The sequence below is a fragment of the Maribacter stanieri genome (assembly GCF_900112245.1).
GTDB lineage: Bacteria > Bacteroidota > Bacteroidia > Flavobacteriales > Flavobacteriaceae > Maribacter > Maribacter stanieri.
Genome location: NZ_FOYX01000001.1, coordinates 57,672 through 115,342 on the forward strand (window position 1 = coordinate 57,672; position 57,671 = coordinate 115,342).

The 57,671-nt window shown below is 36.0% G+C and carries 48 protein-coding genes (2 of these 48 cut by a window edge); 29 read left to right on the plus strand and 19 right to left on the minus strand.

Going from position 1 to position 57,671, the window contains the following annotated elements:
- A protein-coding gene (locus BM296_RS00240; protein WP_073240419.1) for a hypothetical protein crosses the window boundary here: on the plus strand, positions 1 to 33 show its end. 396 nt of this gene lie to the left of the window's left edge; 33 of the gene's 429 nt are visible here — the last part of the coding sequence; the start codon falls outside the window, past its left edge; its stop codon occupies positions 31 to 33.
- Positions 34 to 960: 927 nt separating this feature from the next.
- On the opposite strand, the gene BM296_RS00245 is transcribed toward BM296_RS00240, so the two are convergent.
- From BM296_RS00245 to BM296_RS00295, 11 genes are all read right to left on the minus strand, one after another.
- Positions 961 to 1,920, minus strand: a complete 960-nt coding sequence (locus tag BM296_RS00245; RefSeq protein ID WP_091900527.1) for a fumarylacetoacetate hydrolase family protein — start codon at positions 1,918 to 1,920, stop codon at positions 961 to 963.
- A gap of 15 nt (positions 1,921 to 1,935) precedes the next feature.
- Complete coding sequence (locus tag BM296_RS00250) at positions 1,936 to 3,075, minus strand: FAD-dependent monooxygenase (RefSeq protein ID WP_091900529.1); 1,140 nt, start codon at positions 3,073 to 3,075, stop codon at positions 1,936 to 1,938.
- 40 nt (positions 3,076 to 3,115) lie between these two features.
- Positions 3,116 to 4,231: an alpha/beta hydrolase family protein gene (locus BM296_RS00255; RefSeq protein WP_091900531.1), complete on the minus strand. Its 1,116-nt coding sequence runs from the start codon at positions 4,229 to 4,231 to the stop codon at positions 3,116 to 3,118.
- Between the two features lie 48 nt (positions 4,232 to 4,279).
- The gene (locus tag BM296_RS00260; protein ID WP_073240423.1) at positions 4,280 to 5,272 is read right to left on the minus strand and encodes a VOC family protein; all 993 of its coding nucleotides are present in this window, start codon (positions 5,270 to 5,272) and stop codon (positions 4,280 to 4,282) included.
- A gap of 282 nt (positions 5,273 to 5,554) precedes the next feature.
- Entirely contained in the window at positions 5,555 to 6,187 is a 633-nt protein-coding gene (locus tag BM296_RS00265; RefSeq protein WP_091900532.1) for an O-methyltransferase, read from the minus strand.
- 6 nt (positions 6,188 to 6,193) lie between these two features.
- Complete coding sequence (locus BM296_RS00270) at positions 6,194 to 6,490, minus strand: DUF3861 domain-containing protein (RefSeq protein ID WP_084134914.1); 297 nt, start codon at positions 6,488 to 6,490, stop codon at positions 6,194 to 6,196.
- 100 nt (positions 6,491 to 6,590) lie between these two features.
- Positions 6,591 to 7,802 carry an MFS transporter gene (locus BM296_RS00275; protein ID WP_073240424.1) on the minus strand — a complete coding sequence of 404 codons (1,212 nt, stop codon included), beginning with the start codon at positions 7,800 to 7,802 and terminating at the stop codon, positions 6,591 to 6,593.
- Between the two features lie 12 nt (positions 7,803 to 7,814).
- Positions 7,815 to 9,440, minus strand: a complete 1,626-nt coding sequence (locus BM296_RS00280) for an arylsulfatase (RefSeq protein ID WP_091900534.1) — start codon at positions 9,438 to 9,440, stop codon at positions 7,815 to 7,817.
- Positions 9,441 to 9,574: 134 nt separating this feature from the next.
- Positions 9,575 to 12,448, minus strand: coding sequence for a TonB-dependent receptor (locus BM296_RS00285; RefSeq protein WP_091900536.1), 2,874 nt, complete (start codon positions 12,446 to 12,448; stop codon positions 9,575 to 9,577).
- A gap of 290 nt (positions 12,449 to 12,738) precedes the next feature.
- A complete protein-coding gene (locus BM296_RS00290) occupies positions 12,739 to 13,650 on the minus strand; it encodes a helix-turn-helix domain-containing protein (RefSeq protein ID WP_073240426.1) in 912 nt (303 codons plus the stop codon).
- 24 nt (positions 13,651 to 13,674) lie between these two features.
- Complete coding sequence (locus BM296_RS00295) at positions 13,675 to 14,433, minus strand: cyclase family protein (RefSeq protein ID WP_091900538.1); 759 nt, start codon at positions 14,431 to 14,433, stop codon at positions 13,675 to 13,677.
- A gap of 218 nt (positions 14,434 to 14,651) precedes the next feature.
- Here BM296_RS00295 and BM296_RS00300 point away from each other — a divergent pair, with 218 nt between their 5' ends.
- The 9 genes from BM296_RS00300 (at position 14,652) to BM296_RS00340 (ending at position 24,259) form a co-directional block, all read left to right on the plus strand.
- Positions 14,652 to 15,713, plus strand: coding sequence for an aromatic ring-hydroxylating dioxygenase subunit alpha (locus tag BM296_RS00300; protein ID WP_218157855.1), 1,062 nt, complete (start codon positions 14,652 to 14,654; stop codon positions 15,711 to 15,713).
- Entirely contained in the window at positions 15,713 to 16,690 is a 978-nt protein-coding gene (locus BM296_RS00305; protein WP_091900540.1) for a PDR/VanB family oxidoreductase, read from the plus strand. Before BM296_RS00300 ends, BM296_RS00305 begins: the two co-directional genes overlap by 1 nt.
- 24 nt (positions 16,691 to 16,714) lie before the next feature.
- Positions 16,715 to 18,013: an MFS transporter gene (locus BM296_RS00310; protein WP_091900541.1), complete on the plus strand. Its 1,299-nt coding sequence runs from the start codon at positions 16,715 to 16,717 to the stop codon at positions 18,011 to 18,013.
- Positions 18,014 to 18,054: 41 nt separating this feature from the next.
- Positions 18,055 to 18,648 (plus strand): protein-methionine-sulfoxide reductase heme-binding subunit MsrQ, encoded by a 594-nt coding sequence (locus tag BM296_RS00315; RefSeq protein WP_091900543.1) that lies wholly within the window; start codon positions 18,055 to 18,057, stop codon positions 18,646 to 18,648.
- A gap of 375 nt (positions 18,649 to 19,023) precedes the next feature.
- Positions 19,024 to 20,118 (plus strand): serine hydrolase domain-containing protein, encoded by a 1,095-nt coding sequence (locus BM296_RS00320; RefSeq protein WP_245786946.1) that lies wholly within the window; start codon positions 19,024 to 19,026, stop codon positions 20,116 to 20,118.
- Between the two features lie 48 nt (positions 20,119 to 20,166).
- A complete protein-coding gene (locus BM296_RS00325) occupies positions 20,167 to 21,453 on the plus strand; it encodes a DUF3089 domain-containing protein (protein ID WP_177214897.1) in 1,287 nt (428 codons plus the stop codon).
- Between the two features lie 267 nt (positions 21,454 to 21,720).
- A complete protein-coding gene (locus BM296_RS00330) occupies positions 21,721 to 22,170 on the plus strand; it encodes a YcxB family protein (RefSeq protein ID WP_143099030.1) in 450 nt (149 codons plus the stop codon).
- 241 nt (positions 22,171 to 22,411) lie between these two features.
- Positions 22,412 to 23,533: a three-Cys-motif partner protein TcmP gene (gene tcmP, locus BM296_RS00335; protein WP_091900547.1), complete on the plus strand. Its 1,122-nt coding sequence runs from the start codon at positions 22,412 to 22,414 to the stop codon at positions 23,531 to 23,533.
- Complete coding sequence (locus BM296_RS00340; protein ID WP_091900549.1) at positions 23,534 to 24,259, plus strand: DUF5131 family protein; 726 nt, start codon at positions 23,534 to 23,536, stop codon at positions 24,257 to 24,259.
- Positions 24,260 to 24,469: 210 nt separating this feature from the next.
- On the opposite strand, the gene BM296_RS00345 is transcribed toward BM296_RS00340, so the two are convergent.
- Positions 24,470 to 24,778: a helix-turn-helix domain-containing protein gene (locus BM296_RS00345; RefSeq protein ID WP_091900551.1), complete on the minus strand. Its 309-nt coding sequence runs from the start codon at positions 24,776 to 24,778 to the stop codon at positions 24,470 to 24,472.
- Positions 24,779 to 24,933: 155 nt separating this feature from the next.
- Here BM296_RS00345 and BM296_RS00350 point away from each other — a divergent pair, with 155 nt between their 5' ends.
- A complete protein-coding gene (locus tag BM296_RS00350) occupies positions 24,934 to 26,226 on the plus strand; it encodes a TraB/GumN family protein (protein WP_091900553.1) in 1,293 nt (430 codons plus the stop codon).
- A 122-nt stretch (positions 26,227 to 26,348) separates the two neighbouring features.
- On the opposite strand, the gene BM296_RS00355 is transcribed toward BM296_RS00350, so the two are convergent.
- Positions 26,349 to 27,218 (minus strand): helix-turn-helix domain-containing protein, encoded by an 870-nt coding sequence (locus BM296_RS00355; RefSeq protein ID WP_091900555.1) that lies wholly within the window; start codon positions 27,216 to 27,218, stop codon positions 26,349 to 26,351.
- Between the two features lie 203 nt (positions 27,219 to 27,421).
- Between BM296_RS00355 and pcaH the strand changes: the two genes are divergently transcribed.
- The 8 genes from pcaH to BM296_RS00395 all read left to right on the plus strand — a co-directional run bounded on the left by pcaH (position 27,422) and on the right by BM296_RS00395 (position 35,662).
- Complete coding sequence (gene pcaH / locus BM296_RS00360; protein WP_091900557.1) at positions 27,422 to 28,129, plus strand: protocatechuate 3,4-dioxygenase subunit beta; 708 nt, start codon at positions 27,422 to 27,424, stop codon at positions 28,127 to 28,129.
- Between the two features lie 6 nt (positions 28,130 to 28,135).
- A complete protein-coding gene (gene pcaG / locus BM296_RS00365) occupies positions 28,136 to 28,678 on the plus strand; it encodes a protocatechuate 3,4-dioxygenase subunit alpha (RefSeq protein ID WP_091900559.1) in 543 nt (180 codons plus the stop codon).
- A 13-nt stretch (positions 28,679 to 28,691) separates the two neighbouring features.
- A complete protein-coding gene (gene pcaB, locus BM296_RS00370; RefSeq protein ID WP_091900561.1) occupies positions 28,692 to 30,002 on the plus strand; it encodes a 3-carboxy-cis,cis-muconate cycloisomerase in 1,311 nt (436 codons plus the stop codon).
- Positions 30,003 to 30,006: 4 nt separating this feature from the next.
- Positions 30,007 to 31,137 (plus strand): bifunctional 3-oxoadipate enol-lactonase/4-carboxymuconolactone decarboxylase PcaDC, encoded by a 1,131-nt coding sequence (gene pcaDC / locus BM296_RS19570; protein ID WP_091900563.1) that lies wholly within the window; start codon positions 30,007 to 30,009, stop codon positions 31,135 to 31,137.
- 4 nt (positions 31,138 to 31,141) lie between these two features.
- A complete protein-coding gene (locus BM296_RS00380) occupies positions 31,142 to 32,335 on the plus strand; it encodes a 4-hydroxybenzoate 3-monooxygenase (RefSeq protein ID WP_177214898.1) in 1,194 nt (397 codons plus the stop codon).
- Between the two features lie 6 nt (positions 32,336 to 32,341).
- Complete coding sequence (locus BM296_RS00385; RefSeq protein ID WP_091900565.1) at positions 32,342 to 33,688, plus strand: 3-oxoacid CoA-transferase; 1,347 nt, start codon at positions 32,342 to 32,344, stop codon at positions 33,686 to 33,688.
- A 4-nt stretch (positions 33,689 to 33,692) separates the two neighbouring features.
- A complete protein-coding gene (pcaF, locus tag BM296_RS00390; RefSeq protein ID WP_091900567.1) occupies positions 33,693 to 34,910 on the plus strand; it encodes a 3-oxoadipyl-CoA thiolase in 1,218 nt (405 codons plus the stop codon).
- A 191-nt stretch (positions 34,911 to 35,101) separates the two neighbouring features.
- Entirely contained in the window at positions 35,102 to 35,662 is a 561-nt protein-coding gene (locus BM296_RS00395) for a glycoside hydrolase family 3 C-terminal domain-containing protein (protein ID WP_091900569.1), read from the plus strand.
- A gap of 506 nt (positions 35,663 to 36,168) precedes the next feature.
- On the opposite strand, the gene BM296_RS00400 is transcribed toward BM296_RS00395, so the two are convergent.
- The 3 genes from BM296_RS00400 to BM296_RS00410 all read right to left on the minus strand — a co-directional run bounded on the left by BM296_RS00400 (position 36,169) and on the right by BM296_RS00410 (position 39,824).
- Entirely contained in the window at positions 36,169 to 38,469 is a 2,301-nt protein-coding gene (locus BM296_RS00400) for a type IA DNA topoisomerase (protein WP_091900571.1), read from the minus strand.
- 192 nt (positions 38,470 to 38,661) lie between these two features.
- Positions 38,662 to 39,102: a DsrE family protein gene (locus BM296_RS00405; protein WP_091900572.1), complete on the minus strand. Its 441-nt coding sequence runs from the start codon at positions 39,100 to 39,102 to the stop codon at positions 38,662 to 38,664.
- 281 nt (positions 39,103 to 39,383) lie between these two features.
- Positions 39,384 to 39,824 (minus strand): BLUF domain-containing protein, encoded by a 441-nt coding sequence (locus tag BM296_RS00410; protein WP_177214899.1) that lies wholly within the window; start codon positions 39,822 to 39,824, stop codon positions 39,384 to 39,386.
- Between the two features lie 232 nt (positions 39,825 to 40,056).
- Here BM296_RS00410 and BM296_RS00415 point away from each other — a divergent pair, with 232 nt between their 5' ends.
- Both BM296_RS00415 and BM296_RS00420 read left to right on the plus strand, forming a co-directional pair.
- On the plus strand, positions 40,057 to 40,524 hold the full coding sequence (locus BM296_RS00415; protein WP_091900576.1) for a hypothetical protein: 468 nt from the start codon (positions 40,057 to 40,059) through the stop codon (positions 40,522 to 40,524).
- 130 nt (positions 40,525 to 40,654) lie between these two features.
- Positions 40,655 to 41,164, plus strand: coding sequence for a peroxiredoxin-like family protein (locus BM296_RS00420; RefSeq protein WP_091900577.1), 510 nt, complete (start codon positions 40,655 to 40,657; stop codon positions 41,162 to 41,164).
- 111 nt (positions 41,165 to 41,275) lie between these two features.
- Here the strand turns inward: BM296_RS00420 and BM296_RS00425 are convergent, their stop codons facing one another.
- Together BM296_RS00425 and BM296_RS00430 are read right to left on the minus strand one after the other, a co-directional pair.
- Entirely contained in the window at positions 41,276 to 41,992 is a 717-nt protein-coding gene (locus BM296_RS00425; RefSeq protein WP_091902909.1) for a ribonuclease activity regulator RraA, read from the minus strand.
- 22 nt (positions 41,993 to 42,014) lie between these two features.
- Positions 42,015 to 42,983: a sugar phosphate isomerase/epimerase family protein gene (locus BM296_RS00430; protein ID WP_091900579.1), complete on the minus strand. Its 969-nt coding sequence runs from the start codon at positions 42,981 to 42,983 to the stop codon at positions 42,015 to 42,017.
- A gap of 114 nt (positions 42,984 to 43,097) precedes the next feature.
- On the opposite strand from BM296_RS00430, the gene BM296_RS00435 reads away from it, so the two are divergent.
- The 4 genes from BM296_RS00435 to BM296_RS00450 all read left to right on the plus strand — a co-directional run bounded on the left by BM296_RS00435 (position 43,098) and on the right by BM296_RS00450 (position 49,527).
- Positions 43,098 to 45,419, plus strand: coding sequence for a chondroitinase-B domain-containing protein (locus BM296_RS00435; RefSeq protein WP_091902910.1), 2,322 nt, complete (start codon positions 43,098 to 43,100; stop codon positions 45,417 to 45,419).
- Between the two features lie 112 nt (positions 45,420 to 45,531).
- Positions 45,532 to 47,772, plus strand: coding sequence for an alginate lyase family protein (locus tag BM296_RS00440; protein WP_091900580.1), 2,241 nt, complete (start codon positions 45,532 to 45,534; stop codon positions 47,770 to 47,772).
- A 23-nt stretch (positions 47,773 to 47,795) separates the two neighbouring features.
- Complete coding sequence (locus BM296_RS00445) at positions 47,796 to 48,170, plus strand: cupin domain-containing protein (protein ID WP_091900582.1); 375 nt, start codon at positions 47,796 to 47,798, stop codon at positions 48,168 to 48,170.
- Positions 48,171 to 48,276: 106 nt separating this feature from the next.
- Positions 48,277 to 49,527, plus strand: coding sequence for an NRAMP family divalent metal transporter (locus tag BM296_RS00450; protein WP_091900585.1), 1,251 nt, complete (start codon positions 48,277 to 48,279; stop codon positions 49,525 to 49,527).
- A 2-nt stretch (positions 49,528 to 49,529) separates the two neighbouring features.
- On the opposite strand, the gene BM296_RS00455 is transcribed toward BM296_RS00450, so the two are convergent.
- Complete coding sequence (locus BM296_RS00455) at positions 49,530 to 50,624, minus strand: type I phosphomannose isomerase catalytic subunit (protein WP_091900587.1); 1,095 nt, start codon at positions 50,622 to 50,624, stop codon at positions 49,530 to 49,532.
- Positions 50,625 to 51,258: 634 nt separating this feature from the next.
- Between BM296_RS00455 and BM296_RS00460 the strand changes: the two genes are divergently transcribed.
- The 4 genes from BM296_RS00460 to BM296_RS00475 form a co-directional block, all read left to right on the plus strand.
- The gene (locus tag BM296_RS00460) at positions 51,259 to 54,294 is read left to right on the plus strand and encodes a SusC/RagA family TonB-linked outer membrane protein (protein ID WP_091900588.1); all 3,036 of its coding nucleotides are present in this window, start codon (positions 51,259 to 51,261) and stop codon (positions 54,292 to 54,294) included.
- Positions 54,295 to 54,320: 26 nt separating this feature from the next.
- Positions 54,321 to 55,850 carry a RagB/SusD family nutrient uptake outer membrane protein gene (locus BM296_RS00465; RefSeq protein ID WP_091900590.1) on the plus strand — a complete coding sequence of 510 codons (1,530 nt, stop codon included), beginning with the start codon at positions 54,321 to 54,323 and terminating at the stop codon, positions 55,848 to 55,850.
- 194 nt (positions 55,851 to 56,044) lie between these two features.
- On the plus strand, positions 56,045 to 56,746 hold the full coding sequence (locus tag BM296_RS00470) for a FadR/GntR family transcriptional regulator (protein ID WP_027066121.1): 702 nt from the start codon (positions 56,045 to 56,047) through the stop codon (positions 56,744 to 56,746).
- A gap of 56 nt (positions 56,747 to 56,802) precedes the next feature.
- Positions 56,803 to 57,671: the 5' portion of an MFS transporter gene (locus tag BM296_RS00475; RefSeq protein WP_027066120.1), read on the plus strand. 409 nt of this gene lie beyond the right edge of the window; only the first 869 of its 1,278 coding nucleotides appear in the window; it begins with the start codon at positions 56,803 to 56,805; the stop codon falls past the right edge of the window.

Genomic DNA, 57,671 nt, shown 5'->3' on the forward strand with positions numbered 1-57,671 from the left:
AAAACATGTAACATTATTTACTTGAAGAGTTAAAATAGAACAGACAAACTTCACTCATAAATATTTAAAAGCTTAAAAATACCAGAATTTTAAATCTCTATTTGCTGGTTAATGTTCCTATATCTTGCTCTATGGTGTTCCGGATTTTTGGCATTCTACTCTCGGTAATTTTTAAAAAAAGCATACTTAAAAATAATATACTATTCTATAGAAACTTTGGAATTAAATTACAAATTAACATTCTCCGCACAAATTTAAAGCAGTTTTATAAGTATAGGTGGGGCATTAAAATATTGCGAAAAGCGCCATTAACATAGTTATAGTTTTGCGAAAATAAAGTTCGAGCGAAACCGGTCGTTGCTGCACTTGAGTAAAAAAAATAATGAACCAGAAGAATCCTGTAGTATTTTATAAATGATACGTCTTAATTTTGAGGGTTTGATATGATTTAATAATACTGATTTTGATTTGAACCCTGTTTAAGTTTTTCATTTATGCTTTATTTTTTGATTTAAGACAAGGGAAGTATGAATTTGTTGATCTGTAAGTTTCGTTTAAAATATTTCGGAGCAATTCTCCTATTATCAAACTATAAATAATCTTCTTTATAGGAACTGATAGAATAATTTTCTCAAATTCTCAAATGAATCAATGTGATGGTAAAGCGTATGACGCCATTAAAAAATACGCGATGCCTTAATATTCCGAAATTAGTTTAGAAATATTCAATAAAGGTACACTCTAAATGTGATGATTAAAATCAACGAAATAGGAAATACGGGCTTCAACCTTGCAATTGCACCTAAAAAGGATAGTTATCTTATACTAAATGAAACGTTTCAACAAGGAAATCAGCTAAACTTATTTTAAATATACTATTACATTCTAGAATATGCTTTTAAATAAATGAAGCTAACTTAAGTAAATCGAATCCACGAATCAAACAGAAAATTTACAAATTTAAACGACTTTATTCCTCAACACCCCAATCCCCTCAATCTCTAATTCAACCTCGTCCCCAGGTTCTAATGGTCTATGAACCGAAAAGTTATTTTCAATAAGACTTCCCCATCCAACGGTACCACTACCTAAAATGTCACCAGGCATTAACTGAACATTATTTTCTGAAGCTCTTTTTATCATTTGCGGAAAGGTCCAATACACGGTTTTATAATTGCCTTCACAGATGGTTTTTCCGTTTATTCGTGCAATCATTTTTAAATCGAAACGGCCATCAGTTGTTTGAGGCATTTGCAAATGCTCTGGATGCATTTCTCTTGAAATCGTACACCTATATTTCTCGAATTCATCTTTGGTAACAATGCAAGGCCCAATGGCATTTGCAAAATCTTTGCCTTTATGCGGTCCAAGAGGCACGGTCATTTCCTGTCTTTGAATAGCTCTAGCGGTCCAATCATTAAATATGGTGTATCCAAAAATATAGTCATCGACATTTTCGACCTGAATATCTTTACCTTTCTTACCCATGATAACAGCCAGCTCTAACTCAATATCAAACTTGGTTTCCTTTTCTGGGCGCTTTATTTCAGCTTCTGGCCCATAAATCGCCTGATGATTGGTAAAGTAAAAGATAGGAATGTTATACCATTCTGGGCTAACGGTATGTCCAAAAGACTTTGAAGCATTTAACATGTGCTCCTCAAAAGCAACATAATCTCTAAAACTTCTTGGATTCGTTAGTGGAGCCAATAGTTTTACTTCTGATAATTGATAATGAGGTGCTAGGTTTTCTAAATTATTATCCTTTATTATTTTGAAATACGTTTCATGGTCATCAATAAAGCTTAACATATCATTTGGTAAACTGGCGTCCGCTTTTTGCATAGCAATTACACCATTGCCTTTTAACCAGCCAATTTTAACAGCTCCTATATTATTTTGAAAAGTAACTAATTTCATAACATTACTATTTTATTAATGTGGTGCCATTAAAGTACCAACAGCCTTACCAATGACTTGACCAATATTTGCTCCTTCAGGAAGCGGTTTTCCTTCAAACTCCAATAATTCCCATTCTGCGAGGGTTTCTGATGCATCTACAATCGCCATACATCGTTGGTGACGTCTTTTCATAAAGGCTGTGAAAGCTTTTTCAACAGTATCTGCCTTATCCAATTCCTCTGCTAAAACTACACCATCTTCAAGCGCCAATGCGGCTCCGGAGCCTAATTGCGGAACGGTTGCATGGGCACCATCACCTATAACAATAGCTCTGTTTTTAAACCAAGGGTCTGGTAAATGACTTGCTTCTATTGGACGATAATTGACCAAATCTGGTTCTGTAATTTGAGGGATGATGTCTTGGGCAATCTTAGCTGGAAATTCAGATAAATAATCCTTTAACATAGGCACATAGGCAGATTTCTCAATCCATGGGTTATCGGCTCCTTCAGCAGACACCAAGAACATATACATACTGTCATCAGACATTGGTATAAATCCAATTTTACTACGCTTTCCATAATACATATATGCTGTATCTAGGTCCTCATGCTTTTTAAAGGCATACCGCCAAACTGAAACACCCATATACTTTGGTTTAAAATCACCAAAAATCAATTTACGCATATCAGAATTTATACCATCTGAAGCGATTAAGATATCATAGGTTTTTTTAGTGTTATCCGTAAATGTTACGGTAACGTCATCTTTGTTGTTTTCGATATGGGTAACCGTAGTTCCCATTTTATAGTGAACACCAAGTTTGATAGCCTTATCATACATGATTTCATGTAAGGTACGTCTTGAAATACCATTATGGCTAGGGTACTTCCCTATTGGTGGTGCTCCTGCAAGACCAATAAAATGTCCTGTAGAAGTGTACATTTTTAATTGTCCGTATGGATAACCTTGCTTCATGGTTTCATCAGCTAAGCCTAATTCATCCAATGCTCGGAGTGCATTCATTTGTTGAATGATTCCTACTCCATATACATTATACACATCTAGTCTTTCTGCTATTTCAACTTCAACACCCTTTTGGGCTAAAGCAATTGCAACGGACTGACCTCCAATACCACCACCAACTACGAGTACCTTTTTTACTGCTGACATAATTAGAACTTTTAATATTATTACCTAGGGAAACAAGCTATTACGCATGAATTTTTTCTGCAATCCAATCGTACATATCTAATGTAGGCATGAAATTATCTACTTGACAATGTTGCGCACCACTTTCTCCATCTGGTACAATTTTCATTTTATGTTCACAGGTAAGATGCTTTTCTAGTGTGATGGCATGCTCCGCAAAATTTTGCTTATCGCCACCACCATGCATAATGAATGTTGGCATAGAGATTTTTTCGGCAACACCGTTCTCTAAGGTAAAGCCTTCTAATTTTTTAAGAACAGCTTCATAACTATCAACACCCATAATATGCTGTACAATTTCAGCTAAAGGATGTTTCCCACTTCTACCTGCCCAAACAGAATAGTAAGACCAGACAGCTCCGAATACCATACATACTTTAAAACGAGGCTCAAATGCTGCACAACGTGCTGCCATGTAACCTCCCATAGATACCCCTGCAATACCAACACTAGTAGTATCGACTTCATCTTTCAAGTTTTCTAAAACCCAATCCAAAACCGCTGTACCAGCAACATTATAATCATGTCTAGAGTGAATATGGTTTAAACGTAAAGCAGCTCCTTGACCTGGGCCGTCCATAGCTAACAAGGCAACACCTCTTTCCATTAAATGGTCACCTATGCCAAAATAAAGTTCTTCAGCTAAACTATCTAAACCACCAAACATGACCATTACTGGTGGATTTTTTACGCCCTTTGGTTTAAAAAGATATCCTGGTAAAAAAGAACCTTCAAAAGGAACTTCTACCTGAATTGGTTTTTCTTCAAAATATTTGGTCGCCTTTATAAAAGCCTCTCTTGCTTTAAGGTAGGTCGGTATTTTTCGGTCATCTTGTAGATTCATAAAAAATTCCGCCGTGCGTAAATAATTAAATGCTCTTAAATAGGTTCGCCTAGCAGATACAAAAGCATTGTTCTTTTCATAATCTTCTGCCCAACCATAAACCTCATTACCTTTATTTAGCCAAGCTATATTAAAGGTTTCTCTATTATCTGGGTCAATATTGCCCGCTGCTTCTAATATTTCTGCAAACTCGCCACCACCATAATGTGCTTGGGTCAATGCTCTATTAACTTGATAAGAAGGCATGTATTTGCCTGGAAAAAAATGCCACATAATACGTGTGTGTTTTAAAAATTGTTATTGCTACTTAAATCAAGTAGCCTAAATATCTACAGGTTTCACTGTACCATCATCAGATAGTCCAAGTTTTTTACCTTTCGCCATTTCTGCAAACGGATTTACAGAGCCCCATGCATCATTTGGATTATCTTTTAAATAATGAACATCTAAATGATCTGGTGCAAACACTAATCTAGCACAAGCATAGAATTCAAATAAAATTCCACTTCCTGGATCAACAATGTAGATAAAGAAACCTTCATCTGCCTTGTGCCTTGTTGGTGCACCCATAACACTCTTATACCCCTTTTCTATAAAATAGTCTAAGGCTAAAAGTACCTCTTCACGACTATCTACATTCCAACAAATATGATTTAAAACTGCTTGATTTGGTTCTATATTCGGGTCTGTAAAGATGGCAATGTCATGTGATAAGTTTGCAAGGGTATGTAAACCTCCAATTGGGGGTATTTCATCTGAAATACGAATTTCATCTGGATTTTTAAATCCTAAAGCTTTCCAAAATGCTTTTTCAGCAGGGTAAGCACCTTTTGATACCATATATGTTACGTGGTCAAATCTTCTTGGATTAGCACCTTGTAAACGATTGCTAGCATATCGATCGGCATACACACTACCACGTTCCCCTTCTTCACGAAGCCATTGTACATCCCAAAAAACCTCATGCATATGGCCTTCAGGAGATTGAAATTTAAAAGCTTTACCATGACCTAGGTCACCATCATACCAACCTCTGCCTGCACCAATACTTTCCAAATATTCAACAGCTTCTTCTAAAGCCTCTGGGCTATCCGCTCTCCACCCAATATGTCCAAGTCCAGACTTGTCGCTTTGCGTTAATTTTAAGGTATGATGAAAATAATCTCCCCAAGCTCTTAAATAAACCGAACCTTCTTCTCTTCCTGTTATATCCATTCCAACGATATCACCAAAAAAATGTACCGATTTCTCAAGGTCTTTGGTTAAGACCTCAACATGGGCCATTTGCGAAAAATAATGTGGGTTTTTTGCCATTTCTATAAATTTTATTATTCTTTCTTTAGTATTACAAATTTACTTTATACTTACTCAAATTCTGAATCATTAAGAGGGATGTACTATTCTAAATCAATTATATTTATATTTATTACAAGGTTTATTTGGTTTAAATTATTCATTTTAAGCTAAAATCTGCTTAAGACAAGAAGGTTACTGATTTAGTGCTTAAGACTAATTTTACATATTAGGTCTCAATTACACTGAACTATTATCAATTATCTATTTATGCTTTTCGTTAATTAAACCTTTTCGTAAAACCTATTTTATTTGCTCGTATTGACTCAATTCCATTCCACTTCCAATAGGCAATAATACTGAAGAGAAAACTCCTGTATTACGTATTCGGTTTTGATAGCGTTTTGTTTCTTCAATTGATTGTGTCGGGAATATCATATTATCTGCAACCACCCAAGCCTTATTTTTTAATTTAGGATAAAATAATTCAAAGCAAGGCAGGTATAATTCTTTCCAAACATCTACTAAAACAAAATCAAAAGTCTCTTTTGCTTCTTTCATAAGCGCTAAAGCATCACCCACTCTAAAATCAACATATTTCGAAAGACCCGCTTCGTATAATCTATGTTTAGCGTATGTTACTTTGGTTTCATCGGCCTCTAACGTAATTACAATGCCGTCATTTTCTCTTGCTGCTTCTGCCAACCATAGGGTAGAATAGCCATAAGATGTTCCTATTTCTAATATCGTTTTCGATTTAGCTGATTTTAATAAGGTATTCATAAAAACGGCAGCATCTTCACCTACCGATAACAAAAACTCATCACGCCGTTTCATACCTTCAACAACAGGCAAAGACTTCATAATCTCATCCTCTGACTGCATGCGCTCATCATAAGCCGCTAAAACTTGAAGAAATTTCGAATCCTTTGTCATTCCTTTTTATTCCTCGGATTTTAATTTTTTCATCATAGCACCAAAAGCTGGTCTGAAATCTTCAAATAGTGGATTGTCTTTGTTCTTTAACATAACTTCACTAAAAAGTTTAAGTCCAATTGCAAATTCTACCGAATCTTGTTCCGTTTTAAAACGGTTTCGTTTTTTCATACGTTCGATAATATTGAATATATTATCATGGTTGCCAAATTCAAATTCAATAGGTTCATAGATTTTGTGATCTGGTCTTAGTAATTCTAAAAGCTCTAGTTTTAATTTATATTTATTTGCTTTCTTTTCCATAATCTATGTGTTTCAGAACTAATTGATTTTTTTTGCATTTACGAACAGTTTCTCTCTTAACTAAAATGCCTAGGCAGCTAATATTTCATAAACTATTTATCTACTTGCTTACGCTCTCAACAAACACTTTTCCCTTGGTTTCCTCTAATTTGGATAAGAAAAATAAGGCCAATACTGCCAATGCTGCAGCAACCCATAAAAATGCTGATTCATCAAAAATATCTGAAAGTGCTCCAGATACGGCAGGAATAATTACACCACCAACAATTTCTGCAACCGCAGTTACAAAACCAATTGCTTTTGCTTTTAAATGATTAGGAACGGCTTCAGAAGGCACTATAGCAGCAACTAGAGGTATTGCACCTACCATAGCGTAACTTAAAAACATTGCTGGTAAATGAATGCCAGACCCATTTAGAAAATATACTGCAAAAGGATAGAATATACCCAGACCAACAGCGATATAAAGTGCTTTTTTTCTTCCAATCTTGTCAGAGATACCTGGAAAAAATAAAGATGAAATAAGCATCGCAACACCTAATAGACCCATGGTTTTTTGCATATCACCAGCAGACATTCCTTGTACATCAGTAAAGTATTTGGTAATGAAAGGTATGGTAGCAAACCACCAACCAAAGACGCAGCAAGCTAAAGCAGTTCCCCATTTTATATTCTTGTAAGCCCAAATTTCTTTTAGTGCAAAACCAGTATTGTTTTCAGCGCCCCTACTTTCTGTAGTTGATTTTTTAAGATAGAAAGCCGCAATTAGCCCTAGTGCCAAACCAGGAACACCAGCAATATAAAAGGCTGTGCGCCAACCCATATTTTCAGCTATTTGAATCAAAATTACGGGTGCTAAAATAGAACCAAATAAAGCTCCACCAACAGCTTGTAAAATGCCTACATTAAGACCAAGTCTACTAGGTGTAGATTCTCGTTCCACAAAGACTTGCGCCAATGGAATTACCGGACCTTCTGCCAAACCCATAATTAAACGAGCCACCAATAAGGTCCCAAAACCAATAGCCATACCTGAACCAAATGAACAGACAGAAAAAATAACGATGGCAATTAGAAACGTGATTTTGTTTTTGTTTTTAGACTCTGACCATGCTGTAGTATAATAACTTGAAAAAGCCCAAGCCAAAGACAGTACTCCTGCTAAGAGTCCTATTTGAGTATTATTTAAATTAAGGTCTTTGGCTACGAAGGGAACTAAATAATTTAGCGCTAACCTGTCAAAAAATAGTACTCCAAAGGTCAAGGCCATTAAGCTAACTATTCCATTTTCGTATGAGAAAAATTTTTTCATTGCTACAATAATTTAATGTGGTGATTTTCTAAACTGTGTTTTTTTACCCATTTCCTCAGACCATGCAATAACTCCATTATTTTTTGCCCATTCATTGTAAATAGCATCCATTTTTGCGATGGTTTCAGGTTGTGTAGCTGCTATATCGTTTGATTCGGTTCTATCGGTGGAAAGGTCATACAATTCCCACTCTTTGTTGTATTGATGAACACCTTTTAAATCGCCAAGCCATACCGCGCGATCACCAAACCACTCAAAACATATAGGTTGTTCTCTAGTCCAATCTTCGCCTTGTAATAGAGGTAAAAAACTTTCACCAACAAGAGGGTTAGGTGTTACACCATTATAGCTTTCAGGATATTCAATATCGGCAATATCTAATAATGTTGGCATGATATCTACAAGATGCGAACCTCCCTTTAAAATCTTACCAGATACTTTTTGGCCTGGATAACGTATGATAAATGGAGTTGCTGTACCACCTTCATAAGGAGATGATTTGTAACTTCTAAGTGGACTATTTGAAACTTGAGCCCAGTTTTTTGAATATGCCTCCATTGAACCGGCAGTACCTACAGGGCCTTCGTTTCGTTTAACGGTAAAAGGCATTTTACCAACATCCATATTTTCAGCACCATTATCGGATAGGAAGATTATTACGGTATTATTCAACTGTCCTGTTGTGCCTAAATAGTTTAATAGTTTCCCTATATTTTGGTCTAGGTTATCTACCATGGCGGCATAAACTTCCATTTTCAAAGTCCACTCGCTTTTTTCTTCTGCGTTCAGGCTATCCCATGCCGGTAATGAATTGTCCTTAAATGGATTCCATTCCTCTTCTGCCAAACCTAGTTTTTTAACATTTTCAAAACGTAGCTTGCGAAGCTCATCCCAACCTGCATCATATTTACCTTTATATTTTGCAATGTCTTCTGGCTTTGCATGTAAAGGCCAATGTGGTGCGTTATAGGCCATGTATAAAAAGAATGGTTTTTCTTTTTCTTTGTTGGCAACAAAATCAATGGCCCTGTTAGTCAATTCATCCGTTAGGTAAAAGTCTTCTTTATCAATATTGTAAACCTCGTTGCCTTCATATAAAAATGCTGTAGAAGGCGGGCCCTTCAAAAGTGGCTTGGTATCAAAATAACTTTCCCCACCATCTAAAAATCCAAAAAAGTTATCAAAACCACGTTGTATTGGCCAATGTGGTTTATCGTTCCCAACATGCCATTTTCCCGTCATGTAGGTAGAATAGCCCCCATTTTTAAATACTTCGCCTAAGGTTAAAGATTCTTTATTAAGATAGCCTTCATAGCCAGGCAGACCAAAGTCTTCATTAAAAAAGCCTATACCTGCTTTGTGCGGATATTGACCTGTGAGTAGACTTGAACGTGAAGGGGCGCAAATAGTATTTGTGTAAAATCTTTCTAACCGTGTTCCTTCAGATGCAAGACGGTCAAGACTGGGAGTGTTTATTTCCGATCCGTAATTGCCCAGGTCTGAAAAGCCCATATCATCGGCCATAATTAAAACAACGTTTGGCTTTTGATCGGTTTGAACAATTTCTTTCTTATCTATAGCACCATGTTTGCAGCTCAAAAAGAAAAGCGTCATAATACCTAAAACTAGTATTCTCATAATGTATTTTTTAATTTTTAAAATATATAACAGCCTTAAGTATATTCAGATGTTTTAAGTGACCAGAGATACTGAATCATAAGAAATCCTGTATCTCTAGTTTAAAACACTTACTTAAAAAGCTAAAACAAAACTTAGAATCTATAGGTCGCTGTCAAGAAATAAGCTCTTGGCATACTTCCTTGGGTCGAAAATATAGCATTAGGATTGTTGGCGATAAAATCTGGCGGAAAACCATCTCTGTTTAGTGCAGCAGGGAAACCTCCAGGTCCTTGCCATCCTAAAATCCCATATTTATCCAAGACGTTGTTAATGTTCAATTGTAAACCGAATTTTTTAGAAAAATCATAACCGAAGGCTAAATCTACACTACCGAATGCAGGTAATAGAAATGAATTGGGCACGTTAGCCTGTCTTGCTCCCATATAACTATAGTTTAAAGAACTATAGAATTTTTCACCGTTGTAAATTGGGTTAATATTGAATATTACGTTTGCACTGTTATCTGCTTCGTTGCCCGAGTATTCAATAATGGTATCGTCTGCTGGCCCATCTCTTCCTTCATTCCAAGTCGTGTATTTGTCGGCTTTAGCATATTGAATTACCGCATTACTTCTTACCATCCATTTATCGGTTAAATTAATGGTTGTTTCTAACTCAAAACCAAGAGTTGTATACTCGGCAAATTGAAAAGGAGGTGAATACCTCGTACCATCTTCATTTGAAAATGTTTGAATATTAGGAACATTATTCAGGTTGCTGTAAAAAGGTGTTGCTACCAATTGTAGTTTCTCGGTATTTACTTTATAACCTATTTCAAATTGTGTTATTTCTTCCAGTAATGCCGGTGTATTTTCTACCAGTGCATCATCATTTAAATCAAGGTAGAAGAAAGTCGATGGTGCTTTATTACCCCGAGCAAATCTGGCATAAATTGCCTGCTGGTCACTGAATTTATAATTAAGACCTGCGGTATAAGAAAAACTATTTAATTTATAATCGTAATTAACAGGGGCGCCTGCGGTACCACCACCGTTATCCCAAAGGGTTAGCGGATTTCCATCAAGCCCACCAAAAGATGGATCATTTTGTCGTGGATTTGGAACACCGATAGAATTAAAACCTTTAGAGGTTACATCTTCATATCGCATTCCATAATCTAATGTAAGTTTTTCTGTAATCTTCCAATTATGACCAAAGAAGAGCGCAAAAATACCCTGTGTGGTTTCACCATCATCAGAACCAGTCCATCCAACATTCATAAAACCTTCTGGACTAGTAACATCATAGGTTTGACCATTGTCTGCGTCTAACGTAATTTGGGCAGGTACCGGTTGGTTTTGAATTAAACCACCGCTTAGCCCCATACCTTTGCTCCAGTTGGTAATATCTAATTTAGAACGACTATAAAAACTACCTAAATTAAAACTACTTTTCTCTGTTTTTTTAGTAAACACCAATTGATTGGCAATTTCATTTCTGTCAATATCTTGATAGAACAATGGCATAAACAAAAGCGAATTTGGTTGAATGTTTGATCCAGGAAAATTATTGTTAGGCCCTGGAGTAAGAATTGCTGGAGGTCCTGGGACAGCATTTGGACCTACATTTGGCGCTAAATTAACAGTACCAAATTCCTGTCCTGTTCTCGGATCTGCAAAACGATATGTTCCTGTTCTGGCAGGGTTTGGACCAGCAAACAATCCTGGTATCGCATAAAAAAGAAAACTGGTAGTGCTTATTGGCGTAACCACTGCTGTAGCGTTTCTTTCATCATCTTTTCTTGAATATTTAAAATCGTTCTTTAAAGAAAAACCATTGCCCAAATCCTGTTTCCAATTAAAACCAATTGAACGGTCTATGTTGTGTAATAAATCTGTAGAATTGATGGTTCTTGTACCCGCTTCATTAAAAGGTACTTCCATTGAAAAATCATATAAAGCATAAGAATCGTATTTAGAAAAGCCATCTGCAATTTGTGGGTCTTGCCAATTCGTAGATGGTATAAACGCCATTCTATCATTCTTATCATTTAGATATTTTAAATTCAATTGAAAGAATCCTGTTTTATATTTTTTTACCAAGTTAGCTCTTATCTGACCACCTTTGTTTACAGGATATCCACGATCTCTTGCGCCGTCCGATTGGCGGAAGAAACCTCCAACATTATAAGTCCAACCATTACTCATTGGTCCGCCAATATTAAAGTCAGCCCTATAATATGGGTTTTTTCCATTGCCTTCAAGACCATACTTAGCACGTACTTCACCAGCAAATTCATTACCTCCTGTTTTGGATACGTAATTAAAAATACCACCTGGAGCATTTGCGCCCAAAATAGATGCGGTACCACCTCTAACAGCTTCTACTCTTGCCGTCATAGCATCAGCTCTCAAAAATAAATCTGGAAATAATTCCACATTTGTAACAGGTAAACCATCCTCTTGCAAGGATACATATCTATACCCATTAATATTATCAATTGAGTTTGCCGAAAGTCCTCTTGAATAAACCGAGTTCCAAATTTCTCCCCGTGCTTGGTTTACAAATACCCCCGGTATATTTTTCAATAAATCCGCTGAACTCGTAGGTGCAACTCTTGCCAATTGTTTGGCACCGATAGTTGTAATCGCCACAGATGCATCCATACGACTACGTGAATCAAAAACACCAGTGACAATAACATCATCTAATTGTGTGGCATCTTCAGATAACATAACGGACAATGATTGGGATTGAGGTACGGATACCGTAATTTTTTGTCTTGAAAATCCAACGTAGGAAACAATTAATTGATATTCTCCAGAATCCAAACCACTAAGGGTAAATTTTCCGTCAAAATCTGTCATTGTGCCATTTTTTGTGCCTTCAATCAAAACAGAGGCACCAGGTAGAACGGCACCAGCTTCGTCTTGTACTTGACCAGAAATTTCACCCGTTTGTGCCTGGGTAAAACCAATCAATAAGAAGCCTAAACAAGTTAAAAGTAGTCTAGCGTGATTTTTCATTTTAGTTAGTTTAAGTTGGATAAAAAATGATATTTATCATTTTAATATTTAAATTTTATTAATATATCAAAAATGATGTCTACAAATTTCTAATATAATAATGGTATTTGTGAATCAAAAAAAGAACTATACTATTCAAAATCAAATCTTTTTGATGATTTTTTAATTTAGATTTTGTTTAAACACAATCCAAATAGATATAATTTTTCTACAAAATCATTTAGCAGAATCGATACCGGAAAGTGGCAAAATTTAAAATGGGAATAAAGGGCAATTTAAAATGGAATACACTAGTTGGTTTGTGCGTATTCTTTTGGAGAAAGTCCGGTTTGTTTTTTAAAAAAACGCGCAAAATTACTTGGGGTCTGATTACAAAGTTTCACGGCGATTTCCGAGATGTTAAGTTCAGAATGTTTGATTAATGTTTTTGCTTCTAAGATGAGCATTTCTTTAAGAAGATCCTGTGCGGTTTTATCAATTGCGGTTTTAACACATTTATTAAGGTAGTTTGGTGTAACATTCAATAAATCTGCATAGTCGGTTATATTTTGATAATCATAAATATGTTTTGCAAGTGCATGTTTATACCGTTTTGTAATTTCAAAATTCGACTTTCTATTTTTCGTTACAACCTCTGGCATTTCAGATTTAAGTTCCTCAAAAATTGTCATTAAATATAAGGAAATCAAGTTTTTACCAGAACTCTCTCCTCTATAAATAGTGAATAACCGCTCTAAAATATCAGCAATGATATCCTGTATTTTAGTATTTAACTGTACTATAGGATTAGACTGGTATTGAAAAAAAGCAAAACGCTCGGTCAACATACCTTTTGGGAATATATCTAGAATACGTTCATGAAAATGGCAGTAAAAACCTTCGGCATCTTCACTGATCATATCATGCTCCGTAATTTGATATGCGGGTAAAAAGAAAATAGCAGGAGCCTTTATTTCATAACTATTTAATCCTTTACTTCTTCTAGAGGTTCCTTTGGTTAAAAAAAAGAAATCGTGAAAAGTTTTACGATGGGGTAGTACATGAAAACGTTTCTTGTCACTAATATCATCGATCCTATTAATATGAAAGTCATCATGTCTTGTATTGGATATTATGGGCAACCAATCAATAGAATGCATATGAAAATTAGATATTTCATATGAACTTAAGGTCGGTATATTTTTTTCTTTACCAATTTTCATGTTTGCTCAATACCTAAGTGAAAATTATTCATCCAAAATGGCTACCGCACGGGTCCACCCTGCGCTGGCTTTTTCAATTTTTGCCGGAAAACAAGCTACTTTAAATCCAAAAGGGGGAAGTTTATCTAAGTTAGCCAATTTTTCTATTTGGCAGTATTCTTTTTCAATACCTACGTAGTGAGCTTGCCAAATGATCCCTGGTCTAGGGTTTGATCTGTAATCTTTAGCTTGTAGGTGTAAAGGAATGTCCCAACTCCATCCATCTGTACCCATAACCTTAATACCTTGGTCTATTAGCCAATGAGTTGCTTTTGCAGAAGCACCAACATGCCTACTGGTAAAATCTTTTTCGTGTAAATGTTTGGAAGCATCACAACGAATTAAAACAATATCGTAAGGCTTTAAGGTGTATTTAATGGCGGCTAATTTCTCTTTTAAATCGTTTGGTTCAAACATATAACCGGCGGGCTTATCCGTAAAGTCCAACACAACTCCATCTCTAAAAAACCAATCCAGGGGCATTTCATCAATTGTTCTTGATGGTTCGCCATTACAGGTTGGGTAATAATGGTAGGGAGCATCAACATGAGTTCCAGCATGACTATTTACCGTTAAAAATTCTCCGGCAGGGCCATTTCCATCTGGAAATACATCACCTAAACCATCGAATAAAATCTTACCCATGGTTTTAGCCCCTTTTTTGTGGTCTTCATAATTAATGGCGGTAGGGAAAGGCTCTTTTACTTTGTCTGAAATGGTTACGGATAAGTCAATTATTCTCATAGTCTATTGGTAATAATTCATTTTAAGCATGAACTTTATTAATAAATCGTATTTTTTGTAGGATACTTTTGTAAAGTTGCTAAAAAGAAATATAAAAATTGAATCAATTATAGGCTAAAAATATTCAATATCAATCCTTTATTGTAAAATTTATTAAAAATGTATCAAATTGTATTCTAAATCATAAGGTTTAGCAGATAATCCTATAAAACCACATCATGTCTACACATACTTTTACCATGAACGAATCTTTCCCCATGAACGCTTGGTATGCCGTTGCATGGGATGTAGAACTAAAGCATAAATTACTACCACGTACAATTTGTAATAAGCCTTTGGTATTATATAGAAAAAAAGATGGAACGCCAATAGCTTTAGAGGATGCTTGCTGGCATAGACTATTGCCCTTGTCTAAAGGTAGCCTAAGAGAAGATACGGTTGTTTGCGGTTATCATGGGCTTGAGTATAATAGTGATGGGCGTTGTTCGTATATGCCATCGCAAGAAACCATAAACCCATCTGCCTGTGTACGCTCATATCCTGTAATTCAGAAATATCGTTTTATTTGGGTATGGATGGGCAACCCGGCATTGGCCGATGAATCAAAAATTCCGGATATGCATTGGAACGATGATCCAGACTGGGCAGGTGACGGACAAATGATTAAAGTGCACTGTAATTACAGGTTGGTGGTTGATAATTTGATGGACCTTACCCACGAAACTTTTGTACATTCAGAAACTATTGGTGACCGTAATGTGGCAGAAGCACCCTTTGATGTACACTACGATGAGAAAACGGCGACCGTTACGCGTTGGATGAAAGATATACAGCCACCACCATTTTGGAAAGGGCAATTGAACAAAGTATTTGACCATGATGGTACTGTAGATCGCTGGCAGATCATAAAATTTGAAGCTCCCTGTACCGTAAATATAGATGTTGGCGTAGCTATAGCGAATACGGGTGCTCAAGAAGGTGATAGGTCTAAAGGGGTCAATGGCTACGTATTAAATACCATAACACCATCTACGAACCAGACCTGTCTTTATTTCTGGGCGTTCAGCAGAAATTATAACTTAAAGGACCAAAGCAATACCACAGAACTTAAAAATGGGGTCGCCCATATTTTTTCTCAGGATGAGGATATTTTAGAGGCCCAACAAAAGGCAATCAACGAAAACCCGGATCGTGAATTTTATAATTTGAACATAGATGCCGGGGCCATGTGGGCAAGAAGAATTACTGATAATATGGTCGCAAAAGAAAAGAAGGACTAATGAGATATAGGAATACTTGGGAAGATGCCGTGGTGAGTAAAATGGAAAAAGTTGCAGATAATGTAATGCAGATTCAAATTATCCCTGCAGGTGATACAGCGGCTTTTACAGTGGGGTCACATTTAGATATTGCTGTTTTAATCAATGACTTGCCAGAAATCAGGAGTTACTCTTTGGTTGGGCGGTACGGTTCAAATAAACCCTATACCATAGCGGTAAAACGTTTGCCCGCAAGCCGTGGCGGGTCCAAATATATGTGGGGATTAAAAGAAGGTAGCAAATTGCGCATTTCACAGCCCACCAATCATTTTGAACTTAGTTTTAATACTTCTAATTATCTACTTATAGCAGGCGGTATTGGAATTACGCCCATTCTAGGGATGGCCGAAGAGTTAATGGCGAAAACTGACAAAAATGTACGCATGTTATATTTGGGCAGGTCTGCCCAAGAAATGCCTTATATAGAGGCGTTGCAAAAGTTATTGGGGCAACGCTTAACAGTACATTATAGTGATATTGATGGTTTTTTTGATACGTCAAAAATTTTAAATCTTTGCGATATTGAAACGCAAGTATACTTATGTGGACCCATTGGCTTAATGAATGCAGTTCGAAAGAAATGGGAAAATGGACCGTTAAATAATCAAAATTTACGGTTCGAGACTTTTGGGGCTTCGGGTTTGTTTGCTCCCCAGGCATACACTGTTAAATTACCAAGGTTTAATAGAGAAGTACAGGTAAATGAAAATCAAACCTTATTATCAGCTTTACTTAATGCAAAAATTGATGTCATGTATGATTGCAAAAAAGGAGAATGCGGATTATGTCAAGTAGATATTCTTGAGTATTCTGGCGATATTGATCATCGCGATTTCTTTTTCAGCGAAGAAGAAAAAGGTGAAAATAAAAAAATGTGTACCTGTGTAAGCAGGGTAGCCAATGGTAATATTACCATAGACACTGCTTATAGGGGATAGTTACAACATCTAATACACGATAAAATGTCTAAACCAATTACACTGCAGTTAGATGAGCGTGCCATCTCTACCATGCAATACGCTACCATATTCGTTTGTTTTTTAATGAACATTTTAGATGGTATGGATGTGCTAGTCATTTCATATTGTGCCCCTGCAATCGCTAAATCTTGGGCTGTTGGTCCAGAAGCTTTAGGTATGGTATTTAGTGCAGGTCTTGCAGGAATGGCATTGGGGGCATTATTACTGGCGCCATATGCGGATAAGATTGGCCGAAAAAAAATGATTTTGATAAGTGCCTTTTTAATGGGTACAAGTATATTTTTAACAGGTTACACAGAAACAGTACCGCAATTGATTTTTCTTCGCTTTATTAGTGGTTTAGGCATTGGTAGCATGCTCGCAAGTACCGCATCTTTAACGGCAGAATACACACCAAACAGGTCAAAGGACTTTTGGGTGAGTTTTGTATTGTCTGGCTACCCTATCGGGGCTATAATAGCGGGGTATGTTGCTGCTTCTGTAGTACCATCAAGTGGGTGGCAAATGATGTTTAAACTTGCCGGCCTTGCTTCATTTATTACCATTCCGTTAATTTTTATGTTCCTTTCGGAATCCATTGAATATTATGTAAGAAGGCAACCAAAGCATGCACTTGTGAAGGTTAATCGTCTTTTAACTAAATTAAGAATACCTGAAATTTCTACCTTACCAGAAAAACCGGCTAAATCGTTAGGTATTCCTGTAAATCAACTTCTTTCTAAAAAATACAAACGATCTACTATTCAGTTATGGGTAGCCTTATTTTTTGCCTTCGGATGCTTATACTTTCTCATCAGTTGGATTCCAAAACTGACCACGAATGCGGGCTTGTCAATGGAACTGGCCATTTACTCGGGTACGGTATTTAATGTAGGTGCGTTTTTTGGTATTATTATACAAGGGTATATTTCATCTAAAATGGGACTTAAAAAAACCATTGCCCTGTTCTTGGGGATAACAGCTGTTTTAATGGCAATGTTCAGTGTATTTGTAGGTTCACATTTTATACTTATAGTCTTTGGACTATTAGGTTTTACCCTACAAGGTGGTTTTGTTGGGCTGTATGCCGTGGCTGCCCGTATGTATCCCACAGAATTTAGAACTACAGGTGTGGGCTGGGCCATTGGTGCAGGTAGACTGGGAGGTGTATTGGGTCCTGCACTTGGCGGTGTACTCGTAGGTATGGGGCTTTCGATGTCCGCCAATTTTATGATTTTTGCCGTTCCTGCGCTTTTGGCAGGGGTGGTTACCTATTTTATTTCATCAAAGGAAATTTCTTAGAAAAACAGAGCATAAACAAATATTACTCAAAGCGATCAACAATGAACAATTTAAAATCACTTCTTACAGGAAAATATATGCTTTGGCTTCTATTGGCCATACCGGGCATTATGATGACCTTGAATTACGCAAAAGGACAATTTAAGTATGAAGACATCATGCATATTACCGGAGAATTTGCTGCTCGTATGTTGATTATAAGTCTTATTGCAACTCCAATTCGTTTAATGTTCCCTAAAACTAAAGTAGCGCAATGGTTATTAAGAAATAGACGCTTTTTTGGGGTTGCGGCATTTGCCTATACCTTACTCCATACCATTTTTTATGTGCTGGAATTTCCAATTTCTAAAATAGTAAATGAATCAATAGAGCTATCAATACTTACGGGGTGGATTGCCTTTTTCGTGTTTATTCCTTTAGCCATGACGAGTACCAATGCAGCAGTCAAACGAATGGGGCGCAATTGGAAAAAGTTACAACAATGGGTGTATCTGGCTGCTATTATGGCTTTCGCTCATTGGGCACTTCTTGGGCTACAAGGAGAAGAAGGTAGTATGGCCGGAGCTTTGGCCCATTTTGTACCTGTAATGCTTTTACAGCTGTACCGGGTTTATAAGCAGAAGTTTTCAAAGTAATCAGCAAGCTTTTTAGGTTTCTGTCTTTGTTGAATTATGCTTTAATTTTCATGCTGAAATCTGTAAAATTGAACTTCCCAATTTTGCTAGCCAAGGGGATTACTCTTATCCTTGAATTAAAACTCCAGTGACTGGTAGACCCAATGACTGAATACGCTCTTTACTGTATTGCATTTACACTGCCCTAAATACCAATTCCGGAACAATAGATTTAACAATAAATCGTTGTAATACGGTTATAAAAGGCTATTTGCAGTAATTAAACTGAACGTTTTGTAAGATGTGGTGGTTTACATTGGCCATTTTTTAAAAACTACACTTGGCTTTTATTTAATTAAACCTTTAGCGAATATAGTAGTCAAAAAAATAAAATTAATGATGAATAGATACTTTATACTAGTGGTCTTATTTATTTTGGCAAGTTGTCAATCTGATGATACCATAGACCCCATTATAGAAGATGATACGGATACACCTAGTGCACCTGATGTTTCCTTGTATTTTCCGTCAACTTCTACCAACGAATGGGAAACGATAGCTCCTAATGAAATAAACTGGAATACGGACAAATTGGAAGAGCTCAGGAGTTTTCTGATCGGTGAGAACACAAAATCATTTATGGTATTATTGAATGGAAGAATTGTAGTTGAGGATTATTACAATGGCCATACGGCTAGCGATACTTGGCAGTGGAACAGCGCGGGCAAAACACTTGTTACCGCTACCGTTGGTATTGCGCAACAAAATAGTTTAATCAATATTGAAAATAAGGTTTCTGATTATTTAGGTACCGATTGGACAAGTACAACACCCCAGCAAGAAGATTTGATTACCGTTAAGAACCTGTTGTCTATGACTTCTGGTTTGGACGACGAGCCACAAGTAGTAATTAAAAGAAATTTAACCTATCTGGCCGATGCTGGTACAAGATGGGCCTATGGCAATGTTTTTCAGCGTTTAATGAATGTTGTAGAAGATGCCAGCGGAACGGAATTTGAAACGTATTTCAACAATGAGTTAGGTGATAGAATAGGAATGAACGGCTTTTGGAACAATGGTCTAATCTATCGCATTTATAATAGTGATACAAGGAGCATGGCCAAATTTGGGCTATTGGCTTCACAAAATGGAAATTGGGACGGAACGCAAATCGTTGATGAGAACTTCTTTATTGAAAGCAAAACAACTTCGCAAAATATCAATCCCTCGTACGGCTATCTCTGGTGGCTAAATGGAAAAAATAAATACATGCTACCTTCCAGTCAAACGGAATATGACGGAACCCTTGTACCCAATGCCCCAAATGACATGGTTGCCGCTATGGGTAAAGATGAACAGCGCATCTATATTGTACCTAGTAGCAATCTGGTAATTCTAAGAATGGGTGAGGCTACGGTATCTGGTGATAATTTTGCCCTATCGTCTTTTGACAATATGTTTTGGGAAAAATTCAATGAAGTTATTAAGTAATAAATACAGCTATTAACTGCTGTTCCTAAGTTTAGAATGCAAATACCAATGAAAAGTGAACTTAAAGTTTCAAAAGGGATTTCATTCTTAGAAAATCTTTTATTCAACCCTAGTATGAAGTTTAAAATGTTCTTTTGGCATTGTTGCGCAATACTACTAATCAGTTGCTCAAAAGAAGGGGATGCTGTCGTTTCTGAAAATGAACGGCAATTGGAAATTCCGCTATCAAGTGTGGACTACGGTTCTATGGATAATTGGTATTTTCATCCTGATCAAACATTAAATTTTCTGAAAACCTATGATTTGGATATTGCTGTCATTGATGAAAATTTAAGCATTAGTTCTACCGTTGAGGTCAGCAATAATGCCGCTATAAATACAGGGATTGATGTATTTTGGGTACATCCTACCCATCTTATAAATCCACCTACATCCCCAGGTACGGTAGCAATTGAAAATCAGGATACCAGTTTTATCGGGCTATCCATTTTGGCCCAGGGAGCATTATTGGCAAAGTATGGCCGTTTTTACGCACCAAAATATAGGCAAGCCACACCTGCATCCTTCTTAAGCGCTTTTTATACCGAAGAAGAAAGGGCTGCAGCTTTATTGGAAACCTATTCAGATATAAAGGCATCTTTTCAAAATTATTTGGACAACCATAATAATGGCAATAAAATTATTCTTGCCGGGCACTCTCAAGGGTCATTTCTTTTAGCAATGCTGGTGAGAGACCTCTTTGATACGAATCCGGAATTACGGGAAAAACTAGTAACGGCAGCCTTAGGAGGAATGGGCTATGTTTATGCGCTCGATAATTCCACCTTAGGGGGTTGGTGGCAAAACATAGGTCTTTGTAAGACTACGAGTGAGTGTGGGTGCGTTCATTACTGGAGAAGTTATGAAAATGATGAGACCATACCGGAGCCTGAAACAACCTTCCCGTCTTACAGCGAGACTTTGGTAAATAGTGGATTGGTATATCGCACAACGGATAAAAACAAGGACACGTTTTATCAGGATAATTTAATTTTTGACTCCCAAAGTAGTCCATTGCGCTATATAACACCAGGTATTCCGTATAGTTTTAGTAATGGGGCAAATTTTGTAGCCTTTGACAATATGTACACAGCTCGTTTTAAAAGAGCATCTAGTCAAAGAACAGGTTTGGCCGTTGATTACATTGCAAACGCATCTGATCAACGACCTAACGAATTAGAAAATTTAGAAAGTCCTATAATATTTTCGGACGGAGATTATCACGTTAAAGATTATCATATTTATATCTGGGCATTAATGCAACAAATAGATGTAAAGATTACGAATTGTCAATAACAGCTAAGCCCTATAATTAAAAATTTAGGGCTAAAATAATCCGGTATAGTCTGCAAATACGGTTGGCTTTAGTAACCCACCACAATAGCAATCATACTTTCTACATAATTACAGTACCTTTTTTATGCGCTGGGTTTCAATGCAGAAAACAACAATATGTAAATCGTATCGTTATTTTTTAATAGCGGTAGGTAACCAAAAGTGCTCACATAGGGTTATAACACTATGTGGCATATATTGAGAAAACTAAAAAAGGACAGGTGTAATATGGTAACGAAGAGCGTAGTATCCAATTTTAAGCATATCATGGGCGGAAAAATGTATTTCTTCTTTAAGAAAAGTGTGTGGCGCTACCTTTTGGCAACCCTAATGATTGCTGTTGTGGTGCCTGTAAGGCAGTATAATTTCATCACTTCATTTCTGATCTATTTTTTTGGTTTATTGCTGATCGTATTTCCAATAATGATTATGGCCGCCAGGGTTCAGGGAAAAAACATGGAATTTGATGCGGAGGTAACATTTTCTGAAGAAAAGATAACAATTAAGCATAGGAATAAAGACTTGGTAGAAACCAAGGATTGGAATTGGATCAAGAAGATAAGTGCTACAAAAGAGAGGTTTGTGTTGGTAGTAAACCAAAGACAGCAATTTGTAATTTCTTTAGCAAAAGAGGGGTTAACACAAGCTGAAATAGCGTTTTTTGAAACCAAAATATAAGCAACTCCTATCTTCCCTATAGGATCCAACAACCAACAACGAACAACCAACCTTTACGCTTTCCCGTAATCTAGTACCATTAAGTTTATGTACTTTTCCAATAAATTCTAAAGCATACGTCCCTCTACTGCTTTAGAGATTAGAGTTGCTTGTAACGTGGTTATGTATGCTTACATATATTTACTATTAAAATAACTCTCGTAACTATATACAACCTTAGGCTTTAAGCTAAATAATTAAAATGAGTGGAAAAAACATACATTCTGAACCTTTTGATAGTGGAACAATAACGAAACTCGAAATATTTGAGGATTATGCTCAAGCTTGGATTCCAACATTTTTGCCACAAACTCACTTTAGCGAGATTCATATATTTGATTTCTTTTCTGGGCCAGGTTATGATTCAAATAAAATAGCTGGTAGCCCTATCCGTCTTTTAACAAAAATAAATGAGCATTTAGGTAATATATTAAGAACTAAAACTAAAATTGTTTTACACTTCAATGAATTAGAGCCTAACAGAAAAACACAAAAGAAGTTTGAATTATTAAAAAAGAATTGTGAAGATTTCATTTCGCAAAATCCAAAATTTAAATATTTCCTTACTGTAAACTATTACAATGAAGATGCAAATCAATTGTTTTTCAAACTAATTCCAATAATAAAAGAATATCCGTCACTGGTCTATTTAGACCAAAACGGTGTAAAATTCATTTCCCAAGAATATATTGATGAACTTGAAAGATTAAGTACAACTGATTTTATCTATTTTGTATCATCTTCTTTTTTTAGAAGATATGGTATGACAGAAGAATTTAAAAAAGCTTTAGAAATAGATATTAAAGAGTTGGAAAGTGAGGAATACCGAAATATGCATCGTTTGGTCTATAATAAAATCAAATCAAGACTTCCAAAAAATTCAGAATTAAAATTATTTCCATTTTCAATCAAGAAAAAGAGAAATATTTATGGAATCATATTTGGAGCAAAGAATTATGCAGCAGTTGATAAATTTTTAGATATAGCTTGGAAAAGAAACAACTTAAACGGAGAGGCTGATTTTGACATTGATGAAGATAACAGTAAAATTCAGCTCGATATGTTTGAGGGACAAAAATTGACAAAAGTTGAGAAATTTAAAAATGAATTAGAATCCAAACTTTTGGAAAGAAAAACTGTTACAAATAAAGCAGTTTTAATGTATACTTATACAAATGGACATATTCCAAAACACGCTGTTGATTTATTGAAGCTAATGAAAAAACAAGGTAAATTGGAATATGAAGGGAAATCACCTTTCTTAAATTATGTTAATGTGTTTAGGAAAGATAATATTGTAACTTATAAAATAATCTCAAATTAAATGGCGCAATCAAGCATAGAATGGACAGAAATGACTTGGAATCCTACAACAGGTTGTTCTAAGGTATCGCAAGGATGTAAATTTTGCTATGCAGAGATTATGTCCAAACGCTTAAAAGCGATGGGTGTTGAAAAATACAATGACAATTTTAAAGTCAGAACTCACGATAAAGAATTGAAAGTTCCATACACTTGGAAAAAAGCTAAAGTAGTTTTTGTGAATTCAATGAGTGATTTATTTCACGAAGACATTCCTTTAGAGTTTATTAAAAAGGTTTTTAAAGTAATGAATGATAATCCAAGACACGTCTTTCAAGTTCTGACAAAACGAGCCGAAAGACTTCTTGAGGTTCACAAGGAATTAAAATGGTCGCATAATATTTGGATGGGAGTTTCTGTCGAAGAACAAAAAGTTGAAAATAGAATTGACTTTTTAAGAAAGATAAATGCTAGAGTAAAGTTCCTATCACTCGAACCTTTAATTGGGCCTTTGCAAAATCTGAATTTAAAACATATTGATTGGGTAATTGTTGGTGGCGAAAGTGGTCATACACCTCGACCGATGGATGCTGATTGGGTTATTGACATTCAAGAGCAATGCGAAAAAGCAGACGTTGCATTTTTCTTTAAACAATGGGGCGGAAAAAATAAAAAGAAAAACGGTAGAGTTTTAAACGGTCGAACTTATGACGAAATGCCAGAATTGGAATTACAGCAAAGCGTGTAAAAACACTACTGGCAACAATGTTTTTTAAAATAGCGCAAGTCATTGCTCAAACTAAGGTTTGGGTATTTTTCGGAAAGTCGCTAATTTTTTGAATTTGACAAATTTCCAAAAATAAAATTTAAAAATTCCGCTTATGTTTATCCGAAATTTATCGCTTATTTTCAGCGCTACTTTTCATATTCAAGACCGTTATCTAAAACCAACCAAAAATCATCCCTTCCTAAACTCCCCAGGTGCTACGCCCACCCGCTTTTTAAACAACGGGCTAAAATAGGCAGGGTATTTAAAATTTAAAAAGTAGGCTACTTCGGCTATGGAGTATGAAGTGTTTAATAGGTATTTTCTGGCCTCGTTCATGGTAAAATCTTGTACCACTTTAAAGGCAGATTTTCCGGTTACGGTATGGCAAATACGGTTAAGGGGGGTTTTGGTAATACCCAGGGCATCGGCATATTTCTTTATGCTCAGCAGGTTCTGTGCATGTTGTCGTATCAATTCTTGAAATTGCTGATAATACATGATTTTCCATTGGCAAAATAAAGGCCTTCCTAATTCCAAAACCGGTAACACGCAAAAGCGGATAATAATGTTGGTTTTAAAGAACAATATGTAATAAATTTCATTGCAGTTTGTAACATTTTCATCATAGCATACTCTTTAACAAAAGCAAAAAAATGAAGAACATTTATACCATTCTTTTTACGGTTTTAGGGGTCATAGGATTTTCCCAAACCAAAAGTGATTACTTGCAAAAAAACCGATTTGATCTAACAAAAACCGAGTTTGAATTTCCACAAAAAGATTTTCAGCTCATTGGCTTTGGAGCCTATCACGGTAGCCAAAAAACCGAAACCACAGAAATTGCACTCATAGAATCCTTAACCAAAGATGATACCATAAAATACTATCTGCCAGAAACAGATTTCAGCATTGCCCACTACTTTAACCAGTATCTTAAAACCGGAGATACCATTTTATTAAAAGAATTGGTAGTGCATTATGGAAATAGAATACCACAGGATAAAAGCATTGCTACCTATACTAAATGGAAAAAACTTAAAACTCTAAATGATAATTTACCTGCAAAGAATAAACTTAAGGTTGTAGGTGTTGATCTTTTAGTAAGCTATAAATTTACCGCTAAGCATTTATTGGAATTGTTAGACCAGAAAATGCACACAAGGGCATCAGTACTGGCATTAGCTAAAATGACTGCAAACGATACTGTTAATTTTTTTCCATTTACGGCAACGTTTTCAAAGAAAGTTTTAGAAAATTTAGTTCAAGATTATGAAGACAACCGAAATGAATTTGAAAATAGTATTGCAGACAAATTTAGTTTTGAGCACATCATAAAAAACCTAAAAGAAACCTTTGTAGACTTTGACAATTCTATGAAGAGAGAAAGGCTAATGTTTGAAAACTACGTAGCATTAAGCACCTACTACCAATTTGATAAAAAACCACAGTTTGCCCGATTTGGCTTTTTTCATATAGAAAAACAATGGGAAGGAAAAAACCCTTCTTTTTTTGTTCAATTAATTGAAAATGGAATTATTGGGAGAGATAGACTACTATCGGTCATTGGTTATCTAACAGAAAGCAGGGTACTTTGGGGAAGGGTTTTAGACGATAATGGAAATTATAGAGAATATAACACGGAGGGGGGCTATGGAATTGGCGACTATGAAAAAGAGTATTTTCTTGGAATTGACAAACTAAAGGAAAGCAAAATCTCAGACATTACGCTATTTCGTTTAAACCAACCCCAAACACCGTATGCTGACGGAATTCCAGATTTAATGGAAATCGTTATGACGGATGAGAAATCAAATGGAGACTTAGTTAAAGGAAAATCCACGACCGAATATTTAGACTATGCTGTTTTGATTTCTAATTCAAAAGCAAGTGTTCCAATTGAAGAAATGGATAAAAAAGCGTTACCTAACAATGTAAATTATAAGTAAGCTTAACGAAAAAACATAGAGGTATTCCACGTGTCAAACTTTGTACTTAGCTTAAAATTTAGAGCTTGTTAACGTCTACTTTGTATACGGGAAAACGTATAATAACAACCACCAACCAAAAATCATCCCTTCCTAAACTCCCCAGGTGCTACGCCCACCCGTTTTTTGAACAAGCGGCTAAAATAGGCAGGGTCGTTAAAATTTAAGAAGTAGGCTACTTCGGCAATGGAGTATGAGGTATTGAGCAGGTATTTTTTGGCCTCGTTCATGGTAAAATCTTGTACCACTTTAAGGGCAGATTTTCCGGTTACGGTATGGCAAACACGGTTAAGGTGGGTTTGGGTTATGCCTAGGGCATCGGCAAATTTCTTTATGCTCAACAGGTTCTGTGCATGTTGTCGTATCAATTCTTGAAATTGCTGATAATACGCCAAGTTTTTATTGTTGGAAAGTAGGGCATCTGCCGTATTTCTGAATTTTTCACGAAAAAGCGCTAGGTATACCAATTCAAAATACCTTCTTAAAGCTAAAAGTTTTTCTGGAGCATCATCAAAGATTTCGTTTTGTATTTTGTCTTTAAGGTACCGCACATCAGAAAAGGTATTGGTGTTCTCTAAAAAGGAAAAACAGTTCAATTGGTTGCTCTGCTTTTTAATACCGGCTTTATCCTGTAAAAGTGTGTCATAAAAAGATACGGAGAGGGTAATGACCTCCCCAACAATAGAAGGCTCAAAATGAAACCCATGTAATACGTTGGCAGGTACCGTAACCACGCAGGGTGCAGCAAGTTCAATACGGTTACCTTCAGAAAGTAAAACACCGGTACCTACTTCTACAACAAACAATTGTACCAAATCTGTATGAATATGCTCGGCAATCTCCCATTCATAAATTTTACTGCGATCCTCTAAGGGTTCAATATGTATAAAGTCGGTCACCAAAGGCTGTTGATGCTCGCCGTACAATCCCTTATAACGTAGTAAATCGTTCATTATGTTTATTTATAACTGATGTTATTATGTTTTAAATATAGTATAAAGTAATGTATTACAGTATTTTAATGAAATATATTGTCTTATTTAAACATTTTAAGGTATTGATAATGTTTATTTTGTCCTACTATTATTCAAAATTGTCCTAAGGATTAAAAATTACTTGTATTAGCTTTGGAAGACAGTAGTTTAATACATTGAACATGAGCATTACAACGGAATCCAAATTTGATATCGAAGTACAACCGCCCTATTTAGATGAAGCCTATAAATCGACTATTTTAAGAGCGCCATTGCAACCCTTGGTCGTGCCTAAAAAGAAAGACATTACCTTATCAGGTCCGCTTTTTAAAGATTTTAAATTAGGGGCTTTAGACCATGATCTTACCAAGAATTCTATAAAAGATGGAGAACCTATTGGCGAGCGTATTGTGGTGCATGGCAAAGTCACCAATGAATATGGGCACCCTTTACCACATACGTTAATTGAGTTGTGGCAGGCAAATTCTGCTGGGCGCTATGTACATAAGGTAGATCAACATGACGCACCCTTGGACCCTAATTTTTTAGGTACGGGACGTTGTATGACAGATGCACATGGCTATTATAAATTCTACACCATAAAACCGGGTGCTTACCCTTGGGGAAACCACCCCAATGCATGGCGGCCAAATCATATACATTTTTCGTTGTTCGGGGGCGATATTGCCAGTAGGTTGATTACCCAAATGTACTTTCCTGGCGATCCGCTCTTTGAGCATGACCCTATTTTTAAGGCTGTCCCCCCAAAAGGCAGGGAATTGTTGGTGTCAGCTTTTGACCTATCGGTTACCGAGGCCAATTTTGCACTGGGCTATCGGTTCGATATTGTTTTACGTGGAAAAAATGCAACCCCATTTGAAAATTTGTAAACAAGTATGAAGACATCAGCAGTTAAAAAACAGACTCCTTCACAAACTATAGGGCCTTATTTTGCCTACGGGTTAACGCCACAACAGTATGGCTATGATTTTGATAGTTGGGTAGACCATGATATGGTTAAAGGGTTAAATAATGTGGAAACCATTACCATAACGGGTACCGTTTACGATGGTAATGCACAGCCCGTAGATGATGCCATGATAGAACTTTGGCAGGATGATGGAGTGCATAAATTGTTTGGACGCTACGGCTCGGGTACGGATGAGGGAAATACATTTACCTTTAAAACAATAAAACCAAAATCGGTTAATGGTCAGGCACCATTTATTCATGTAATACTATTTATGCGTGGTCAATTATTGCATTCATATACACGTATTTATTTTGCCGATGAACAGCAGCTTAATGAAACTGATGCTAATTTAAATGCTGTTGATACCGATAGAAAGCACACGTTGGTCGCGGAGAAGAAAGGCGATTCTTATGTATTCAATATTTACATGCAGGGGCGCAATGAAACCGTTTTTTTTGAAATTTAATACATAGCAGTACATGTCGCTCTACACTGAGACTTTTTACGCCAATGAACTCACTGAACTTTTTTCCGATCGCGAGTCCGTCACCAAACTTTTAAACGTAGAAGCTGCCTTGGCACAGGCACAAGCTGAGGTAGGGTTGATCCCAACAACGGCATCAAAAATAATATCAGAATGTTGTGCGGTAGATGCTATTGACATTAATGCTTTAAAATCTGATATTGTTTTAGGGGGTAATGTTGCCATTCCTTTAGTAAAGCAATTAACAAAGGCCATTAAAAACCGTGATTTTGAAGCTTCTAAATATGTGCATTTAGGAGCTACCAGTCAAGATATAATAGACACTGCAACAATACTAACGATTAAGGAATACGTTGTTTGGTTAGAGGGCAAATTAGAAGTTTTACAGCATGCATTGGTACAACTCACAAAAGACCATATGCACACGATTATGATGGGTAGAACCTTGTTGCAGCAAGCAAAACCCATGACGTTCGGTCTAAAATCTGCCGGATGGCTAGAAGGTATTTCGCGCACTAGAACAAGATTGAACGAACTAAAAAGTCGTTTGTTTTGCATTCAGTTAGGTGGCGCCGTAGGTACTGGTAATGCCAATATCACAACCGAGGTTCAAATGGCCTTCGCTAAAAACCTAGACTTGAATGCATCTTTTCCATGGCAGTCACAGCGAGATTCCTTAGCAGAATTTGCTTCTGTTTTAGGAGTTCTGTCAGGGTCTTTGGGTAAAATAGCAAAGGATATTTCCTTACTCATGCAAACAGAAGTTGGGGAGGTTTTTGAAGGTGCCGAAGAAGGCAAAGGTGGTTCCAGTACCATGCCACATAAACGCAATCCTGTTGGATGCACGCTTATTTTGAGCAACGCCACCCGCACACCCGGTTTAGTGGCTACAATGCTTACCGCTATGCCCCAAGAACATGAACGTTCTGCTGGATTATGGCATGCGGAATGGGAAACATTAACGCAACTCATGAATTTAACCGGTGGTTCTTTAGAAAAGTCCGTCGATTTAATAACGAATCTAGAAGTTAATAAAGACCGGATGCTCCAGAATATAGAGCTTACGAACGGACTCATTTATGCCGAAAAGGTGTCATTGTATCTGTCCAAATCCTTAGGAAAAATGCAAGCCCACGATTCGGTAAAAAAGGCGTGTACCTTGGCTTTGCAACAACAAAAGCATTTAAAAGAGGTAGTGCAAGAAATGCACCCACAAATAGAATCTATAGAAGATTTGTTCAAACCTGATAATGCCATAGGCAATAGTGTGGTCTGGACAGAAAATATATTAAAAAAGTATTCATAAGGTTATGAAAACAAACTATAAATTACAGGGAACACCCAACAGTCCCGTACTGATGTTCTCTAATTCCCTAGGGGCAGATTTAACCATGTGGGATGAATTGGTGCCGTATTTACTACCTTATTTTAGGGTTTTACAATATGATACAAGGGGGCATGGGAAAAGCGAACTTACGGACGGACCCTACACTATAGAACAATTGGGCCACGATGTAATTGACCTTTTGGATACATTAAAAATAGATAAAGTGTATTTCTGCGGCTTGTCCATGGGCGGGTTGATCGGTCAGTACTTGGGAATCAACCATCCAAACCGTTTACACAAACTCATTATCAGTAATACAGATGCTAAGATTGGTACTGTAGAACGATGGAACGACCGTATTGAAACCATCAATGAACAAGGCATGCAAGCTATCGTAGATGCCACAATGGAAAAATGGTTTACCGAAAGCTATCACCAAACGCATACATCCCGCTTAGCGGAAATGAAAAAAATATTCTTGGCGAACAGCCCAGAAGGATATACCGCCTGTTGTGCTGCAATTGGCAATGCCGATTTTAGGGCGGATATTAAACAAATTCAGCTAGAGACTTTAATCATTACAGGTGATGAAGATGCCGTTACTAATGTGACCCAAGCCGAAATCATGCAAAAAGAAATAGCAGGTGCTGAGCTAAAAGTGTTTCATGCCAGGCATTTGCCAAGCACCGAATTACCATCATATTACGCTGAAACGCTTATCAATTTTATAGTCGGCGAAGATACTTTTGATAGAGGTATGCATGTACGTAGAACGGTTTTAGGTGATGCCCACGTGGATAGGGCCAACGGAAACAAGAATGAATTCAACACCGATTTTCAAGAATTTATTTCGCACTATGCATGGGGAGAAATTTGGACCCGACCAGGTTTGCCCAAACACAGTAGAAGCCTTATAACCCTTGCCATGTTGATACCGCTCAATAAGAAAGCGGAGTTTAAAATGCATGTAAAAGCGGCATTCAACAATGGTGTAACCAAAGATGAAATAAAAGAAGTGATTCTACAATCAGGAATTTATTGTGGTTTACCCGCAGCCAACGATGCCATGCATTCGGCAGAAGAAGTATTTACAGATTTAGGAATAGAATACTAACCGGATGATACATATTAAAACACAAGTAGGAATAATAGGTGCCGGACCTTCGGGGATGGTCTTGGCAAATTGGTTGAAAAAACACGATATAGATGCCGTAGTCATAGAACTACGCTCACGGGAATATGTTGAAGGTAGGGTTCGTGCCGGTTTGGTAGAACAGAACACCAAAGATATTTTGAAGGAATTGGGGCTTGATGCCCGAATGAAAAAAGAAGGCATTGTTCATGATGCCGTATACCTTAGTTTTGATGAGGAACGTGTTCATATACCATTTGGCGAATTGACCGGCGGCAGAACCATAACTATTTACGGTCAGCAGGAAATTACCAAAGATCTTACGGATGCTTGGTTGCAAGAGGGCGGAGAACTGCACTTTGAAACTAGGGCGACCAAAATAGTAGATTTTGATACGAAGCGTCCTAAAATACATTTTGAAAAAGACGGCGAAGAAGGAATTCTGGAATGCGATTTTGTGGCGGCCTGTGACGGTTTTCATGGCATTGGACGTAAGACCTTGCCAAAGAAAAGTTTCCAGTCCTATGATATTACCTATCCGTTCAGCTGGTTGGGAATATTGGCAAATGTAGCGCCTTCAACAGATGAATTAATATATGCATATCAGGAGAATGGTTTTGCATTACATAGTTTACGTTCAGAGACCGTAAGTAGATTATATGTTCAGGTAGACAATGATGAATCGGTAGATAATTGGTCTGATGATAGAATTTGGAGTGAATTATCTAAGCGATTAGCTACACCTAGTTGGGAGCTTAAAGAGGGTCCTATTTTTGAAAAAGGAATAACGCCTATGCGCAGCCATATGATTGATAGTTTACGAAGTGGCAGATTATTATTGGCTGGCGATGCTGCACATATAGTTCCACCAACAGGGGGTAAAGGAATGAACTTGGCCATTGCCGATGTAAAACATATGGTTGACGCCTTTGTGGCCTATTATAAAACGAATTCTGAAACGTTACTGGACACTTATACCAATGATGCCCTTCGTAGAATATGGAGAGCGCAGGATTTTTCGAATTTCATGACTAAATTATTTCACAAACAAGACGCTCATGGGTCATTTACCTATCGCTTACAAAAAGCAAAATTTGATTATCTAAAAGTATCTAGAGCATATAAAACCACCATAGCAGAGAACTATGTAGGGCTACCGTTTGAATCGTTTAAAAATTAAATCCCAATGAAAACAGTTCCAATAATAAGTGCTGAAAAAGCAGCAAGTTTAGTAAAAGATGGCGACATCATTTTAGGGGGTGGCTTTGGTATGACGGGTAACCCCGTGAATATCATTCATGAATTGGCAAAGACCAAGACCAAAGACCTCACCTTTATTGCAAACAATGTAGGCGAACCTAATATGGGCGGTGGTCGCTTGTTGAACAATGGTCAATTAAAGAAAATGATCGGCTCTTTTTTTACTTCGAATAGGGAAGCCGTTTTAGCGGCACAAGAAGGTCGTGTGGAATATGAATTATTGCCTCAAGGAACTTTGGCAGAAGCTATACGGGCAGGTGGTGCAGGTATTGGCGGATTTTATACGCCCACATCAGCAGGAACCTTAATCGCTGAAGGACGAGAAACCAAAATATTGAACGGTAAAGAGCAAGTGTTTATAGAAGGTGTTCGAGGAAATGTAGCCATTATAAGAGCTTGGAAAGCAGATACGGCAGGAAATCTGCAATACCGCATGACCGAACAAAATTTCAATAGAGCAATGGCAACAGCTGCTGATATTGTAATTGCCGAAGTGCAAGAAATTGTTCCGAATGGGGAAATTGACCCCAATGAAATTCATACTCCAGGTTGTTTTGTAGACTATTTGGTGGAGCGAAAACTAACAGAAGAAGATTTGGGTTCTTCAGCATCGGTAGGTTCCTCAAAAGTAATTGATGAAAAACGGATGAATATGGCCAAACGAGCGTTTGCGGAATTAGAAAAAGGCGATGTGGTGAATCTTGGAATTGGCATCCCAACTTTAGTAGCCGATTTGATAAAACCAGAAGACGGCATCATTCTACATACCGAAAACGGAATGCTAGGTGTAGGCCCCGAACCAAAAGATGGTGGCGGCGCTATGTATTATCCTGTAAATGCAGGTAAAGTACCAGTAACGGCGTTGCCTGGAAGCAGTTATTTTGATAGTGCCGATAGTTTTGCCATGATTCGTGGCGGGCATATTGATGTGGCCATTATGGGCGGATTGGAAGTAGATGCGCAAGGAAATCTGGCCAACTGGTCCGTACCCGGAAAACCTTTGTTAGGTGTAGGCGGTGCGATGGATTTAGCATCGGGCGCCAAAAAATTAATTATTACATTACGCCATACGGATAGAGACGGCGGTTCAAAAGTAGTTGAAAATTGCACGTTACCCATTACGGATTTTAGCTGTGTAGATATGTTGATTACGGAATTGGCCGTGTTCAAGTTTATTGACGGGCAGTTGACCCTTATAGAGATTTTACCAGGTAGTACCTTGGAAGAAGTCCGTGAAAAAACCGAAGCCAAATTTGTAGAACAGTTACAGTAGAAAAATGAAAGAAGCATATATAGTTGACGCGATAAGAACCCCAATAGGTAGTTTTAGAGGTGCTTTGGCACAAGTGAGAGCAGATGATTTGGCGGCAATTCCCATCAAGGCCTTACTCGAAAAATATCCGAATCTACCCAAAGATGCGATTGATGATGTTATACTAGGATGCCATAATCAAGCCGGGGAAGACAATAGAAATGTGGCGCGTATGGCGCTACTCTTGGCAGGATTACCATATACCGTTCCCGGTGAAACGATCAATAGATTATGCTCATCAGGTATGTCTGCCGTGGTGCAAGCAAATCGTGCTATTAAAGCTGGAGATGGCGATGTATTTATTGCCGGAGGAATGGAACACATGTCTAGAGGACCTTTGGTGATTTCAAAGTCAGCTATAGCGTTTGGTAACGATTCCAAAATGGAAGACTCTAGCTTTGGATGGCGTTTTGTGAATAAAAAGTTACATGAAATGTATGGTACGGATGCCATGGGAATTACCGCAGAAAATCTAGCTGAGATGTTTAACATAAGCAGGGAAGACCAAGATTTATTCGCGTATAATTCTCAAATGAAAGCCACTAAAGCACAACAAAATGGTATTTTAGGGGAAGAAATTTGTCCGGTTGAAATTCCACAACGAAAAGGAGACCCCATTATCGTGAGTCAAGATGAATTCATAAGACCGAGTACAACGGTAGAAAAATTAGCCACTTTAAGAGCCGTCTTCAAAAAAGATGGAACGGTAACCGCAGGTAATGCATCAGGATTAAATGACGGTGCCGCAGCAATGTTAGTTGTTTCAGAAGATGCCTTGAAAAAATACAATCTCACGCCAAAAGCTAGAATAGTAGCTTCAGCTGTAGTGGGTGTAGAACCAAAAATAATGGGTATTGGTCCTGTGTACGCCACAAGAAAAGTTTTGGCAAAAGCAGGCTTGGAATTAAAGGACATGGATGTACTAGAATTCAACGAAGCCTTTTCCGCTCAAGCGCTAGCCTGTACACGAGAGTTAGGTTTAGCAGATGATGACCCAAGAATAAACCCTAACGGCGGAGCGATTGCTATCGGTCACCCTTTAGGAATGTCTGGTACACGAATACTTCAAGCGGCAACGAACGAATTAATTCGATCCGGAGGAAAATATGGTTTGGCTACCATGTGTGTGGGTGTAGGCATGGGGTATGCTACTATTATTGAGAATGTCTCTACAAGTAAGTAAATAAATCAAGAAAACACTCATTTTTTTTTAAGATATCGATATGAAAGTTATTTAAAGTTAGGATTCGTTTGTGTAGCATATGAACGGAAAATATGGTTCTCTCAACCTCAGAAGAAGATAATCCTTTGGCTACGGATTTGGCGAGAGCGTAGGTAGACGATTTTCAATCTACCAATGGAGGTAATTGGGGCATGGAGAGCGTAAATGCCATGATAAAACATTGGCCTGCCGGTGGACCGGAAGAGGTTGGTAACGTGTACATTCCGATTAATTTACAGTATAGCCCCTATACAGCTGATACAGCAAGGGAAGTAAGTTTGGCCGGAGGTAGTCCTTTAGAAGACTTTACCAATAGAGGTTATAAAGGAAAATCAGTTAAGACCATCAATGCGACCGATATGCAATTGGTAAAAGATACAAAAGCAAAAATGGGAGACAAACCGGTCATTGTATCAGTAAAAATAGCAAAGCCAATGGTTTTTTCTCAGATAGAAGTTAGCGCTGCCGCAATTCTTGTGCCTATGGGTATTCAAGACCAAGCCTTAATGGAAATTATTACTGGTGCTGCAGAACCGTCAGGCTTGTTGCCATTTCAAATGCCTGCCGATATGTTGACAGTAGAGGCACAATTCGAAGATGTACCAAGAGATATGCAGCCTTACTCAGATTCAGATGGCAATACGTATGATATCGCCTTTGGATTGAATTGGAACGGGGTAATCGAAGATGCAAGGGGGCAAAAGTATCGGTAAAACTAAACCTTAGGGAGGTCACACATTTTAATAATTTCTTTAAGAAAAAAATACATATAGGTCACTCCAAATTTTGGAGCTCATAATAAACGATGTGCTAATTTTAGACAAATGAACTATTTCTAAATCTAAAACTGAAATGAAAATTGAATTTAAAAGAATTAAAATAATCTGAACACCAATTTCTTTTTTACCTAAATTGCAATAAGAATTTATTAATAATCAGAAAACTAAAACTGCATACGTTTTTGCATACGATTTTATAATTTAATAGCGGTTGAGCCCAATAAAACCGTTGGGAATTTTCCATACGAGGAGCTCATAACCCGAAGGTCGCTGGTTCGAGTCCAGTCCCCGCTACTAAGTTTAAAGCCTCTGAAACTTCAGAGGCTTTTTTTATTTATAATATTTTAAAGAGATCATTACTATTTAATACGAAAGTTCATGCTATTAATTTGAAACTAGAATCTCTTCTCATTTTTCCATTTTAGCAAAACCTAAAACGTTTAATTTTCTCTAAATATTTCAAATACTAGGTCTTTGGTAAGTGGTTGTCCCTTTGCCTTATCCCGAATTTCATCAAAGCTAAATCTAAAGTCGCATCCTGCTTTGTATTCGCTACAGCCATAAGCCGATTTTCCTTTTATGATAACGCCCTTATTACATTTTGGACAACTATTTTCTTCAGAAGTATTCTTTACTTGAACTTTACCTTTTTTAGGTTCTAACTTGAGTTTGAAATTTTCATCAAACCTAACTAATCCTTCAACTGAAGTATTATTAATTTTAAAGCCTTTTAAATTTACCGTAGACCCTTTTTGAAACAACCTAATAAACTGTTTTTCTGAAATGGTTTTACCTTCAATTTTAAATGGCAATACAAAATCGCAAGTCTTATTAAATTCAGAACACCCATAAGCTGTTTTTCCTTTTCGAATGGTGCCTTTCTTACATTTAGGGCAAACCTCTGATGTTATTCCTGTGGCCTTTTTAATAGCTTTTTTCTTAGAAGCCGCTGCTGCCGGTTTATTATTTATCGCTGAAATATTCGCCTTTTTTGTTTCACTTCGCACTTCGTAAACCAAATGATCTACCATTTGCTTCATTTGCTTAATAAAACTACCAGCACTAAAAGTTCCTTTTTCAATATCTTTTAACTGCTTCTCCCATTTACCAGTTAGCTCGGCAGATTTTAGCATTTCGTTTTGTATGGTATCAATTAATTGAATACCTGTAACTGTTGGAATTACCTGCTTTTTATTTCGCTTTATATATTTTCTACGGAACAACGTTTCAATAATATTGGCACGTGTAGAGGGTCGTCCAATACCGTTTTCTTTCATTATCTCACGAAGTTCATCATCATCAACTTGTTTTCCTGCAGTTTCCATTGCTCGTAATAGTGAGGCTTCAGTAAATTGTTTTGGCGGCTTCGTTTGCTTTTCAATAAACGAAGGTTGGTGTGGCCCCTTTTCGCCTTTCTGGAAAGTTGGTAATATTCCAGGCTCTTTGGAGGTGTTATTGGGTGTTTCGAAAACAACACGCCATCCTTTTTCTAAAATCTCCTTACCTGTTGCCTTGAATTTTACTTTCTCTGCTTTACCAATTACAGTTGTATTAGATACTTTGCAATCTGGATAAAATACAGCAATAAAACGGCGTACAATTATATCGTAGACCTGTTGTTGATTGTATTGTAAGTTTATTTGTTGCCCTGTTGGTATAATTGCATGGTGATCCGTAACCTTACCATCATCAAAAACCTTTTTAGTTTTCTTTAATTTCTTCCCATCTAGCGGTTGCGTTAAAGTTGCATAGTTAGATAAGTTCTTTAAAATTCCTGGAACTTTTGGATATACGTCATTTGGCAAAAAAGTGGTATCTACTCTTGGGTAGGTCACTACTTTTTGCTCGTATAATTTCTGAACTATTTTTAAAGTTTCATCGGCACTAAAACCGAATTTGGTGTTACAATAGACTTGTAAACCTGTTAAATCAAATAGCTTGGGAGCATATTCATTCCCTGCTTTTTTGGTCGTAGAAACAATTTCAAAATCATGCTCTTTTACAATAGAAGCTAATTTCTCCCCGTCTTCCATTTTAAGAAAACGCCCTTCTTCATAACTAAATAGTGTATCGCGATAAAGTGTTTGTAATTCCCAATACGGTTGTGGTTTAAAATTTTCTATCTCATTAAACCGGTTAACCAACATTGCCAAAGTAGGCGTTTGCACACGACCAACAGATAACATTTGTTTATAGCCACCATGTTTTAAAGTATATAATCGTGTTGCATTCATTCCTAAAAGCCAATCTCCAATAGCTCTAGAAAAACCTGCGTAATATAGATTGTCGTAATCTTCTGATGGTTTTAAGTTTTTGAAACCTTCTTTTATGGCTTCTGTCGTAAGTGAAGAAATCCAAAGTCGTTCAACTTTTCCTTTATAATTGGCTTGACTTAAGACCCAACGTTGTATAAGCTCTCCTTCTTGCCCAGCATCCCCACAGTTTATAACAACATCTGCTTTATCAAATAGTTGCTTAATAATTTTAAACTGTTTTTTTATACCAGAATCTTTAGACACTTTGGTTTCAAAGCGTTCCGGCAGCATGGGTAGATTGTTTAAATCCCAACTTTTCCAATGTGGCTTGTAATCATTTGGCTCCTTTAAAGTACAAAGATGTCCAAAAGTATACGTTACCGCATAACCATTGCCTTCATAATAGCCATCACGTTTGGTATTAGCTCCAAGTACAGAAGCAATTTCTCGTGCTACAGATGGTTTTTCGGCAATACAGACTTTCATTTTATAAATTATACAGGTATAAATATTGTGCACACTAGCAGAGTGCTAATAAAAACAGCGCTAAAATACAGTTATGTAGATTTTGAATTAGTGTATTTAGTAAAAATAATTGCGACACTAAGCAGTAGCAGCGAAAATACCATTAACAAGTGAAGTGTTATGGGTTCCTATTTTCTAGATTTATATTTTTACCTAGTACGTCAAGGTATTATAACCATTAGCTTGTAATTGAAGCACCCTTACCGAAGCTGTTGGCGTTACGTTGAGTCCATCAAAAAGTGTCTCTTCAGCTACACCTAATTTTTCCATGGCAACACTACATACGCTTACTTTGACCTTTCCTTTATATTTTTGAAAAAACTTCTCTAGTTCAGAATCTTTTACCAGTTGCGTAACTACTTTCCCTTTGACCACTATTTCATAATCTTCTATTAAAACTCCATTTTCAATAAGTAAATCGTACATATTTAAAACTCCTTTAAAATGCCTTTCTGTAGTAAGTACAAAAGCATACTTAGGTGTTTTTTGTAAATCGGCAACTGCTTGTTGGTCTAATTTTTTCTGCCCTTGAACTTCTACTGTAGCAGTAATCATGACCATAATGACTAGAAATATTCGGAAAATATTGTTCATGACTTTTATTTTAATGTATATATATTAAATAAAAATACTGAATTATAATGCCATTTCTAATTTACGCTATGTGAAAATCCATAACTCTATTTACATCATTAGCATTTTACTACAAAATGACTAAGAACAAATTAAAAAGTAGTAAAAAATACGATCGCTGACAATGACTGTACTAACATTTAATTCGTTCAGAAATCAAAATAAATTAAACAATGTCAAAAATGAAATAATTAAAATTACACAGCTAAAAGCTCTCCGTAATTTTTGAAATGAAGTGGTTTTTAATTGAGTTTCTTTTGCTCTAATTTATTAAGTAAATTCTTAGCCGCTAGCCAAAACCGCTTGGAAGTTGGGTTGGGAATAACAGACATTTCAGGAATATCGGATTCAGGACTGACCATTAATTTAATATATTGAAAAGCTTCATTTGGTATGTCATCTGATAGATAAGCCATACTCCAAGTATCAAATTCTCTTGAATATATATTGCCCTTAGAAAGTAAAATCACTTCATAATGACGTGAATCTACCCTAATTTTTTCAAATAATGCTAGAACTATCTCAGCTTCCCCTTCCAAATACTGTATAAAAAATCCTTTATGATATACCAGGCAACCTGTAATATCATGTCTCTTATTGAAATCTCTTGACTCATTTAAAATATCATCAACTTGCTTGGTCGAAAGGGTATTGGCTGTTGATCTATACACAAGATTGTACATATACATCTAAGAATTAGAAACTATTCAATTAAATTATAAGTTAACAACTTTCAACGAATAAAACCCTCTAAACGTATTCTTTTTCTTACATATTTGTTTTAATGAATAGGCTTCACATCTTATGATAATGGTATTCAGCAATTAAATCTGATGCGTTAATTATAAATTTAATAGCGACTATTGAAACCCATTTTTAAACATAATTTTCAACAGAACTTTAAACTTAGAAATTATGAAAAATAAAATATTAGCAACTTTAGTATTAACGGTAGTTTTAGCTTCTTGCTCAGGCACTAAAAAAACAACTTCCAATACTGAAAAAACAGATACAGTAGTTTCTGCAGAAAAGGAAAATACCGAAAATAGCAATACAACTTCACAAGTATCTAAAGCTTCAATTCAACCCAATATTGCCGTACAAACAAACGGTTCTACAGGTGCTATGAGTAATAGTATGGCAAAGACCAATACAAAAAGTACTTCTAAAGAAAACTCTCAAATGTTCAAAGCCCTTGAGATGAGCGAAGAACAAGTTACCACATATAATGCTGCAATGAACCAATTTAAAACTAAGCAAGCCAATATGCCAAGTGGTGAGATGTTAGGTAGTATTGAGAGTGAGCGAACACGACAATTAAAAAACATTTTATCTAGTGCTCAATTTGCTAAATACGAAAAATGGCAGGCAGATAATCAGTAGTCACACAACTTAGAACCAGTTTTAAAAGATATGATTGTGCAACTTATCGAATCAATTCTAAAAGGTATTCAACTAACATACCGCTATTACCTCTTGTAACTTTACGGCATAACATTTAAAGAACATAACAATGATAAAACCCACAGCACAAGTACCTGAGTTAAAATTACCTCTTATTAACGATACACAATGGAGTTTATATGATCAAGACAGTACATCTTTTACCATGCTAGTATTCTATCGTGGTCTACACTGTCCTGTTTGTAGAAAGTATTTAGAATCTTTAACTAAAAAACTTAAAGATTTTAGTGGTCGAGGAGTACATCTAATCGCAATTAGTATGGATAGCGAAGAAAGAGCTAAAAAAGCTGGAAATGAATGGAATATTCCTGAACTTCCTGTTGGATATAATTTACCTATTGAAAATGCAAGAGAATGGGGATTATACATTTCTAAAAAAACGTCTGAAAAAGAACCAGATGTATTTTCAGAACCCGGGCTATTCTTGATAAGACCTGATAATACACTTTATGCCAGCTCTATACAAACAATGCCTTTTGCAAGACCAGACTGGGACGACATTTTAAATGCTATTGACTATGTAACTAAAAACGATTACCCTGCCAGAGGTGGAGAGTAATATTACATTTACTTACAATAATCGGTTAAAACACAAAAAGTGATTTGTTCATATCAAGGAACAAATCACTTTTTTTTATGTTATTCTTACTTTATAATTAGAACAAGTAATTTAATTTTTATCTGACTTCCATTTTTCGAACATCGCTTTTATTTCTTCATCTACCATTGGGTACAAGCCTATAATCGCGTTACCACCCTTTACTTTTTCCAAAACAAAATCTTCATATAAAGTCATTTGAATACATTCATCCGCAACCTCATCCGCCAAATGCGCCGGTATTACCATTACTCCATCATCATCACCAATTATAACATCACCAGGAAAAACGGCTACATCTCCGCAACCAATTGGGTCGTTAATCGCTATTGCTTGATGCAATGTTAGATTAGTAGGTGCGGTAGGTCTATTATGATAGGAGGAAAAATCTAAATCCGCTATTTCTGCAGAATCCCGAAAACCACCATCTGTAATAATACCAGATGCTCCCCTTACCATTAAACGTGTTACTAAAATTGACCCTGCCGATGCTGCTCTTGCATTTTGTCGACTGTCAATAACTAACACAGCCCCCTCTGGGCATTCCTCTACTGCTACTCTCTGTAAATGCTTAGGGTCCCTAAAAACCTCAATGGTATTTAAATCTTCTCTCGCAGGTATGTAGCGCAAAGTATAGGCTTCACCAACCATTGTTGGTCTTCCTGATCTTAATGGTTTTACACTCTGTATGAATTGATTTTTTAATCCTTTTTTAAAAAGACAAGTAGCAACCGTTGCCGTACTTACTTTTTTTAGTTTTTCTTTGGTAGAAGTTGATAGTCTAGTCATGATATCTTTTCTATAGTTTATCTTATTGCGCTCTTTGCCATGCTTCCCTAATAAAAAGCAAATCATGTTTCATTTTGGCAAATACTTCCTTTTTATCCATGATAATTTCTTTTGCTCCATGTTCTGCCCCGCCAAGGTCATATTCTAAGTGTAATGATATTGGCACATTGATTTTATATTTTTTAAGAAGCGAAAAATACTTATCAAACTCAACCACACCTTCACCTAATGGAATATTAATAGGTTCGTATTTTCCATTTTTATAACCCCACTTAAAATCTTTTATAACTATCGATTTGATAAGCGGCTCAATACGGCGCAAATCTAATTCCCAACTTTTTCCACCTTCTACTACTGCATGCCGAATATCATATTGGCACCCCATATAATTATCATCTGCCTTTGATAAAATTGTAGGCAAATCCCAAATAGGTGCTCCAACATGATTACCAGCGTGGTTTTGATAACAACCGATTAAACCCAGTTTTTTGTTGACCTCCCCAAGTTTAGCTGCTTGCTCTGAGAATATGGCCTGACTCTCTTCTATTGAAGTATTCTCTGGGTATGTAAGCCAACCGGTACGGTAGTGACTGAAACCTGCCTTACTTGCCGCCTCTAAAACACGCTGTTCAGTTTCATTCGAAATATCCCAAACGTTTGTGGTCAACATTTGTAGTTTTAACCCATACTTCTTCATTGCTTCTACCGCTTTTGGCAAATCTTCTGTAACATTTTCCGGTAGTACATGACCTTTTGGACGAACGGTTAAATCCAACCCATTAAAACCAATATCAGCAGCAGCAGAACACATTTCATTATAGTCTAAAAATTGTAGATGTTTAGAGAATAAATTCACCTCAATATCATTTCTAGAAACTACAGAAGAAGCTAAAAGAGGGCTCCCTATTTGCAGTAATGATATGCCTGCCAATGCAGTAGCAGATTTCTTTGTAAAGTCTCTCCTTGATATCCCTTTATTATCATTTCTCATTTTAACGAACTTAAAATTGTTTTAAAGGTAGATTTTATGTTAAAAATTTGGATGTCTTACAAATATATGTATTTTTGGTCAACCAAACTGGTTAACCAATATTATCAAATTCAAATGAAAAATAAATTCTTATTCAAGGCATTTTTATTGATCATGTTTATCTCAACAATTTCTTGGGTAAATAAAGATAAAAATGATGTCCTAGTTCATAATATCGCTGAATTTGACGAAGCAGTTTCTAGTGCAGAGCCTGGTACTGTAATTGTCTTGGCTAACGGAATATGGAATAATGTTCAGTTTAAATTTACAGGAGAAGGTACCAAAAATGCTCCAATTACAGTAAAGGCAGAAACACCGGGCAAAGTATTTATTGAAGGGATTTCTAATTTAGAAATTTCCGGAAATTATTTAATAGTTGACGGACTGTTTTTTAGAAATGGTCATACCCCAACTGAAAATGTAATTGCGTTTAGAACAAGCGAAGAAAATGTAGCTAATTACTCTAGGGTAACTAATTGTGTAATTCTAGATTATAATCAGCAACAACGAGACAAAGATGATCTCTGGGTTCAGTTTTATGGTACTCATAATACACTAGACCATTGTTATATTGCTGGTAAAACAAATGGTGGACCAACAGTTAGGGTAGATTTGAAAGGAAACCAAAGCATTAGAAATTATCATCAAATTGTTGATAATCATTTTGGACCAAGACCTAGAAAAGGTGGCGCTAGAGGAGAAACTATTCAACTAGGAAGTAGCTTTACCTCTATGTCGCCAAGTAATACAACTATTGCCAATAATTTATTTGAAGAATGTAATGGGGAAGTTGAGATTATTTCTAGCAAGACAAATTTTAACGAAATTAGAAATAATGTATTCTATAAAAGTGAAGGTTCTGTTGTAACACGTCATGGTAATTATGCCGTTATAGATGGTAATTATTTTATTGGTGATGGAGAAAATAAAAATTATGGTGGAATTAGACTGGTAAACACAGGACACTGGGTTATAAATAATTACTTCTATAAAATTATTGGTGAAAACTTTAGAAGTCCACTAGCTGTAATGAACGGAATTCCTAAATCACCATTAAACAGATATAATCAAGTTACAGATGTTGTGGTTGCCTATAATACGTATGTAGATTGTAAATCGCCATGGCAATTTGGAGTGGGTACAAACATTGAACAAAAAGATGTACTTCCAGAATCTGAAATACGCTCAGCCAGAGCTCTTAGAACAGAAGTTGCCAATAATATTATCTACAACAGCATAGGTGATGAACATATAATTATTGAACATGACAAAGCTGATGGAGTAAAATTCAAAAGTAATATTATTAATAACCAAGAGATAAGTTTTGGGGATACAACAAGAATTAAAGCTAGTGAATTTCAATTGACAAAAGTTGGCGAGTATGTCTATCTACCTAAATTAACCAGTGAGTTTGATATTTACCAAGGTTTTGGTTTTAATACAATTACCAAAGATCTTTTTGGAAATTCTAGAGAAGACAAAAATTCAATTGGTGCTGTGGTTCAAGGTGAATTTAAGGACACTGATATTTTAAACAAAGCTAAATACGGAGCAAGTTGGTATTCTAATATTGTAAAAAATACATCTCCTAACATTATAGAAGTTTCCAAAACCAAAGGAGAATTAGCAGCCAAAATAGCTACTGCTAAAGCAGGAGATATTATCTCTTTAAAACCAGGGAAATACAAAGTATCAAAATCGATACTAATCAACAAAACAATTACAATTCAATCTAAAGAAAACGAAAAAGCTGAAATCGTCTTTACCGGAGCAGATAACACTCCACTATTTGAATTAAACCCTTATGGAATTTTAAATCTTAAGAATGTATCACTTACCGGTAACGGTAAACAAAAAGCATTTTCTAACCTAAAAGAAAATATGTCTAACCAATACGGTTTAACCGTTACGGGTTGCGATATCAATAATTTCGATTATGTATTAAAAGCATACAAACAAACATTTGCCCAAGAAATCACTTTTAAAGATACTGCAATTGCCGATTGTGAAAACGGTATTGAATTGTCTGAAGAAACGAATGACAAAGGAGATTACAACGTAGAATACTTAACTATTCAAAACTGTACATTCACTAACGTTAACCAAAATGTGATTGATTATTATAGGGGTGGCTATGATGAATCAACCATTGGAGGAAACTTATTGGTTACAAACTCTAGCTTTTCAAATTGCGGCTCTAAAGAAGAAAACGGAATTTTATTAAACACTAGAGGTATCGTAAATGTTGATATTTCAAACAATACTTTTAAAAACAATAATGTAAAATTAGTGGCATTACTATGGGGAGCAAAGAATAATTCACATGCTGATAATGTAATTACAAACTCAGGTCAGATTAAGGTTGAAGAAAATTTGAAGATGAAATTAATGTACTAATCCAAAAATAAAAACACTACCCTATAATTCATTTGTTTCAACCTTCTGCAATAAAATAATTTTCAGAAAAAGATACTATTTTCAAATGATTTTTGAATAGCAAAATAAAAGAATGTATATAAAAAGAATCAACTGGGCGATAATAACTATCACATGTTTATTTATAAGCATTTGCCCTCTAATCATTCAAGCTCAAGAACATCCTAACCTTATTTTAACCAAGGCTGGGGTAGAAAAAATTAGAGCTCAATTAGGTAATGTTCCTCTATTTGATGCTTCACTTCAAAAACTAAAAGAAGAAGTAGATGCAGAAATGGCTCTAGGTATAGATACACCTATTCCAAAAGATTATTCTGGTGGCTACACACATGCACGTCATAAGCGTAACATGACAGTGATGCAACAAGCTGGTGTTCTATATCAAATATTGGACGATGAAAAATATGCGAAGTATGTAAAAGACATGTTAATGCAATATGAGGGTATGTATAAAACATTACCGCTGCATCCAAAAACAAGATCTTATGCTAGAGGTAAATTATTTTGGCAATGTTTAAATGATTCTAACTGGTTAGTTTACGTTAGCCAGGCTTACGATTGCATCTATAATTACTTAAGCAAGGTCGAAAGAAAAAAATTAGAAAAGAATCTTTTTAAGCCATTTGCAGATCATATTTCGGTAGATAGTCCGCAATTTTATCAAAGAGTTCACAATCACAGTACATGGGGCAATGCCGCAGTTGGTATGATTGGTTTGGTGATGAATGACAAAGAGTTAATTGACCGTGCGCTATATGGTATTAAAGGGGTGAATTTAGATAAAACCGCTAAAGATGACGATGGTGGTTTTTTGAATGAAGATGGAAAAGCAGGTTTCTTAGCGAATATAGAAGAGCCATTTTCTCCTGATGGATATTATAATGAAGGTCCTTATTACCAACGTTATGCCATGTATCCTTTTTTAATTTTTGCTGAAGGATTACACAACGTAAAACCTGAATTAAAAATATTTAAGTACAAAGATGGTGTCCTTTTAAAATCAATTAATGCACTCATTAATTTATCTGATGCCGATGGCGATTTCTTTCCACTAAACGACGGACAAAAAGGGATGTCATACTATAACGATGCTTTAGTTACAGCGGTAGATATTTCTTATTATTTCGGGAACCAAGACCCAGGCTTGTTAAGTATCGCTGAAAAACAAAATAAGGTCTTATTAGACGATTCTGGCTTAGCAGTTGCGCTCGGAGTTAAAAATGGTGAAGCCAAACCATTCGATAAAAAATCAATTAACCTATCTGATGGACCAGATGGTACCCAGGGTGGAGTTGGTATTTTACGTAGTGAAGATTTAGAGCTTGTTTTTAAATATGCTTCGCAAGGATCAAGTCATGGTCATTATGATAAGTTGTCCTATTCATTCTACGATAATGGAGATGAAGTACTACAAGATTACGGTTTAGCCCGTTTTGTAAATATTGAGCAAAAAGGTGGTGGTAACTATTTAAAGGAAAATAAAACTTGGGCAAAACAAACCATTGCCCATAACACACTAGTGCAGAATGAGAAGTCTCACTACCAAGGTAAATATGATATTGGAAGTAAGTATCATCCAGATTTATATCTTTTTGATGTTTCAAATGCCGACATTCAATTATTAAGTGCAAAGGAAACAAATGCGTATCCGGGAACAGAAATGCATAGAACTATGGCTATTATCAAAGACGAAAGTTTTGAAAAGCCATTCATGCTAGATATTCTTAAAGTCAAATCTGACAGCACAAATCAATACGATTTACCTTTTTATTTCATGGGGCAAGTATTGAACACAAATTTTGAATATGAAGTTCCTAAAACGCTAGAACCTTTAGGAAAAGACAATGGATATCAACATTTATGGTCAGAAGGTTGTGCTAATACAACAGACGAAAACACCAAATTAAGTTGGTTAGAAAAAGGGAGATTCTACACCTTAACATCTGCAACTTTAAAAGATGATGAACTACGGTTTGTAAGAATAGGAGCTAACGACCCAGAATTTAATTTAAGAAGAGAAGCGGGCTTTATTATTCGTAGAAAGGATTCTAAAAACACGCTGTTTGTTTCGACGATAGAAGCACATGGTAGTTATAGTCCAGTCTCAGAATCTGCCTTGAACTCTAAAAGCAACATTACAGATTTAAAAGTGATTTTAGATACAGTAGATTATACAGCTATTTCAATTACTACCATAAATGGTAATAGTAAATTGCTTATTCTAGCAAATAATAATGCTTCTAAAGAAGCGAAACATATTTTGAAAATAAACGATAAGGATTACACTTGGACAGGTTCTTATTATTACAATTAAACTAATATTAAAACAATAAAAAAATGAAGCGATTTAGTGAAAAGTACGTCATTTCAAAAGATATGGAATGGGAAAAACTTGGAGGAGGTGTATCACGAAAGTTTTTAGGATACGATAATCAAATCATGATGGTGAAAGTAAAATTTGACAAAGGAGCATTAGGTGCGCCACATCAACATTTTCATACTCAGGCTACTTATTGTGTTTCAGGTAAATTTGAATTTGAAATTGATGGGGTAAAGCAAATTGTAGAAGCAGGTGACGGAGTTTATATAGAACCTAATTTATTACATAGTGCCGTTTGCTTAGAAGAAGGTATGCTAATTGACACTTTTAGCCCTGTAAGAGAAGATTTCTTAAGCGGAGGTGCGGTATCTTATTTCGGAGATAAAGAATAGATAACCATCAATTATTATTATAATTTTAATGGTTGTATTTCAATTCGAAAATATTTTATGAAGTAAATATTATTTTAATCACATTTTAAATGCTGAACCAAAGATTATGACAACGGAAAATATATCCATTACAGGAAAATTTAAAAGGAGTCTTAAGAATTTTGGTCCAGCATTTTTTATTATCGGCTATGTTGTAGGCACAGGTAGTGTAACCTCTATGGTAGTTTCTGGTGCTAAGTATGGGCTTAGCCTTTCATGGGCACTTCTACTCTCTTGCTTTTTCACATACTTCTTATTGGTGTCAATTAGTAAGTTGACCATCGTTTCTGGAGATACCCTAATGCTTAATTTTAAAAAAGCATTTGGAAAACCGCTCACCATTTTTATTATTACCGCATTACTGGTATCAATAGTTTCTTCATGCATAGGTGTTATGGGTGTTGTTGCCGAAGTAACTATGGAATGGATTTCAGTAAAAACCTCCGTTTCATTTCTTAACAAACCTATTGTTTCTATCTTTTTCATCGCATTACTTATTGGTCTTTTTTGGACCGGTAAACACGAAAATTTCATAAAGGCAATGAGTATTATGGTTGGCTTTATGGCACTGGCTTTTATCATTACTAGTTTTATGGTGGTACAGGAAGCTGGCACTTCTATTTCCGAGTTCTTCCCAGAATTACCTAAAGGCGATAATAACGGATTAGTAATTGCCGGTATAGTAGGTACTACTATGGCCGGTGTTTGCTTAGCTTCTAGAAGTATTTTGGTTCAAGAACAAAACTGGGGCTTAAAAGATTTAAAGACAGAGAATAAAGATGCCATGTCCTCTATGGTAATGACATTTTTAATTAGTCTTGCCATAATGATCAGTGCAACTGGCACACTTTACTTTAAAGGTGCCCCTGTAGATGATGCTACTGATATGATGCATGCTTTAGGACCATGGGCAGGAGATTTTGCTCTTACCCTATTTACCTTGGGAATTATTGGCGCAGGATTATCATCAATCTTCCCCAACCTATTATTATTCCCTTGGCTGATCGCAGACTATACAGACACTGAGCGCGATATGAAAAAACCACTATATAAGGGTATAGTAGTTTTAGTAGCACTATCTGGTTTAATCGTTCCTATTTTAGGAGGAAAACCAGTTTGGATCCTAATAGCCTCTCAAGCATTGAGTCCGTTCGTAATGCCTTTAATTACACTCTTTCTTCTTATCCTTCTAAACAAAGAGAGCATTATGAAAGAACATAAAATAGGTCTTTGGATGAACCTGGCTTTAGGTGCTACTTTTATATTCAACTGCTATATGCTATACGTTGCCTTAAACGGATTTATTGATTTTATCTAATCTTACTTAGGAGGATAACAAAGTAATATCTTCGATTCAATTTTGGAGGTAAAAACAACCTCATCTATTGCAGCAGAGAAGAATATTTCATCACCTTGAGAAAAACTATATTCTTTTCCCCCACATGTAATGCTACCCTCACCAAAATAAATTACCGCAACAAAAAAGCTACCATTGGCTTTGATTGAATGTTCTCCGTTCAGATCCAATTCGCTTAAACCAAAACAATCTGTGTGCGTCTCATTAAATATGGTATTTAGGGTATGGGTATCAGAAGAATCTATTGTTTTTGGAGATACCTTCCATCTTTTCAAGGCTTCCTCGTAAGAACAGCCATCATAATGAAAACAGTCTAACATATTTTGCTCCCCTACTCCCTGATGTATCAGTTCATCGGAGATTTCTAGACCTGCAGGTGTAATCTTTTCCACACGCATGGTATAATCCGTAGGTTCTTGAACTTCCATTAAAAAACAACCACTACCAATAGCATGCGGCACACCACCATAAATCATATACGCATCACCAGGGTTTACTTCTATTTTATGTAAGCACCCCAACATACCTTCAATATCTTGATTTACAAATAGGGTTTCCCATTGTTCTTTTGTAACTCCTTCCTTAAAGCCCATGTAAATGACACTTTTTTCGCCATTTACCTCGCGCTTGTTCAATACATACCAAGATTCAGTTTTACCGAAAGCCGAGTTAAGCATAGTGCGGGCATAATTTTTATCTGGATGTACTTGAATGGTTAATCGCTCTTTAGAATCAAGCATTTTAATGAGCACACCAGTAGTGCCAAATTTATCAGCTAAAGCTTTTCCTAAGTATAATTCTTTGTTAGAAGCCACTAATTCTTTTAACGAATGTGTGCCCGACGGTGTTTCAACCAAAGACAACCCTTCATTCTCAGGTCTTCCATTTCCTCGAGCCGTAACGGTAGACATAATCCACTCTTCTGGCATACTACCATCCACTTCTGGAGTCACTTGTTTCCACTTATCTATTAATGCGCCACCTTCATAAGTACGCCAAACCCTATTAGAATATTGTTTTAATGGTATAGATGCGTATTGCTCAAAATTGTTCTTCATAATACAATGCTTATTGTTCAATAAAATTATCAGAACCCAATGAATATCAAAAGTTTGAATTCATTGAATACTATCTATTCTTAAAAAATAATTGAAAAATTAGAGAGGAAAACCATTCAAATTTAGTGATTTTACGACTAAAACCCCCTCCAAATAAGAGCATATTTGAGAAAATTAAAAAAGCCTTATTTGTTAACAAACTGCTATATCCTCAATAATTTATAGGGTTAAAAGAATATTTCAAAAATTATAGCGACTCTAAAGTTGTTAAAATGCAAATTTCTCTTTTTTTAACGATTAAATAACATATATTTGGTAAACCAAATTGGATAACCAGTTTGGAAAACCAAAAATGAGTCATCATTCCTTAAATTAAAATCGAACTTAAATTTCACTTAAACTCAATGACAAAAAAATCAGATTAACACATTTACAACATTACTTCTCATTTAAATGGAGAAGATTAATTACAACATGTATTATTTGCTGTTCATGTTTTTTCCTTAAGCAAGAGTTTAACAACTTGAAAAGAACATAACAGATGTAAAAATGAAGTTTTACTCAAAGTTTCATTTTAGAATGCTTTAATCAGACTTTAATAAGTCGAACTTAAATTAACATAACAAGACTACAAATGAATTTAAAAACGAAATTAGTATTAATGATGGTATTGTTACTCAACATATCATTATTCGCACAAGACGGCTACACCTTAACTGGTACGGTACTGGACGAAACAAATATGCCCGTTCCAGGAGCTAACGTTGTTATCCAAAACACAACTACAGGAACTTCTACCGATTTTGACGGTAATTTTTCAATTACAGTTTCTAACGGTGATGTTTTAGAATTTTCTTCTATTGGTTATGCCAAAAAGGAAGTAGCCGTTACCGGTCAACAAACTTTAAACGTTGTTCTTGCTGAAGACGCTAGTCAACTTGAAGAAGTTGTTGTTGTAGGTTACGGTTCTCAGAAAAAGAGTGACATTACCGGTTCTGTCTCTTCAGTAAAATCTGAAGAATTGAACGCATATCCTGTGTTAGATGCTGCTCAAGCTCTACAAGGTCGTGCAGCGGGTGTTGTAGTACAATCCAACAACGGTGGTGAACCAGGCGCTCCAATCAGTATAAAAATTAGAGGTAATACCTCTATTAATGCAAGTAGCTCTCCGCTTGTTGTTGTAGATGGTTTTGTAGGTGCTTCTATGCCACAGGCTAATGATATTGAGTCAATGGAAGTTTTAAAAGATGCATCGGCGACTGCTATATACGGATCAAGAGGTTCAAATGGTGTTATACTTGTAACTACTAAAAAAGGTAGAAGCGGAAAATTATCAATTGAAGCTAACACCACTTACGCAATTCAAAATATATCTAACAGATTAGATTTGTTGAATGCTAGTGAATTTGCCGATTATCAAAATCAAATTAGAACTAATAATGGTGTTTCTACGCCATATGCTCAAGGACCTGCTAATACTGACTGGCAAGATTTAATCTATAGATCAGGTAGCACATCTAATAACCAAGTATCATTTTCAGGTGGTAGCGAGAAAATTAATTTTTATGCTTCTGCCAACTACTTTAAACAAGATGGTATTATAATCGGTTCTGATTTTGAAAGATTAACTTTCTTATCTAACATCGACGCTCAAGTAACAGATAAATTAAAGTTAGGAATGAACCTTTTTGGAAGTAGAGGCATTAAAAATGGTTCTGCAACACAATCAAACGGTTCAGTTTCTGCTGGTGGAGATGACGTAATTACTTTAGCTTTAAGATATGCACCTGATCAACCAGTTTATAATGCAGATGGAACTTATACATTTGGTAATACTGTAGGTGACCCTGTTGACAACCCATTTGCTGTTGCAACAGAAAGAATCGATGAAACAAAAACTGATAATTTCAGAGCTAATTTATATGCTAATTATGAAATCTTAGAAGGTCTTAGTTTTAAAACTACTTTTGGTTTAAGTACAGAAAATCAAACTAGAGGTATCTTCTTACCATCATTATTAACCCAGACTGCAGGTGGGGAAAGCGGAAGAGCAATAGTAGATACTAATAGAGAAACAAGTGTTTTAAGTGAAAACTATTTGACTTACACTAAAGAATTCGGTAAAAGTAACTTAACCTTATTAGGAGGGTACTCTTACCAAAAAACCGTTAATGAAAACTTTTTCTCTGAAGCTACCGGTTTCATCTCAGATGGTTTTTCTTACTATGGTTTAGGTTCCGCAACGAATATCTTACAACCAAGTTCTTCAAAATCAGATGTAGAAATTCAATCTCAATTTGGTAGATTTAATTATGACTTCGATGATAAATATTTATTGACCGCAACGATAAGAAGAGATGGTGCATCAAACTTTTCGGCTAATGAAAAGTATGCTCTTTTCCCTTCTGCAGCTTTAGGTTGGAAAGTTTCTAATGAAAACTTTCTTAAAGACAGCAAGGCTATTTCTAATTTGAAATTTAGAGCTAGTTACGGTGTTACTGGTAACCCTTCAATTGGTGCTTACGAATCTTTATCAAGACTTGAGACGCTTTATGCTTCAAGCAACGGACAAACTGTTAGTGCTGTAACTCCAGAACAACCTGAAAATCCTAATTTGAAATGGGAATCTTCATACCAAACAAACTTTGGTATTGATTTGGGTCTTATTAACAATAGGGTATCTGTATCCTTGGATTACTACAACATAGATACTAAAGATTTGATTTTAACGGATAACAGTATCACAGAATATTTAGGTTTCTCAGGTGATGATATTTTAGCCAATGTTGGGGAAATAAACAACAGAGGTCTTGAAATTGCTTTAAGTACAAAAAACATTCTTAAAGAAGATTTTAGATGGACAACCGATTTCAATATTGCATTCAATAAAAATGAAGTAGTTAGCTTAGTTAATGATGCAGATTTGTTTTTCGATGCTACGCCAAGTTATTTTAGTCATGACAGAAGTTATGTTTTAAGAGTTGGTGAAGAAGTTGGTCTTTTCTGGGGTTATGAATATGCTGGTGTTTATCAAGGCGGTACAGCTCCTGCAGGTACACAAACCTTATCAGGTGGCGTAGCAGGTGATCCATTATTCGCAGATATTGATGGAAGTGGTGATATTACAGAAGCAGATAGAACAACGATAGGTAATCCTAATCCTGATTTTACATGGGGCTTCACTAATAACTTTAGCTACAAAAATTTAGATTTAAGTATATTTCTTCAAGGTTCTCAAGGCGGAGATATCTTTAACTTGACCAATGTTCAGTTAACGAATGGAGATGCAAATACTACTAGAGCTTACTATAATAGTGCATGGACTCCAACAAATACAGACACAAACGCTCCGCGTGTTGGTAACAACAGTAACAGAGAAATTTCTTCTCGTTTTATAGAAGATGGTAGTTATGTTAGACTTAAGAATATTTCTTTAGGTTACACAGTACCTTCTGATATTACAGAAAAATTAGGTCTTGATAACCTTAGATTATCTTTAAGTGGCCAAAACCTATTAACCTTTACAAACTATTCTGGCTTAGATCCTGAAGTAAGTTACTATGGTTCTGGTGGCAACAATAACACTTCATCTAATACCGCTCAAGGTTTTGACTTTGGTAACTACCCAACGGTAAGAACTGTTACTATGAGCCTTAATTTAAAGTTTTAATAAAGAATTAATTTAAAATAAGAAAAATGAAAATATATAAATTATTACTGTTATTGGTAGGGTTATCAATAATGGGCTGTTCAGATTTAGAAGAAGAGCCTGTAGGTATATTGTCTGCTGAAGGTTTCTTTGAAACTCCTGCAAATATACAAACAGCGGTAGATGGTTCTTTAACTCATGCTATCAACGAGAAGTTTTGGGGTAGAAAATTGTCAATTGCGTTAATGTTACGTTCAGACATGGTTAGTCTTGCTTCTAATGAAACAAGAAGGGTTGAAATGAACGAGTTTACTACTCTTGCCAGCAATGGTATGATCAGTGAATTTTGGCCAAGAACCTATCAAGGTATTGCTGCTGCGAACGCTGCAATTGCTGGGGCTGAAGATGTAGATGTAGATGATTCCATAAAAAATCCTATAACAGCTCAAGCTTATTTTGCAAGAGCGTTCTACTATTTTCATTTAGTACGCCTTTTTGGAGATGTTCCTTATATCGATGCTCCAGTAACTGATTTTGATGCCGCTACCTCTATAAGTAGAACTCCAGCTGCAGAAGTATATGAAAATATAATTTCAGATTTAGAGTATGCAAAAACGTGGTTACCAGCAACGGTAACTTCAAGAGCTACACCTTCGAAAGCGGCAGCTAGTTCTTATCTAGCTTTAGTTTATTTGACATTAGAACAATGGCAAAACTCTTTTGACGAAGCTCAAGAAGTTATTGATAATGCAGGAACTTATAATTTAGCATTAGAGTCCAACTTTCAAAACCTATTTAATGCCGATGTAATAGATGCATCTCTTGAACCGATTTTTGCATTAGACTACAATAATTTCGAAGCTGATGATAATGCTTATGACCAAACAGCTCCTATGACCGGTATCAGAGGAGACGATAGAAACTTAGGAGGAGGATGGTCTGTAGCCGTACCAACTTTAGAAGTTTATACAACATGGGATGCAGGAGATTACAGAAGAGCTGTTAGTATGGACGACGAAGTATCTATTGGAGGTACAGTTGTTGACTACACTCAATTTGACATCAGTGGTCACGAATTTGCCAAGAACAACCCTTACGTTGCAAAATACACGCGTTTTCCTGGACCATTTGCTCGTGCAAACGCTAGAGCAACTAGCCATAACTATTCTATGATCCGTTATGCAGAAGTATTATTGATTGCAGCGGAAGCAGCAGTAGAACTAGGAGACAACGCAACTGCCCTTAACTATATCAACCAGGTTAGAGCAAGAGCTAGAATGGGTGGAGAAACTCAAACTGGGGCAGGTGTTCCTGTAACTTTTGAACCAAGTGCAGTTCCTGCGGACCTTACAGGAACCGTTACAATTGACGACATCTTAGAAGAAAGAAGATTAGAGTTTGCTTTTGAAGGAATAAGATGGTACGATATTGCTAGAAGAAAAATAGGAAACGAAGTATTTGGAGCATCTGGATTAGAAGGTGAAAAGCCATTTTTCTCTGAAGATGATTATTTACTTCCATTACCTGAAGACGAATTAGAAAGAAACCCTAACCTTACACAGAACCCAGGGTACTAAATAATATATAAGTTAATTAAAAGAGAGTTGTTTGAGTTAGTTGTTAAGATTGCTGGCTTGTTAAGCGAGCCAGCAAATCTTTTAGAATAAGTATCTAACATTAAGTACTTGAAATAATTAATAACGAGGTTATTTTTATAAATTTGAAAAACCAATCTGGTTAACCAATTTTTTGAAATAACAAAATGTGAAATATGAAGCTACAAATCCTTACTAAATCCGAACATAAAGATCTTCATAATGATATTATCGCTAAAATTCGAGATTTAATCAATAACAAAAATCTTGAGCCTGGAGATAAATTACCTTCAGAGCGTATGTTATCAGAACGATTTAATGTAAGTAGAGGAAATGTACGCGAATCAATTCAGAAATTAGAATTCTACGGAATCCTAAAATCTAAACCACAAAGTGGAACATTCGTAGCGGACATTGGTCAAGTAGCAATGAACGGTATGATGGATGATATTCTTGGACTAGAAGACCCAGATTTTAAATCATTGGTGGAAACAAGAATCTTATTAGAACTAAAAACAGTACGACTAGCTGCACAAAGAAGAACAGATGCAGATTTAGTAAAAATGGAAGCGGCATTAGATGCTTACAAAGAAAAGGTATTGAATAATGAAGATGCTGTTCAAGAAGATTTACTTTTTCATTTAGCAATTGCCCAAGCTTGTAGAAATAGTACTATCAATAGAATGATGCTAATTATTACACCAGAGATCATAAACAATTTTGAAAAATATCATGTTTGTGACAAGGATCAAAGCTTAAAAGGAATAAAAGAGCATCAAGATATTTTTGACGCTATAAAAAGACAAAATACACAGGAAGCAAAACAGATGATGAAAGTACATTTCAATGCTCTTTATCAATATTGTTACAATATATAAAAGGCTTTCCTTTAAAAAATTTATAACCAAGCACTAACCAAAAAGAACAAATTATTATGAAAGTTAAAGGTTTAAGATGGTGGATTATCACATTGATTTGCTTGGCTACAGTAATCAATTATATCGATAGAACAGCTTTCGGTGTCATGTGGCCAGAAATGGGCAAAGATTTGGGTATGGACGAATCTGACTACGGAATAATGCTTAGTATTTTTATGGGCACCTACGCCATAGGTAAATTTCTTTCAGGTAAACTTTATGACATTATTGGTACAAGAATGGGGTTCGTTGTATCAATTGTTGTTTGGTCAGTAGCATCTGTATTTCATGCTTTTGCTAGAGGACTTATTTCACTTACTTTATTTAGAGCCCTTTTAGGTTTAGGTGAGGCAGGTAATTGGCCGGGAGCCGTAAAAAGTAATGGAGAATGGTTTCCTGTAAAACAACGTGCAATAGCTCAAGGTATATTTAATGCAGGAGCATCTTTAGGTAGTGTAATAGCTCCACTATTAATTGCTTTCCTTTATGGGCATTTTGGATGGCGAATGACATTTATAATCATTGGTTTAGTAGGTTTAATATGGGTAATTCCATGGTTGTTCATTAATAAATCTAAACCAGGAAAACACCCTTGGATTACAGAGGAAGAGCTAAAATTTATTAATAGCGATAGAATTGTAGATTTAGATAAAGATGATGATGAAAAGGGACTATCTGTTGGTCAAATATTAAGTTATAAAGAATCTTGGGGTGTATTAGCATCTAGATTTTTTATAGAACCTATATGGTGGCTATTTGTAGGTTGGATGCCACTTTACTTGAATTCTGAATTCGGCTTTAGCGTTGAAGAAATAGGATCGACCATTTGGATTTCTTATTTAGGTGGAATGGCTGGTAGTATTATTGGAGGTTGGTACAGTGGAAA

What these genes read in the sequence shown, in the direction of transcription:
- BM296_RS00405 (WP_091900572.1), bottom strand. Translation starts at nt 39,102, where the DNA reads ATGAACAATATTTTCCGAATATTTCTAGTCATTATGGTCATGATTACT.
- BM296_RS00330 (WP_143099030.1), top strand. Translation starts at nt 21,721, where the DNA reads ATGGTAACGAAGAGCGTAGTATCCAATTTTAAGCATATCATGGGCGGA.
- BM296_RS00380 (WP_177214898.1), top strand. Translation starts at nt 31,142, where the DNA reads ATGATACATATTAAAACACAAGTAGGAATAATAGGTGCCGGACCTTCG.
- BM296_RS00415 (WP_091900576.1), top strand. Translation starts at nt 40,057, where the DNA reads ATGAAAAATAAAATATTAGCAACTTTAGTATTAACGGTAGTTTTAGCT.
- BM296_RS00470 (WP_027066121.1), top strand. Translation starts at nt 56,045, where the DNA reads ATGAAGCTACAAATCCTTACTAAATCCGAACATAAAGATCTTCATAAT.
- BM296_RS00430 (WP_091900579.1), bottom strand. Translation starts at nt 42,983, where the DNA reads ATGAGAAATGATAATAAAGGGATATCAAGGAGAGACTTTACAAAGAAA.
- BM296_RS00425 (WP_091902909.1), bottom strand. Translation starts at nt 41,992, where the DNA reads ATGACTAGACTATCAACTTCTACCAAAGAAAAACTAAAAAAAGTAAGT.
- BM296_RS00275 (WP_073240424.1), bottom strand. Translation starts at nt 7,802, where the DNA reads ATGAAAAAATTTTTCTCATACGAAAATGGAATAGTTAGCTTAATGGCC.
- BM296_RS00435 (WP_091902910.1), top strand. Translation starts at nt 43,098, where the DNA reads ATGAAAAATAAATTCTTATTCAAGGCATTTTTATTGATCATGTTTATC.
- BM296_RS00410 (WP_177214899.1), bottom strand. Translation starts at nt 39,824, where the DNA reads ATGTACAATCTTGTGTATAGATCAACAGCCAATACCCTTTCGACCAAG.
- BM296_RS00325 (WP_177214897.1), top strand. Translation starts at nt 20,167, where the DNA reads ATGAAAAGTGAACTTAAAGTTTCAAAAGGGATTTCATTCTTAGAAAAT.
- BM296_RS00440 (WP_091900580.1), top strand. Translation starts at nt 45,532, where the DNA reads ATGTATATAAAAAGAATCAACTGGGCGATAATAACTATCACATGTTTA.
- BM296_RS00450 (WP_091900585.1), top strand. Translation starts at nt 48,277, where the DNA reads ATGACAACGGAAAATATATCCATTACAGGAAAATTTAAAAGGAGTCTT.
- BM296_RS00455 (WP_091900587.1), bottom strand. Translation starts at nt 50,624, where the DNA reads ATGAAGAACAATTTTGAGCAATACGCATCTATACCATTAAAACAATAT.
- pcaG (WP_091900559.1), top strand. Translation starts at nt 28,136, where the DNA reads ATGAAGACATCAGCAGTTAAAAAACAGACTCCTTCACAAACTATAGGG.
- BM296_RS00465 (WP_091900590.1), top strand. Translation starts at nt 54,321, where the DNA reads ATGAAAATATATAAATTATTACTGTTATTGGTAGGGTTATCAATAATG.
- BM296_RS00460 (WP_091900588.1), top strand. Translation starts at nt 51,259, where the DNA reads ATGAATTTAAAAACGAAATTAGTATTAATGATGGTATTGTTACTCAAC.
- BM296_RS00300 (WP_218157855.1), top strand. Translation starts at nt 14,652, where the DNA reads ATGTCTACACATACTTTTACCATGAACGAATCTTTCCCCATGAACGCT.
- BM296_RS00255 (WP_091900531.1), bottom strand. Translation starts at nt 4,231, where the DNA reads ATGTGGCATTTTTTTCCAGGCAAATACATGCCTTCTTATCAAGTTAAT.
- BM296_RS00285 (WP_091900536.1), bottom strand. Translation starts at nt 12,448, where the DNA reads ATGAAAAATCACGCTAGACTACTTTTAACTTGTTTAGGCTTCTTATTG.
- BM296_RS00305 (WP_091900540.1), top strand. Translation starts at nt 15,713, where the DNA reads ATGAGATATAGGAATACTTGGGAAGATGCCGTGGTGAGTAAAATGGAA.
- BM296_RS00315 (WP_091900543.1), top strand. Translation starts at nt 18,055, where the DNA reads ATGAACAATTTAAAATCACTTCTTACAGGAAAATATATGCTTTGGCTT.
- BM296_RS00245 (WP_091900527.1), bottom strand. Translation starts at nt 1,920, where the DNA reads ATGAAATTAGTTACTTTTCAAAATAATATAGGAGCTGTTAAAATTGGC.
- tcmP (WP_091900547.1), top strand. Translation starts at nt 22,412, where the DNA reads ATGAGTGGAAAAAACATACATTCTGAACCTTTTGATAGTGGAACAATA.
- BM296_RS00250 (WP_091900529.1), bottom strand. Translation starts at nt 3,075, where the DNA reads ATGTCAGCAGTAAAAAAGGTACTCGTAGTTGGTGGTGGTATTGGAGGT.
- pcaDC (WP_091900563.1), top strand. Translation starts at nt 30,007, where the DNA reads ATGAAAACAAACTATAAATTACAGGGAACACCCAACAGTCCCGTACTG.
- BM296_RS00355 (WP_091900555.1), bottom strand. Translation starts at nt 27,218, where the DNA reads ATGAACGATTTACTACGTTATAAGGGATTGTACGGCGAGCATCAACAG.
- BM296_RS00320 (WP_245786946.1), top strand. Translation starts at nt 19,024, where the DNA reads ATGATGAATAGATACTTTATACTAGTGGTCTTATTTATTTTGGCAAGT.
- BM296_RS00420 (WP_091900577.1), top strand. Translation starts at nt 40,655, where the DNA reads ATGATAAAACCCACAGCACAAGTACCTGAGTTAAAATTACCTCTTATT.
- BM296_RS00290 (WP_073240426.1), bottom strand. Translation starts at nt 13,650, where the DNA reads ATGAAAATTGGTAAAGAAAAAAATATACCGACCTTAAGTTCATATGAA.
- BM296_RS00395 (WP_091900569.1), top strand. Translation starts at nt 35,102, where the DNA reads ATGGAGAGCGTAAATGCCATGATAAAACATTGGCCTGCCGGTGGACCG.
- BM296_RS00310 (WP_091900541.1), top strand. Translation starts at nt 16,715, where the DNA reads ATGTCTAAACCAATTACACTGCAGTTAGATGAGCGTGCCATCTCTACC.
- BM296_RS00350 (WP_091900553.1), top strand. Translation starts at nt 24,934, where the DNA reads ATGAAGAACATTTATACCATTCTTTTTACGGTTTTAGGGGTCATAGGA.
- pcaF (WP_091900567.1), top strand. Translation starts at nt 33,693, where the DNA reads ATGAAAGAAGCATATATAGTTGACGCGATAAGAACCCCAATAGGTAGT.
- BM296_RS00400 (WP_091900571.1), bottom strand. Translation starts at nt 38,469, where the DNA reads ATGAAAGTCTGTATTGCCGAAAAACCATCTGTAGCACGAGAAATTGCT.
- BM296_RS00385 (WP_091900565.1), top strand. Translation starts at nt 32,342, where the DNA reads ATGAAAACAGTTCCAATAATAAGTGCTGAAAAAGCAGCAAGTTTAGTA.
- BM296_RS00265 (WP_091900532.1), bottom strand. Translation starts at nt 6,187, where the DNA reads ATGACAAAGGATTCGAAATTTCTTCAAGTTTTAGCGGCTTATGATGAG.
- BM296_RS00445 (WP_091900582.1), top strand. Translation starts at nt 47,796, where the DNA reads ATGAAGCGATTTAGTGAAAAGTACGTCATTTCAAAAGATATGGAATGG.
- BM296_RS00280 (WP_091900534.1), bottom strand. Translation starts at nt 9,440, where the DNA reads ATGAGAATACTAGTTTTAGGTATTATGACGCTTTTCTTTTTGAGCTGC.
- BM296_RS00260 (WP_073240423.1), bottom strand. Translation starts at nt 5,272, where the DNA reads ATGGCAAAAAACCCACATTATTTTTCGCAAATGGCCCATGTTGAGGTC.
- BM296_RS00295 (WP_091900538.1), bottom strand. Translation starts at nt 14,433, where the DNA reads ATGAGAATAATTGACTTATCCGTAACCATTTCAGACAAAGTAAAAGAG.
- BM296_RS00345 (WP_091900551.1), bottom strand. Translation starts at nt 24,778, where the DNA reads ATGTATTATCAGCAATTTCAAGAATTGATACGACAACATGCACAGAAC.
- BM296_RS00270 (WP_084134914.1), bottom strand. Translation starts at nt 6,490, where the DNA reads ATGGAAAAGAAAGCAAATAAATATAAATTAAAACTAGAGCTTTTAGAA.
- pcaH (WP_091900557.1), top strand. Translation starts at nt 27,422, where the DNA reads ATGAGCATTACAACGGAATCCAAATTTGATATCGAAGTACAACCGCCC.
- BM296_RS00340 (WP_091900549.1), top strand. Translation starts at nt 23,534, where the DNA reads ATGGCGCAATCAAGCATAGAATGGACAGAAATGACTTGGAATCCTACA.
- pcaB (WP_091900561.1), top strand. Translation starts at nt 28,692, where the DNA reads ATGTCGCTCTACACTGAGACTTTTTACGCCAATGAACTCACTGAACTT.